The 57,671-nt window shown below is 33.4% G+C and carries 52 protein-coding genes, 5 tRNA genes and 1 pseudogene (1 of these 58 running past the window's edge); 14 read left to right on the forward strand and 44 right to left on the reverse strand.

The window, feature by feature from the left end; all coding sequences use genetic code 11:
- Positions 1–3,075 (reverse strand): annotated as a pseudogene (locus tag Q0800_RS08265) (hypothetical protein); the annotation flags it as partial.
- A gap of 592 nt (positions 3,076–3,667) precedes the next feature.
- Between Q0800_RS08265 and Q0800_RS08270 the strand changes: the two are divergent.
- The 6 genes from Q0800_RS08270 (at position 3,668) to Q0800_RS08295 (ending at position 8,795) form a co-directional block, all read left to right on the forward strand.
- Positions 3,668–4,021 (forward strand): fructose 1,6-bisphosphatase, encoded by a 354-nt coding sequence (locus tag Q0800_RS08270; protein WP_299128854.1) that lies wholly within the window; start codon positions 3,668–3,670, stop codon positions 4,019–4,021.
- Between the two features lie 5 nt (positions 4,022–4,026).
- A complete protein-coding gene (locus tag Q0800_RS08275) occupies positions 4,027–4,833 on the forward strand; it encodes a cell envelope biogenesis protein OmpA (protein ID WP_299128855.1) in 807 nt (268 codons plus the stop codon).
- Complete coding sequence (locus tag Q0800_RS08280; protein ID WP_299128856.1) at positions 4,830–5,321, forward strand: Rab family GTPase; 492 nt, start codon at positions 4,830–4,832, stop codon at positions 5,319–5,321. The genes Q0800_RS08275 and Q0800_RS08280 overlap by 4 nt, the downstream gene beginning before the upstream one ends.
- Entirely contained in the window at positions 5,318–6,808 is a 1,491-nt protein-coding gene (locus Q0800_RS08285) for an ATP-binding protein (protein WP_299128857.1), read from the forward strand. The genes Q0800_RS08280 and Q0800_RS08285 overlap by 4 nt, the downstream gene beginning before the upstream one ends.
- Positions 6,809–6,836: 28 nt before the next feature.
- A complete protein-coding gene (locus tag Q0800_RS08290) occupies positions 6,837–8,426 on the forward strand; it encodes a peptide chain release factor 3 (RefSeq protein ID WP_299128858.1) in 1,590 nt (529 codons plus the stop codon).
- Positions 8,427–8,564: 138 nt separating this feature from the next.
- A complete protein-coding gene (locus Q0800_RS08295) occupies positions 8,565–8,795 on the forward strand; it encodes a (4Fe-4S)-binding protein (RefSeq protein ID WP_299128859.1) in 231 nt (76 codons plus the stop codon).
- Positions 8,796–9,142: 347 nt separating this feature from the next.
- Here the strand turns inward: Q0800_RS08295 and Q0800_RS08300 are convergent, their stop codons facing one another.
- From Q0800_RS08300 to Q0800_RS08425, 26 genes are all read right to left on the reverse strand, one after another.
- Complete coding sequence (locus tag Q0800_RS08300) at positions 9,143–9,460, reverse strand: DUF3467 domain-containing protein (RefSeq protein ID WP_299128860.1); 318 nt, start codon at positions 9,458–9,460, stop codon at positions 9,143–9,145.
- A 223-nt stretch (positions 9,461–9,683) separates the two neighbouring features.
- Complete coding sequence (gene rpoC, locus Q0800_RS08305) at positions 9,684–13,985, reverse strand: DNA-directed RNA polymerase subunit beta' (RefSeq protein WP_299128861.1); 4,302 nt, start codon at positions 13,983–13,985, stop codon at positions 9,684–9,686.
- Positions 13,986–14,086: 101 nt separating this feature from the next.
- Positions 14,087–17,899, reverse strand: coding sequence for a DNA-directed RNA polymerase subunit beta (gene rpoB / locus Q0800_RS08310; RefSeq protein WP_299128862.1), 3,813 nt, complete (start codon positions 17,897–17,899; stop codon positions 14,087–14,089).
- Positions 17,900–18,022: 123 nt separating this feature from the next.
- Entirely contained in the window at positions 18,023–18,400 is a 378-nt protein-coding gene (rplL, locus tag Q0800_RS08315) for a 50S ribosomal protein L7/L12 (RefSeq protein ID WP_299128863.1), read from the reverse strand.
- A 57-nt stretch (positions 18,401–18,457) separates the two neighbouring features.
- Positions 18,458–18,979, reverse strand: a complete 522-nt coding sequence (rplJ, locus tag Q0800_RS08320) for a 50S ribosomal protein L10 (RefSeq protein WP_299128864.1) — start codon at positions 18,977–18,979, stop codon at positions 18,458–18,460.
- A gap of 19 nt (positions 18,980–18,998) precedes the next feature.
- Positions 18,999–19,688 carry a 50S ribosomal protein L1 gene (gene rplA, locus Q0800_RS08325; RefSeq protein ID WP_299128865.1) on the reverse strand — a complete coding sequence of 230 codons (690 nt, stop codon included), beginning with the start codon at positions 19,686–19,688 and terminating at the stop codon, positions 18,999–19,001.
- A 10-nt stretch (positions 19,689–19,698) separates the two neighbouring features.
- Positions 19,699–20,139: a 50S ribosomal protein L11 gene (gene rplK / locus Q0800_RS08330; RefSeq protein WP_076617134.1), complete on the reverse strand. Its 441-nt coding sequence runs from the start codon at positions 20,137–20,139 to the stop codon at positions 19,699–19,701.
- A gap of 68 nt (positions 20,140–20,207) precedes the next feature.
- Positions 20,208–20,753, reverse strand: coding sequence for a transcription termination/antitermination protein NusG (gene nusG, locus Q0800_RS08335; RefSeq protein ID WP_299128866.1), 546 nt, complete (start codon positions 20,751–20,753; stop codon positions 20,208–20,210).
- Positions 20,754–20,772: 19 nt separating this feature from the next.
- Positions 20,773–20,967, reverse strand: a complete 195-nt coding sequence (secE, locus tag Q0800_RS08340) for a preprotein translocase subunit SecE (RefSeq protein WP_299128867.1) — start codon at positions 20,965–20,967, stop codon at positions 20,773–20,775.
- 175 nt (positions 20,968–21,142) lie between these two features.
- Positions 21,143–21,215: transfer RNA gene (locus Q0800_RS08345), tRNA-Trp, on the reverse strand.
- A 61-nt stretch (positions 21,216–21,276) separates the two neighbouring features.
- Positions 21,277–22,464 carry an elongation factor Tu gene (gene tuf, locus Q0800_RS08350; protein ID WP_299128868.1) on the reverse strand — a complete coding sequence of 396 codons (1,188 nt, stop codon included), beginning with the start codon at positions 22,462–22,464 and terminating at the stop codon, positions 21,277–21,279.
- Between the two features lie 65 nt (positions 22,465–22,529).
- A tRNA-Thr gene (locus tag Q0800_RS08355) sits at positions 22,530–22,601 on the reverse strand.
- A 71-nt stretch (positions 22,602–22,672) separates the two neighbouring features.
- Positions 22,673–22,745 (reverse strand) — tRNA-Gly (locus Q0800_RS08360).
- Positions 22,746–22,922: 177 nt separating this feature from the next.
- A tRNA-Tyr gene (locus tag Q0800_RS08365) sits at positions 22,923–23,004 on the reverse strand.
- Positions 23,005–23,043: 39 nt separating this feature from the next.
- Positions 23,044–23,117, reverse strand: a tRNA-Thr gene (locus Q0800_RS08370).
- 110 nt (positions 23,118–23,227) lie between these two features.
- Positions 23,228–23,536, reverse strand: coding sequence for a ribosome-associated translation inhibitor RaiA (gene raiA / locus Q0800_RS08375; RefSeq protein WP_299128869.1), 309 nt, complete (start codon positions 23,534–23,536; stop codon positions 23,228–23,230).
- 81 nt (positions 23,537–23,617) lie between these two features.
- Positions 23,618–24,502 carry a tyrosine-type recombinase/integrase gene (locus Q0800_RS08380; protein WP_299128870.1) on the reverse strand — a complete coding sequence of 295 codons (885 nt, stop codon included), beginning with the start codon at positions 24,500–24,502 and terminating at the stop codon, positions 23,618–23,620.
- Between the two features lie 90 nt (positions 24,503–24,592).
- On the reverse strand, positions 24,593–25,234 hold the full coding sequence (locus tag Q0800_RS08385) for a YiiX/YebB-like N1pC/P60 family cysteine hydrolase (RefSeq protein ID WP_299128871.1): 642 nt from the start codon (positions 25,232–25,234) through the stop codon (positions 24,593–24,595).
- Positions 25,235–25,241: 7 nt separating this feature from the next.
- Positions 25,242–25,856: an outer membrane beta-barrel protein gene (locus Q0800_RS08390; protein WP_299128872.1), complete on the reverse strand. Its 615-nt coding sequence runs from the start codon at positions 25,854–25,856 to the stop codon at positions 25,242–25,244.
- A gap of 107 nt (positions 25,857–25,963) precedes the next feature.
- Entirely contained in the window at positions 25,964–26,617 is a 654-nt protein-coding gene (locus Q0800_RS08395; protein WP_299128873.1) for a hypothetical protein, read from the reverse strand.
- 160 nt (positions 26,618–26,777) lie between these two features.
- The gene (locus Q0800_RS08400) at positions 26,778–27,944 is read right to left on the reverse strand and encodes an acyl-CoA dehydrogenase family protein (RefSeq protein ID WP_299128874.1); all 1,167 of its coding nucleotides are present in this window, start codon (positions 27,942–27,944) and stop codon (positions 26,778–26,780) included.
- Positions 27,945–27,957: 13 nt separating this feature from the next.
- The gene (locus Q0800_RS08405; RefSeq protein WP_299128876.1) at positions 27,958–28,848 is read right to left on the reverse strand and encodes a helix-hairpin-helix domain-containing protein; all 891 of its coding nucleotides are present in this window, start codon (positions 28,846–28,848) and stop codon (positions 27,958–27,960) included.
- Between the two features lie 19 nt (positions 28,849–28,867).
- Positions 28,868–30,460, reverse strand: coding sequence for an alanine/glycine:cation symporter family protein (locus tag Q0800_RS08410; protein WP_299128878.1), 1,593 nt, complete (start codon positions 30,458–30,460; stop codon positions 28,868–28,870).
- Between the two features lie 86 nt (positions 30,461–30,546).
- Positions 30,547–31,578, reverse strand: a complete 1,032-nt coding sequence (locus Q0800_RS08415) for a potassium channel protein (RefSeq protein ID WP_299128880.1) — start codon at positions 31,576–31,578, stop codon at positions 30,547–30,549.
- 1 nt (position 31,579) lies between these two features.
- Complete coding sequence (locus tag Q0800_RS08420; protein WP_299128882.1) at positions 31,580–31,807, reverse strand: PspC domain-containing protein; 228 nt, start codon at positions 31,805–31,807, stop codon at positions 31,580–31,582.
- A 13-nt stretch (positions 31,808–31,820) separates the two neighbouring features.
- Positions 31,821–33,092 (reverse strand): DUF2851 family protein, encoded by a 1,272-nt coding sequence (locus Q0800_RS08425; protein ID WP_299128884.1) that lies wholly within the window; start codon positions 33,090–33,092, stop codon positions 31,821–31,823.
- A gap of 109 nt (positions 33,093–33,201) precedes the next feature.
- Between Q0800_RS08425 and Q0800_RS08430 the strand changes: the two genes are divergently transcribed.
- Complete coding sequence (locus tag Q0800_RS08430) at positions 33,202–33,906, forward strand: TlpA disulfide reductase family protein (protein ID WP_299128885.1); 705 nt, start codon at positions 33,202–33,204, stop codon at positions 33,904–33,906.
- A gap of 24 nt (positions 33,907–33,930) precedes the next feature.
- Here the strand turns inward: Q0800_RS08430 and Q0800_RS08435 are convergent, their stop codons facing one another.
- The 4 genes from Q0800_RS08435 to Q0800_RS08450 form a co-directional block, all read right to left on the reverse strand.
- Entirely contained in the window at positions 33,931–34,491 is a 561-nt protein-coding gene (locus Q0800_RS08435; protein WP_299128886.1) for a T9SS type A sorting domain-containing protein, read from the reverse strand.
- A gap of 48 nt (positions 34,492–34,539) precedes the next feature.
- Positions 34,540–34,800, reverse strand: a complete 261-nt coding sequence (locus Q0800_RS08440; protein ID WP_299128887.1) for a hypothetical protein — start codon at positions 34,798–34,800, stop codon at positions 34,540–34,542.
- 67 nt (positions 34,801–34,867) lie between these two features.
- A complete protein-coding gene (locus Q0800_RS08445; protein ID WP_299128888.1) occupies positions 34,868–35,848 on the reverse strand; it encodes a cysteine synthase family protein in 981 nt (326 codons plus the stop codon).
- 66 nt (positions 35,849–35,914) lie between these two features.
- A complete protein-coding gene (locus tag Q0800_RS08450; protein WP_299128890.1) occupies positions 35,915–37,147 on the reverse strand; it encodes an FtsX-like permease family protein in 1,233 nt (410 codons plus the stop codon).
- A gap of 9 nt (positions 37,148–37,156) precedes the next feature.
- Between Q0800_RS08450 and Q0800_RS08455 the strand changes: the two genes are divergently transcribed.
- Complete coding sequence (locus tag Q0800_RS08455) at positions 37,157–38,443, forward strand: DUF1343 domain-containing protein (RefSeq protein ID WP_299128892.1); 1,287 nt, start codon at positions 37,157–37,159, stop codon at positions 38,441–38,443.
- An 11-nt stretch (positions 38,444–38,454) separates the two neighbouring features.
- Positions 38,455–38,613, forward strand: a complete 159-nt coding sequence (locus Q0800_RS08460) for a hypothetical protein (protein WP_299128894.1) — start codon at positions 38,455–38,457, stop codon at positions 38,611–38,613.
- Here the strand turns inward: Q0800_RS08460 and Q0800_RS08465 are convergent.
- From Q0800_RS08465 to Q0800_RS08485, 5 genes are all read right to left on the reverse strand, one after another.
- Entirely contained in the window at positions 38,610–38,990 is a 381-nt protein-coding gene (locus Q0800_RS08465; protein ID WP_299128896.1) for a hypothetical protein, read from the reverse strand. The two genes, Q0800_RS08460 and Q0800_RS08465, sit on opposite strands and share 4 nt — an antisense overlap.
- Before the next feature lie 209 nt (positions 38,991–39,199).
- A complete protein-coding gene (locus tag Q0800_RS08470) occupies positions 39,200–40,027 on the reverse strand; it encodes a glycerophosphodiester phosphodiesterase family protein (protein WP_299128898.1) in 828 nt (275 codons plus the stop codon).
- A 28-nt stretch (positions 40,028–40,055) separates the two neighbouring features.
- A complete protein-coding gene (locus Q0800_RS08475; RefSeq protein WP_299128900.1) occupies positions 40,056–40,898 on the reverse strand; it encodes a sterol desaturase family protein in 843 nt (280 codons plus the stop codon).
- A gap of 4 nt (positions 40,899–40,902) precedes the next feature.
- Positions 40,903–41,796 (reverse strand): hypothetical protein, encoded by an 894-nt coding sequence (locus Q0800_RS08480; protein WP_299128902.1) that lies wholly within the window; start codon positions 41,794–41,796, stop codon positions 40,903–40,905.
- Between the two features lie 53 nt (positions 41,797–41,849).
- The gene (locus Q0800_RS08485) at positions 41,850–42,344 is read right to left on the reverse strand and encodes a YkgJ family cysteine cluster protein (protein WP_299128904.1); all 495 of its coding nucleotides are present in this window, start codon (positions 42,342–42,344) and stop codon (positions 41,850–41,852) included.
- Positions 42,345–42,401: 57 nt separating this feature from the next.
- On the opposite strand from Q0800_RS08485, the gene Q0800_RS08490 reads away from it, so the two are divergent.
- Complete coding sequence (locus tag Q0800_RS08490; protein ID WP_299128905.1) at positions 42,402–43,142, forward strand: methyltransferase domain-containing protein; 741 nt, start codon at positions 42,402–42,404, stop codon at positions 43,140–43,142.
- 130 nt (positions 43,143–43,272) lie between these two features.
- Here the strand turns inward: Q0800_RS08490 and Q0800_RS08495 are convergent, their stop codons facing one another.
- The gene (locus tag Q0800_RS08495; protein ID WP_299128906.1) at positions 43,273–45,000 is read right to left on the reverse strand and encodes a TonB-dependent receptor; all 1,728 of its coding nucleotides are present in this window, start codon (positions 44,998–45,000) and stop codon (positions 43,273–43,275) included.
- A gap of 67 nt (positions 45,001–45,067) precedes the next feature.
- On the reverse strand, positions 45,068–48,091 hold the full coding sequence (locus Q0800_RS08500; protein ID WP_299128907.1) for a tetratricopeptide repeat protein: 3,024 nt from the start codon (positions 48,089–48,091) through the stop codon (positions 45,068–45,070).
- Positions 48,092–48,276: 185 nt separating this feature from the next.
- Here Q0800_RS08500 and Q0800_RS08505 point away from each other — a divergent pair, with 185 nt between their 5' ends.
- Genes Q0800_RS08505 through Q0800_RS08515 form a run of 3 tightly spaced genes read left to right on the forward strand, consistent with a single transcriptional unit; the run spans position 48,277 to position 50,812 of the window.
- Positions 48,277–48,960: an ATP-binding cassette domain-containing protein gene (locus tag Q0800_RS08505; RefSeq protein WP_299128908.1), complete on the forward strand. Its 684-nt coding sequence runs from the start codon at positions 48,277–48,279 to the stop codon at positions 48,958–48,960.
- Positions 48,961–48,998: 38 nt separating this feature from the next.
- Positions 48,999–49,892 carry a glycosyltransferase family 2 protein gene (locus Q0800_RS08510; RefSeq protein ID WP_299128909.1) on the forward strand — a complete coding sequence of 298 codons (894 nt, stop codon included), beginning with the start codon at positions 48,999–49,001 and terminating at the stop codon, positions 49,890–49,892.
- Positions 49,889–50,812, forward strand: coding sequence for a glycosyltransferase family 2 protein (locus Q0800_RS08515; protein WP_299128910.1), 924 nt, complete (start codon positions 49,889–49,891; stop codon positions 50,810–50,812). The genes Q0800_RS08510 and Q0800_RS08515 overlap by 4 nt, the downstream gene beginning before the upstream one ends.
- On the opposite strand, the gene Q0800_RS08520 is transcribed toward Q0800_RS08515, so the two are convergent.
- Together Q0800_RS08520 and Q0800_RS08525 are read right to left on the reverse strand one after the other, a co-directional pair.
- A complete protein-coding gene (locus Q0800_RS08520; protein ID WP_299128911.1) occupies positions 50,809–51,204 on the reverse strand; it encodes an FdtA/QdtA family cupin domain-containing protein in 396 nt (131 codons plus the stop codon). The genes Q0800_RS08515 and Q0800_RS08520 overlap by 4 nt on opposite strands.
- 4 nt (positions 51,205–51,208) lie before the next feature.
- Positions 51,209–52,297: a glycosyltransferase gene (locus Q0800_RS08525; protein ID WP_299128912.1), complete on the reverse strand. Its 1,089-nt coding sequence runs from the start codon at positions 52,295–52,297 to the stop codon at positions 51,209–51,211.
- 110 nt (positions 52,298–52,407) lie between these two features.
- Between Q0800_RS08525 and Q0800_RS08530 the strand changes: the two genes are divergently transcribed.
- On the forward strand, positions 52,408–53,553 hold the full coding sequence (locus Q0800_RS08530) for a glycosyltransferase (RefSeq protein WP_299128913.1): 1,146 nt from the start codon (positions 52,408–52,410) through the stop codon (positions 53,551–53,553).
- A gap of 1 nt (position 53,554) precedes the next feature.
- On the opposite strand, the gene Q0800_RS08535 is transcribed toward Q0800_RS08530, so the two are convergent.
- The 4 genes in view from Q0800_RS08535 to Q0800_RS08550 are tightly spaced (at most 11 nt apart) and all read right to left on the reverse strand, a layout consistent with a single transcriptional unit that may run on beyond the window.
- Positions 53,555–54,847 (reverse strand): O-antigen translocase, encoded by a 1,293-nt coding sequence (locus tag Q0800_RS08535; RefSeq protein ID WP_299128914.1) that lies wholly within the window; start codon positions 54,845–54,847, stop codon positions 53,555–53,557.
- Between the two features lie 11 nt (positions 54,848–54,858).
- Positions 54,859–56,166 (reverse strand): O-antigen translocase, encoded by a 1,308-nt coding sequence (locus Q0800_RS08540; RefSeq protein WP_299128915.1) that lies wholly within the window; start codon positions 56,164–56,166, stop codon positions 54,859–54,861.
- Positions 56,167–57,276, reverse strand: coding sequence for a DegT/DnrJ/EryC1/StrS family aminotransferase (locus tag Q0800_RS08545; protein WP_299128916.1), 1,110 nt, complete (start codon positions 57,274–57,276; stop codon positions 56,167–56,169).
- Positions 57,273–57,671 carry the 3' end of a FemAB family protein gene (locus Q0800_RS08550; protein WP_299128917.1) on the reverse strand. It continues 549 nt past the right edge of the window, so 399 of the gene's 948 nt are visible here — the last part of the coding sequence; its start codon lies off the right edge, out of view; its stop codon occupies positions 57,273–57,275. Before Q0800_RS08550 ends, Q0800_RS08545 begins: the two co-directional genes overlap by 4 nt.

A 57,671-nucleotide genomic window follows, 5' to 3' on the forward strand; every position in this document is an offset into this window, starting at 1 on the left:
GCTTCCTAAAGTTGCACTTGTATTTGTACAATCTATAGTTGCATCTGCTCCTGCATTTGCAGTGGGTAAATCATTATCTACAGTCACAACTACATCATCCCCTGTACTTTCACAACCTGTAGCTGTTTCTGTAACGATCAAAGTGTATGTGATGGTGACTGCTGGTGTTGCTACTGGCTGAGCTGCCGTTGCATCATCCAAACCTGTTGTCGGTGTCCATGCATATGTAAAGCCTGCTTGTGCTGCGCTTCCTAAAGTTGCACTTGTATTTGTACAATCTATAGTTGCATCTGCTCCTGCATTTGCAGTGGGTAAATCATTATCTACAGTCACAACTACATCATCTCCTGTACTTTCACAGCCTGTAGCTGTTTCTGTAACTACTAAAGTGTATGTGGTGGTGACTGTTGGTGTTGCTACTGGCTGAGCTGCCGTTGCATCATCTAAACCTGTTGTTGGTGTCCATGCGTATGTAAAGCCTGCTTGTGCTGCGCTTCCTAAAGTTGCACTTGTATTTGTACAATCTATAGTTGCATCTGCTCCTGCATTTGCAGTGGGTAACGCATTTACTACTAACGTAATACTATCTTCTTCTGGGCAAGAATTATTAGCTGTGGTTACTTCAACAGTATAATCACCTGCATCTGCCGCTTCAGCTCCCGTAATGGTTAAAGTATTTGCCGTTGATAAAGTCGTTGCTGGCGTTGTGTTTTTATACCATCTGTAAATAAAATCTGAAGCCACTAGTGGCGTTGTTGTATCATCAGTTGTTGCACCAGTTTCTCCAAAATCTGTAACCCTTATTCCTGTTGCTGTTGCCGTTAATGTAATATCGGTATCTACACAAACTTCAGCTGGATCTGGTGTAATTACTACTGTCGATATAACATCGCTTGCTGTTACTGCTACTGTTGTTCCTTGTGGACTATTTGCTATTGATGGCACTCCATCAGTTCCTATACCACTAATGAGCCTGCCATTTCCATCAACGTTTGAAGCCACAAAAGGACCGGATCCTTCAATAGCATCTGGACAACCATCGTTATCACTGTCATTATCTAAGTGATCCGCTAGACCATCTCCATCTGTATCTCTTGTCGTTGTGCTTGAAGGGTTGTCGAAATTTGTAGCACAATCAAACTCAATATTATGTTGTCTACCTGAAGAAGAAGCTCCTGCTTCTCGGGCAATAACTCCCAAACGAATGACATAAGATGATTTATTTGCGTGTTCCGTTGCATAATTAACTTGTGGAAAGTTATTTGTAACGTTAGGATATTCAATATTTCCTGCTGTTCCTACCACAAAATCATCAACGGTTTGTATTGTTATTTCTGTTGGGTTATCAACAAAATAACCAACTGGTAGCTGCGACCAATTCTGCTCGCCAAAAGTACTATTACCATCAACATCATTAAAATTAACAAAGAACTGAGGTATAATGACGTCATTAACACCTGCTAATCCTCCCGTTGTTACAAAATTAAACCTAAACTCCGTATAAGCTTGGTCACCTACATTTGCCAAATTAAAAGCAGATTGAGGTTGAAAAGAGTTAGGGTTAGATCCATTATCATCTAAAACAGGTAATGAAGTTCCATTTAACTCTACTATTGTTACAAGTGCATCAATACCTGGAGAAACGTTAGGAAATCTGAATGTTTCGCCTTGCAAAAAAGTGGCTACATTTCCGTCTCCTCCTGGTTCTTCGGTAAATGCATTATTAAAATTCAATACTGTATTAGAACCACATGCTGGTGGTGTTCCAGCTGTTGTTACAACGCCTTCATTTATATCTAATATACCATCGTTATCATCGTCATCATCACAACCATCTGGAACTAAATCTCCATCGGCATTGGCATTATCGTCTGAACCTGGGCATATATCATTTGCATCAACAACACCATCATTATCAGAATCACATTGTCCATTAGAATCTGAAAGTGCATCATCTGCTGAGCCACCAATTGTCTGCCCATTATTAGCATCAACATTATTTGGGATACCTGTAGTTGCATCTACAGTACCATCTAATTGACCGTTTGCCAATACATTAGTTGCTAAAATATTGTCTCCACCTTCTAATGCGTCTGGACAGCCATCGTTGTCTGTATCAACATCTAAATGATCTGGAATGTTGTCACCATCGGTATCTCTGTTAGCAAATAAAACTGGTGGTATATTCCATGTATCTAAAGGTAAGCATGGCAACAAAGACATAGAATGATTAGAAAGATCTGAGCCAAGTGATCCAAATCTAAAACTAACAGAGGTTACACTTCTAAATATTCCGGATACGTGATACTGTGTTTGACCTATATCAATACCTCCAAAAACCGAACCATCAGATTGATAACCTACGCTAAATCCTGCTGATATAGCTGTACCCGAATACAGTAATTCATTTGTAGGATTATCAACAACAACATCTGAGTCTAACCCATCACCGTAAACTACAAACTCATTAACATCATTATCTATGGTTGTAAGAATATAATCCTCTAGAGGAGCTGGCGTTTGTGTTGTATTGGCAGTTCCGGCAACTATAAAGTCGATTCTAAATTCTGTAAAACTATTTGGGCTGGCATGATCAATCTGTGGCTGAAAATTTTCATCCTCACCAAAACCATCTTCATCTAAAACTTGAATAGAATTATCGTTTGAAAAAACAATTGTTATGATAGCATCCACCCCATTATAAACACCTGTATATAAAAAAGCGTCACCGACTTGTGGATTAAACACATTAGACCCTTGGAAATTATTTGGACCTTGTGCCGATCCAAATGCAGGAGCTGGCGCTTGTGTACAATCGAATGGATCGCGTTCATCAGCATCTAAAATACCATCATTATCATCGTCTAAATCACAAACATCACTAACTCCGTCACTGTCTGTGTCAATATTACCTGATGCTACTGGATCACAAGGATCAACTGCTTGTCCATAACTCACAATAGCTATTGAAAGCATAAAAAACAACATTAATAAGCGTTTACTAACACTTGTAAAAGTTGTTAATCTTAAAAAATAATCATTTTTTAATACAGAAGGAATGGTTGTTTTTCCCATAAATACAGTATATTAAATTTAGTTTTTGAATGCACTAAATGCATTAACTATTGTTGTTTATTGGTGGCAACATTTAATAATACTGATAAACAGAACAAACCTGTAGGTTTATCTAAAAGATTCTTAAGACCCCTTATTTGATTAAATGCACCATCACTACGATTGCATAGAATCAATTAGAATTACACCTAAACTATATTATTAATGAAAGGTTCTAAAAATCCCTTTTACCTATTAAAACTTCACCCTAAAAAGACAATGACCATGTCTGCTATAAGCTTTAATGTTTTTTAAGAACCTGACATTAATAATAAAAACAGTGTAATATTTTTTAATTGAGTTGATTAGCAAATTCAAAATCAAAAGTAGCATTTCACTCTATTCTTAAATTTTAATAATTATTTGGTAAATCATTTTATCGTTGAAAAGTATATTTATTCGTTTAAGTGTATTTTTTGTGACGATATTCTTCTTTTTAGCTCATTTTTGCAAAAAATCTATGGCTATAGTCTAAGATCTTAAATTCTATTTAAAAAAGTATCGTATTCAACTTTGTTTTTTATCTTGCATGTAATTAATTCCCCTTAAATATATGAAAACAAAAATTAACGGAGCCCAAAAGCCAGTTACTAAAGACGATGAGTCCTCTAAATTTGAGGCTATTAAGGAAATCTTGTTTGGAGAAAATATTAAAACTTATAACCATGAGTTTGAATCTGTAAAGAAAGATATCCTAAACCAAAGACAAGAAATTTTAGATTTAATAGCAGATACTCAAAAAGAAATTGATAGTGCTATTGACAATTTATCTACAGATCTAAATATAAGAATCACAGAATTACAAGACCAACTGAATAATAATATAGACGAGCTGGAGGCTAAAAAGGTAAGTAAAGCAACCTTAAGCGACTTATTTATTAAGTTAGGTACTGCGCTAAACTCATAGTTCTTTTGCAATCTCAAGATTATAAAATAGAGGAACTACAACGCCTTCTTCTTCAAAAAGAACGTGATGATATTAATGCGTTAAAAAAAGAACTTGAAGCGCTACTGTACATTATTGATAACGAGAAACAACTAGAAAAAAAAGTAGCTCCGATTATAAGTAAGCATTTAAATGCGTACACCAAAGAAATGCCTTCCACTCTGGGGCCTACCATTACCAAAACACTTAAAACAGAAATTGAAAATTCCAAAGACAGCATTATCGATGTTTTATATCCGATAATTGGTAAACTTATAAAACGTTACATACAACAAGAATTTTTAAAGCTTTCTGAAAAAATAAACCAACAAGTTAGTCGACGCTTATCTATTAAAGGTATAACACGCAAGTTAAAAGCCTTTGTTATTGGCGTAAAAGAGGAAGACATAATTATTACTAGTTTGTCTGAAACTAAAATTCAAGAAATTTTTGTAATTGAAAAATTCTCTGGCATCCTTAAAGGCAGTTTCTCTAAATCTAAAACCATAGACAAAGAGAGCTTGTCTGCAATGCTAACTGCCATTAAAGCCTTTGCAGAGGATGCTTTAAAAAACGGTACAGATCAATTAGAAGTCATTGAATATGGCTCTGATAAAATTTACATTCAAAATTTCGGAACCTATTATGTAGCCGTGGTTTTGTATGGTGTTTTAGACACTAATTATAAAGAAATTTTAGAAAGACAACTTTTTTCATTCTCAAAAAAATATTACCGCGACTCATCTTCTAATAGTGAAATATCCAAAGGCTTAGATAAAATATTCAACACTTGAAAGTATCAAAAAAAATAGTATTATTAGGACATTATGGAGTTGGTAAAACCTCTATAATAAGGCAATTTGTGACCAATGAATTTTCTACTAATTACCAAGTTACAATTGGTGTACATATTTTAAAAAAAGAGTTACATATTAAACATAAAGATATCTCCTTAATTTTATGGGATATTGAAGGCACTAATGATCTTGAATTAATTAGATCTGCCTACCTATTAGGTTCTCATGCTTTCATTTTCGCTTATGATCTGTGCAGACCAAACACCTATAATCAATTATTAAAGCAAATTGAAAGCCTTAAGCAAAAATACCCTAAAACAATATGTAAGGTTGTTGGTAATAAGTTAGATTTAATTGATACTGTAGATACCACCTCTATAGACTATAAAACAATTTTAGAACATACAGATTACCTAACCAGTGCAAAAACAGGTGAAAATATTGAACGGTTATTTAATGATTTAGCAACAAATTTGGTACTATGAGTACATTGTCTTCATTAAGAGCATCATATATTAAAAAAAATACTCAATTTATACTTGTTGATGTAAATGGGGAGATCTTAGACAGTGATGATATTCTGTTTAAGTGTGAAACAGGTTGCAATATCGAAGAATTACATCCCATTTTTATTGGCTTAATAGATAGAGAACATATAGACGATCAAAACATTTCGTGCGTACATCTAAAGATTAATAAAACAGAGCTTATTTGCGATATACTATTAAAAAAAAGTGAGACAGGTTTTGTAATTATTGTAACGGATTTTTCAATACACTACAATTCTTTTCAAAGCCTTGCACAATCTCGTAATGAAACAGCAATAACCTCAGAGCTAATATATCTAAAAAACAATGAACTTAATGAAATCCGCGAGTTTAAAAACAAATTTCTAGAAAATTTCAATCATCAATTAGTATCACCCGTATTAAGTATATTAACATTTTCTGATGCTTTAACAAAAACAAAACTAACATCAGAACAGAAAAGTTACAGTTCTATCATTGCTACATCGGCAGATATGATTAAAAATATGATAAATGATACTTTTGATATTGCAAAAATTGAAACTGGTAATTTAGAAATAATACAAAAGCGATTTAGTTTAAAAAAACTGATGAAAGACATTGTAAAAAGCTATGAAAAAAAATCTAAATTAAAACATTTGGCAATTAACTCTTACTATGTAGATAGTATGCCAGACTATATAGTAAGTGATAAATTAAGGATTGGTCAGATAATAAACAATCTTTTAGATAATGCTATAAAATATACCAACTCGGGTGAAATAATAATTAAAACAGAGCCCGTCTACAAAAGGGCTCGTAAACTCACATTTACGATTAAAATAATAGATACTGGTATTGGAATTGATACGCAGCACCAAGACAGTATTTTTGATCGATTTACCAGAATAAAAACAAATTCAAATATACAAGGTAATGGTCTTGGCTTAGCAATAGCAAAAGATCTTGCTAAACTCTTAAATGGGGAAATAGAATTTAAAAGTGAGTTAGGTGTTGGCTCAGAATTTACATTTACCCTCCGAACCACCACACCTCTAAAATCACCGAATAAGGCTAAAATTATACACAAAACAACAGAAAACACTAAAAAAACGGAAATACTACTCATTGATAATAATACCATAAGCCAATTAAATATTCTAAAAATTTTGGCGAACACAAAGGCATTTTTTGTAGATATTGTATCCAATGCAAAAGAGGCAGAAAAATCTTATTCCAAGAAACATTATGATTTAATACTCATAAATTATAAGCTTGATACCATTAATGGCTTAGAGCTAAGTAAAGTCCTTAATAAGGATAAAACTACAAATATTCTTTTACTAACAAGCCTTAAAATTAAGGAGAGTGTATTAAAACAGTATTCACCTTATATAAATTATGTTTTGCAAAAGCCGTTTGATCCACAAACACTTATTGACAGCATAGAAATGTGCATAAAATAACTATTTTTACGCCCTTTATTAATTACTTATGAGTTTTACAGAAGAAATACAAAGACGAAGAACCTTTGGCATTATTTCCCACCCAGATGCAGGAAAAACTACCCTTACAGAAAAATTATTACTATTTGGTGGTGCAATACAAGAGGCAGGAGCAGTAAAGAGTAATAAAATAAAAAAAGGAGCTACCAGTGATTTTATGGAGATAGAACGTCAACGTGGTATTTCTGTTGCCACTTCCGTCTTAGCGTTTGAATACAATGGCATAAAAATTAATATCCTAGATACACCTGGCCATAAAGATTTTGCAGAAGACACCTTTAGAACACTTACCGCTGTAGACAGCGTAATTGTAGTGATAGACGTAGCAAAGGGTGTTGAGGAGCAAACTGAGAAATTAGTAGAAGTTTGTAGAATGCGTAATATCCCTATGATTGTTTTTATTAATAAGTTAGATCGTGAGGGAAAAGATGCTTTTGATCTATTAGATGAAGTTGAACAAAAATTAGGGCTCAAAGTTACTCCTTTAAGTTTTCCTATAGGCATGGGCTATGATTTTAAGGGTATCTATAATATTTGGGAGAAGAACGTAAATCTTTTTAAAGGAGAAAGTAAACAACATATTAATGACACTGTAGAAATTACTGATTTAAATGCACCAGAACTCAACATTTTAGTTGGAGAAAGCTCTGCACAAACCTTAAGAGATGAGATAGAATTAGTGGACGGTATTTATCCGAAGTTTGAAAAAGAGTCTTATCTAAATGGCGATTTACAACCTGTATTTTTTGGCTCTGCATTAAATAATTTTGGTGTAAGAGAACTGTTAGATTGTTTTATAGAAATTGCCCCTAAACCAAGACCAAAACACAGCGAAGAACGATTAGTTAAACCAGAGGAAAATAAATTCACTGGTTTTGTCTTTAAAATACATGCCAACATGGATCCTAATCACAGAAATCGCTTAGCATTTGTTAAGATCGTATCTGGTGAATTTAAGAGAAATACACCCTATTTACATGTAAGACACAACAAAAAACTAAAGTTTTCTAGTCCTAATGCCTTTTTTGCTGAAAAGAAAGAAATTGTAGACATCTCCTATCCTGGCGACATAGTAGGTTTACAAGATACAGGTAATTTTAAAATTGGTGATACCTTAACAGAAGGTGAAATAATTAACTACAAAGGGATTCCAAGTTTTTCACCTGAGCATTTTAGATATATCAACAATGCAGACCCTATGAAGGCTAAGCAACTTTATAAAGGAATAGATCAGCTTATGGATGAAGGTGTTGCGCAATTATTCACTTTAGATCTTAACGGACGTAAAGTTATTGGTACCGTTGGTGCACTGCAGTATGAAGTTATACAATACCGATTAGAACATGAATATGGAGCAAAATGCACGTATGAAAACCTTAATGTTCATAAAGCATGCTGGGTAGAAACCGAAAACGAAAAGAGTGAAGAATTTAAAGAGTTTCTTAGAGTAAAACAGCGTTATCTTGCAAAGGATAAACAAGATCAGCTCGTTTTTCTTGCAGATTCTATGTTTTCTTTACAAATGACACAACAGAAGTATCCTAGTATTAAGTTTCACATGACTTCAGAGTATAAATAATATATTGAATGTTTGACTAAACCATTCTGTAAAAATGCATTTTATCGAAGTTATTTGACTTTTATCGATATATTATTTATATTTATCATGTAAATCTGAATTCATATTTTAGATTAAACCCAAACTAAACTACTTATTATGGAGACAAGCCCTAATGTTTTCAGTAATGATGCAATTACTGTTACCTACGAACCAAGTTATTGCAAAAATGCAAGGATTTGTATTGCACAACTTTCAGAAGTGTTTAGGAATTCTGTAATTCCTTGGATTGATTTAGACGGTGCCCAAACAGAAGTTATTATAAAACAAATAAATAAATGTCCGTCAGGTGCTTTAAAATATCATCTTAATCAAAAAGATGTTGCTTAACCTCATTGATTTTTAATCCATGAAAGATCCTAGTAGTATAAGTCTACTAGGATTTTTTATTTTCGTCTATTAATCCAAAAAAATGATTTTAAGCATCTTAAATGCACAATCTTGAAATTAATTAGTAATCACTAAGCCAAAAAAAGTAAAGCTCTTATATTAAATTAAATCAAACAATTTTCTATTTATTTTATAAATGGAAAAATTAGATATAATCTATTTTTTCTATAGATTGATTATAATGATTCTAGAGGAAATTGAAACTGAAGCTGAAGTCGAAAATAGCATCAACATAAGTTTGTTATAACATTTCCATTTTTTTACTTTGAAAACCTCACTCACTAAATTTATGCTTGACCTGTTGGTCCAAAATTCAATGGAATTGGTGGTTGCTCGTAATCTTTGATTTCACCATGGGCTTTTTCAAAACGATTTACATTATCTCCTAGCGCCTTCAGCAAGCGCTTAGCGTGTTGTGGTGTTAGTATAATTCTAGATTTTACCTTGCTTTTTGGTGTTCCAGGCATTATAGTCACAAAATCTACAACAAACTCAGATACCGAGTGATTGATTATAGCTAAATTAGAGTAGATACCTTCTGCAACTTTTTCATCTAATTCTATATTTATTTGACCCTTTTTTGGATTGTTTTTTTCGTCTGCCATTATAAAATTATTTTAGCCTCCATTAAAATGGAAGTCTGATTATTTTCGTTTTATTAAAAAAGCCTTCAAACTGTTTTAGATTGAAGGCTTTTATTTCTATTCTATATACTTCTCAAATTGATGAGATCGAGAATCGAGTTCGGGATAAATTCGACAGCTGATTTTACTTCGCCTTGCACTTCGACTACGCTCAGTATGCCAGCTTGTGAAATCTGAGTCTCATTTAATTGAAGTTCATCTCCTCTTTAGCTTTCATCATTTCATTAAACTCTTCTTTAGAGCCAACGATAATATGCTCATACTCTCTAACACCTGTACCTGCAGGTATTCTGTGTCCTACGATTACATTTTCTTTAAGACCCTCTAAAGTATCTACTTTACCATTTACTGCTGCTTCGTTAAGGACTTTAGTTGTTTCTTGGAACGATGCTGCCGAAATAAATGATTTTGTTTGTAATGAAGCTCTAGTAATACCTTGTAATATAGGTGTTGCAGTAGCAGGACTCACGTCTCTTGCCGTAACAAGGTTCTTATCCTCTCTTCTTAAAATTGAGTTCTCATCTCTTAATTGTCTAACCGATACGATTTGACCAGATTTTAAATTCTCAGAATCACCAGCGTCTTCAACCACTTTCATTCCAAACATTTTGTCGTTTTCTTCGATAAAATCTGATTTATGAACCAACTGGTTTTCTAAGAAGATGGTATCACCAGAATCTATGATTCTAACTTTACGCATCATCTGTCTTACAACTACCTCAAAGTGCTTATCATTAATTTTTACACCTTGTAATCGATAGACTTCTTGTACCTCGTTAACTAAGTATTGCTGTACGGCAGAAGGGCCTTTAATATTTAAAATATCATTTGGTGTAATTGACCCATCTGATAATGGCATACCAGCTTTAACATAATCATTTTCTTGTACAAGAATTTGACTAGATAATTTTACTAAGTATTTCTTAATCTCACCTAATTTAGACTCAATGATAATCTCTCTATTACCACGCTTAATCTTACCAAACGAAACCACACCATCAATCTCACTTACTACTGCTGGGTTAGACGGGTTACGGGCTTCAAATAATTCCGTTACACGCGGAAGACCACCAGTAATATCACCTGCCTTAGCTGACTTACGAGGGATCTTAACTAAAATCTTACCGATTTCAATTTTCTCTCCATCATCAATCATAATGTGAGCGCCTACAGGTAAATTATAAGAACGTATAGTTTCTCCTTTAGAATCTTCAATCAATAATGTTGGTATTAATTTCTTGTTTCTAGATTCTGAAATTACTTTTTCTTGGAAACCTGTTTGCTCATCAATTTCAACTTGGTAAGTGACACCTTGCTCAATATTTTCATACTTTACTTTACCAGCAAATTCTGAAATAATAACACCATTGTATGGATCCCATTGGCAAATAACATCACCTTTTTTCACTTTTGCTCCTGGTTTCACAAAGATGTGAGAACCGTAAGGAATATTATTTGTACTTAAAACAATACCTGTTTTAGCGTCCACTAGTTTTAATTCAGAAGTTCTTGAGATTACAACATCTACAACATTACCATCATTATCTTTAGATTTAACTGTTTTAAGGTCTTCAATCTCAGCAACACCATCAAACTTAACTGTTAATTTATTTTCTTCAGAAATGTTACCTGCAATACCACCTACGTGGAATGTACGTAATGTTAACTGTGTACCTGGCTCACCGATTGACTGTGCGGCAACTACACCCACAGCTTCACCACGTTGCACCATTTTACCTGTTGCAAGATTACGGCCGTAGCATTTAACGCAAATACCTTTTTTAGCCTCACATGTTAATGGCGAACGTACTTCTATAGATTCAATTGCTGAGTCACCAATTTGCTTAGCTATAGCATCGTTTATGTGACCACCGGCTTCAATAATTAGTTCTTCAGTATGTGGATCGTACACATCGTTTAATGATGTTCTACCTACAATTCTTGCTTCGAGGTTTTCTACTACTTCTTCATTCTTCTTAAGTGCTGAAACTTCAATACCTCTTAACGTACCACAATCTTCTTGATATACAATGACATCTTGAGATACATCTACTAAACGACGTGTTAGATAACCCGCATCAGCCGTTTTAAGAGCCGTATCGGCAAGTCCTTTACGTGCACCGTGCGTAGAGATAAAGTATTCTAAAATTGAAAGACCTTCTTTAAAGTTTGAAAGAATTGGATTTTCAATAATTGAACCTCCACCTGAAGTGGATTTTTTAGGCTTTGCCATTAATCCACGCATACCTGTTAACTGACGAATCTGTTCTTTAGATCCACGAGCTCCAGAGTCTAACATCATAAATACTGAGTTAAATCCTTGTTGGTCTTCACGGATACGCTTCATTGATAATTCTGTTAATTCAGCATTTGTAGATGTCCAGATATCAATAACTTGATTATATCGCTCGTTATTGGTAATAAGACCCATATTATAGTTACCCATAATACCGTCTACTTGCTTATTAGCAGCATCGATCATTGCATGCTTTTCTTGTGGAATAATAATATCACCTAAACTAAATGATAATCCTCCTTGGAATGCAAACTTATACCCTAATGTTTTAATCTCATCAAGGAATGCAGCGGTTTCTGGCACACTTGTTTTCTTAAGAATACCATGAATAATATCTCTTAAAGATTTCTTAGTCAGTACCTCATTTATATAACCCGCAGCTTCTGGTACTTTTTCGTTAAATAGTACACGTCCTACTGTAGTTTCTATAATTTGAGTTGTTAACTCTCCGTCTTCATTAAAATCTTTAGTTCTTACTTTAATACCAGCATTTAAGTCTACTTTTTTCTCGTTGTAAGCAATAGTAACTTCATCTGGAGAATAGAATGTTAGACCTTCACCTTTTACTGTAAAGTCCTTATCGGTTTTACGGTGCTTAGTCATATAATAAAGACCAAGTACCATATCCTGAGACGGAACTGTTACTGGCGACCCATTTGCTGGGTTTAATATATTATGAGACGCTAACATTAATAGTTGTGCTTCTAAAATAGCCTCTGGCCCTAATGGTAAATGCACAGCCATTTGATCACCATCAAAATCGGCATTAAATGCAGTACACACTAATGGGTGCAACTGAATTGCCTTACCTTCAATAAGTTTTGGCTGAAAGGCCTGTATACCAAGCCTGTGTAATGTAGGAGCACGGTTTAGTAATACTGGATGTCCTTTAAGAACATTCTCTAAGATATCCCAAACAACGGGCTCTTTTCTATCTATAATTTTCTTTGCAGATTTTACAGTTTTTACAATGCCTCGTTCTATTAATTTTCTAATAATAAAAGGCTTGTAAAGCTCTGCTGCCATATTCTTTGGCAATCCACATTCAAATAACTTTAATTCTGGCCCAACAACAATAACAGAACGTGCAGAGTAATCAACACGCTTACATAGTAAGTTTTGACGGAAACGTCCTTGCTTACCTTTAAGTGAATCTGATAATGATTTTAATGGTCTGTTAGAGTCTGTTTTTACGGCAGATGACTTACGTGTGTTATCAAATAATGAATCTACAGACTCTTGTAGCATACGTTTTTCATTACGTAAAATTACCTCTGGTGCTTTTATCTCTACAAGTCTTTTAAGACGATTGTTACGGATGATTACACGACGGTATAAATCATTTAAATCTGACGTTGCAAAACGACCACCATCTAAAGGCACCAAGGGTCTTAACTCTGGTGGAATTACAGGAACAGCCTTCATAATCATCCACTCTGGTCTGTTCTCTCTATTTTCGTTAGATTCTCTAAATGCTTCTACTACTTGTAAACGTTTTAACGCTTCAGTTTTACGTTGCTTAGAGGTTTCGTTATTTGCTTTGTGTCTTAAATCATAAGATAATTGATCTAAATCAATTCTTGATAATAATTCAATAAGACATTCTGCACCCATTTTAGCAATAAACTTATTTGGATCTGTATCTTCTAGATATTGGTTTTCTTGCGGAAGTGTTTCTAATATATTTAAATATTCTTCTTCCGTTAAGAAATCCATTTTTTGCACAGGCTCACCCTCAGCGTTTACTGCAGTACCTGGTTGGATAACTACATAACGTTCGTAATAGATAATCATATCTAATTTCTTAGATGGTAATCCAAGAAGGTAACCTATTTTATTTGGTAACGAACGGAAGTACCAGATATGTGCAACAGGCACCACTAAGTTGATATGCCCAACACGATCTCTACGTACTTTCTTCTCTGTTACTTCTACACCACAACGGTCACAAACAATACCTTTGTAGCGTATTCTTTTATATTTACCACAAGCACATTCAAAATCCTTTACAGGACCAAAAATACGCTCACAGAACAAACCATCTCGCTCTGGTTTATGCGTTCGATAATTAATAGTTTCTGGCTTTAATACTTCACCACGGGATGCTGCTAAAACAGATTCGGGTGATGCTAAACCAATAGAAATTTTATTAAACTTCTGTACTGTATTCTTATCTTGTCTTCTTGCCATGTTTTATTATAGTCTTTAGTTGTTAGTTGTTAGCTGTTAGTTTTGGTCTTTCAGTTTTGCTCTGAGACTGTCAACTATTTACTGCTTACTATCAACTATTTTTATTCTTCTAATCTAATATCTAATCCTAAACCTTTCAATTCGTGCATAAGTACGTTGAAGGATTCTGGTAGTCCTGGTTCTGGCATTGGCTCACCCTTAACGATTGCTTCGTAAGTTTTTGCTCTACCAATAACATCATCTGATTTTACAGTTAAGATCTCACGCAATGTACTTGATGCTCCATAAGCTTCAAGTGCCCAAACCTCCATCTCACCAAAACGCTGACCACCAAATTGTGCTTTACCACCTAATGGCTGTTGCGTAATTAATGAGTAAGGTCCAATAGAACGCGCATGCATCTTATCGTCAATCATGTGACCAAGTTTAATCATATAGATAACACCAACTGTTGCTGGCTGATCAAAACGATCACCTGTTCCTCCATCATATAAATAGGTGTGACCAAATCTTGGGATACCTGCTTCGTCTGTAAATCCATTAATTTGATCTAGAGTAGCACCATCAAAAATAGGTGTGGCATACGTTCTGCCTAAATCTTTACCAGCCCAGCCTAATACAGTTTCATAGATCTGACCGATATTCATACGAGAAGGTACACCTAATGGATTTAATACAATATCCACGGGAGTTCCGTCTTCTAAGAACGGCATATCTTCTTGACGAACGATACGCGCAACGATACCTTTATTACCGTGACGACCTGCCATCTTATCTCCTACTTTTAGTTTACGCTTTTTAGCAATGTAAACTTTAGCAAGTTTTATAATACCTGCTGGTAATTCATCACCTACAGAAATCGTAAATTTTTCACGTCTTAATGATCCTTGAAGATCATTTTCCTTTATCTTATAGTTATGAATTAAATCTGCTACTAGAGTATTTGTATTATCATCGGTAGTCCATTTACCTGACGTTAAGTGCGTATAGTCATCTACAGCGTTTAACATCTTTAAGGTATACTTTTTACCTTTAGGAATAATCTCTTCACCAAGATCGTTATAGATACCTTGAGCTGTTTTTCCGTTTACAATAGCAAATAGTTTGTCTACTAAAACTGCTTGTAAATCATCAAAACGCTTATCGTAAGCATCTTCTAATTTTTCTATATCTTCTTTGTCTTGAGCTCTCTTGCGCTTATCTTTTACGGCTCTTGCAAATAATTTCTTATTAATAACAACACCATTTAATGATGGAGACGCTTTTAAAGAGGCATCTTTAACATCGCCTGCTTTATCACCAAAAATTGCTCTAAGCAGTTTCTCTTCTGGTGTTGGGTCAGATTCACCTTTTGGTGTTATCTTACCAATTAAAATATCACCTGGTTTGATTTCTGCCCCAATGCGAATCATACCATTTTCATCTAAATCTTTAGTCGCTTCTTCTGAAACATTAGGGATATCGTTAGTTAATTCTTCATTACCTAATTTAGTATCTCTAACTTCTAAAGAATACTCGTCTATATGAATAGATGTAAAGATATCATCTCTAACTACTTTTTCAGAAATTACAATAGCATCCTCAAAGTTATACCCTTTCCAAGGCATAAAGGCTACTTTCATATTTCTACCAAGTGCTAGTTCTCCATTTTGGGTAGCATAGCCTTCACAAAGTACTTGTCCTTTATTTACTTTATCACCTTTTTCAACAATTGGCTTTAAGTTAATTGAAGTTCCCTGATTTGTTTTTCTAAACTTCACTAAAGGATATTCTTTAGTATCGCTATCAAAACTTACCATGGCTTCTTCCTCGGTACGTTCGTATTTAATAATAATTTTGTCTGCATCTACATACTCAACAATACCATTACCTTCAGCATTGATTAATACTCTTGAATCTGATGCTACTTGACGCTCTAAACCTGTACCTACAATTGGTGCCTCGGGACGTAATAATGGAACAGCCTGACGCATCATATTAGATCCCATTAAGGCACGATTGGCATCATCGTGCTCTAAAAATGGTATTAATGATGCGGAAATAGAAGCAATCTGATTAGGAGCTACGTCTGTATAATTTACGTTCGTTGGCTCAATTACTGGAAAATCACCTTCTTGACGTGCAATTACTTTATCATGCTCAATCTTTCCTTTTTCATTTACTTTAACCGTTGCTTGAGCAATTAATTTTTCTTCTTCTTCCTCAGCGCTTAAATAGGTTGGTGCGTTTTTAATATCTACAACACCATCTTCAACTTTTCTATATGGTGTTTCAATGAATCCCATTGAATTTACCTTCGCAAAAACTGATAGTGAAGATATTAAACCAATGTTTGGTCCTTCAGGAGTTTCAATAGGACAAAGACGACCGTAATGCGTATAATGCACATCACGTACCTCAAATCCTGCTCGCTCTCTAGATAAACCACCAGGTCCTAAAGCAGATAAACGACGCTTGTGTGTAATTTCTGCTAATGGATTGGTTTGATCCATAAATTGAGATAACTGATTTGTACCAAAGAACGAATTAATTACTGAAGACAAGGTCTTAGCATTAATTAAATCGATTGGTGTAAATACTTCATTATCTCTAACGTTCATTCGCTCTCGTATAGTACGAGCCATACGTGCTAAACCAACACCAAATTGTGTTGATAGTTGTTCGCCTACGGTACGCACACGACGATTAGATAAATGATCTATATCATCAATCTCTGCCTTTGAGTTAATTAACTCAATTAAATATTTTATAATCGTTATAATATCTAATTTGGTAAGCACTTGCTTATCCATACCGATATCTAATTGTAACTTCTTGTTCATTCTATAACGACCTACCTCTCCTAAAGAGTAACGCTGGTCAGAAAAGAATAATTTATCTATAATACCACGTGCTGTTTCCTCATCTGGCGGCTCAGCATTACGTAATTGACGGTAAATATGCTCAACAGCTTCTTTTTCAGAGTTTGTTGGATCTTTCTGTAATGTATTATGAATAATGGCATAATCACCTTGTTGTGCACTTTCTTTGTGCAGTAGAATGGTTTTAACTCCTGCTTCAAGAATTTCTTCAATATTGTCTTTATCTACAATGGTATCTCGATCTAAAACAATCTCGTTACGCTCAATAGAGACCACCTCACCTGTATCTTCATCTACAAAATCTTCGTGCCATGTATTAAGTACACGAGCAGCAAGTTTACGACCTATTACTTTCTTTAATCCAGACTTAGATACTTTAACCTCTTCTGCAAGGTCAAAAATTTCTAAGATATCTTTATCTCGTTCAAATCCGATAGCTCGGAAAAGCGTAGTAACTGGTAATTTTTTCTTTCTAACAATGTAAGCGTACATAACGCTATTGATATCTGTTGCAAATTCTATCCAAGAGCCTTTAAAAGGAATTACTCTTGCCGAATATAATTTAGTTCCATTAGCATGGAATGATTGGCTAAAGAATACACCTGGTGATCTATGTAATTGAGAAACAACGACGCGCTCAGCACCGTTGATACAGAATGTTCCACTAGGAGTCATATAAGGTATTGTCCCTAAATACACATCTTGAACAATGGTTTCAAAATCTTCATGTTCCGGATCTGTACAATAAAGCTTTAATCTTGCTTTTAATGGCACACTATAAGTTAATCCTCTTTCTATACATTCTTCGATCGTATATCGAGGTGGATCAATGAAGTAATCTAAAAATTCTAACACGAATTGGTTTCGTGTATCTGTGATTGGGAAATTTTCCATGAAGGTGTTATACAACCCTTCATTCTCTCTTGCCTCTGACTTTGTTTCTAATTGGAAAAAATCCTGGAAGGATTTAATTTGAATATCCAAAAAGTCTGGGTAATCTGTTCTATTTACAATAGAAGAGAAATTAATTCTTTCAGCCTTTTTTGCTAACATTGATGAACGAGATTTTATTAAATAAAAACTAAAATATTGTATATAACGCTTATATACACAAAAGGGTTTAGGTCTTAGAGGGACACTCCAGACCTAAACCATATGTTGTAGGTTATGCTGAGCTTACTTAAGCTCAACCTCAGCTCCAGCTTCTTCTAAAGAAGATTTTAAGCCTTCTGCTTCGTCTTTAGAAACACCTTCTTTAATTGTACTTGGTGCATCATCTACTAAACCTTTAGCATCTTTTAAACCTAAACCAGTTAATTCTTTAACTAATTTCACAACTGCTAATTTAGAACCACCAGCTGCTTTAAGTATAACATCGAATTCGGTCTTTTCTTCAGCGGCATCACCACCTCCAGCACCTCCACCAGCAGCAACAGCTACAGCTGCAGCAGCAGGCTCAATACCATACTCATCTTTTAATATAGTTGCTAATTCGTTAACTTCTTTTACTGTTAAGTTAACTAATTGTTCTGCGAAATCTTTTAAATCTGCCATTTTTCTATTGTTTTAATGTGTGTGTTTTATTATAATTCTATTGTGTGTACTTGTTGATTATCCTTCTCTTTCGGATAATGTTTTTACCAAACCTGCAATTGTTCCACCACCAGACTTAAGTGCTGAAATAACATTCTTAGCAGGAGATTGTAATATTGTAATAATCTCTCCAAGAAGTTCTTCTTTAGACTTAATATCTACAAGTGTATCTAACAATTCGTCCCCAACATAAATCGCTTCTTCAATAAAAGCTCCTTTTAATAAAGGTTTTTCAGATTTTTTACGAAACTCTTTAATTACTTTTGCTGGCGCATTACCTGTTTCAGAATACATTACAGATGTATTACCTTTTAAAATTGTTGGTAGCTCACCGAAATCTTTATCCGATGCTTCCATTGCTTTTTCTAAAAGGGTATTCTTAACAACAGCTAACTTAATGTTAGACTTAAAACATGCTCTTCTTAAATTTGAAGTTGTTGCTGCATCTAATCCAGAGATATCTGTTAAATAGATATTTGTATTATCTGCTAATTGAGCAGTCAACTCTTCAATTACTTGGGATTTTTCTTCTCTTGTCATAATATTCTAAGTTTAACTACTATCCTATTTTTGTATCAATAGCTATACTTGGACTCATAGTACTAGACATAAAAATGCTTTTTACATAAGTACCTTTAGCCGAAGTAGGCTTTAACTTCATTAATGTTGTCAATAACTCGTTTGCATTACCTACCAATTTATCAGCACTAAATGATGCTTTACCTATTGGTGCGTGTACAATACCTGTTTTGTCAACTTTAAAATCTATTTTACCAGCTTTTACCTCAGATACAGCTTTCGCTACATCCATGGTTACTGTTCCTGTTTTAGGGTTTGGCATAAGACCTCTTGGCCCTAATACTCTACCTAATGGTCCTAACTTACCCATTACGCTTGGCATCGTAACGATAACGTCTACGTCTGTCCAACCTTCTTTAATTTTTTGTAAGTACTCATCTAACCCAACGTAATCCGCACCAGCTGCTTTAGCTTCGGCTTCTTTGTCTGGAGTTACTAATGCAAGAACCTTCATGTCTTTACCTGTACCATGCGGTAAAGAAACAACACCACGTACCATTTGATTGGCTTTACGTGGATCTACACCTAACCTTACTGCTAAATCTACTGAAGCATCAAATTTTGTGTATGTAATTTCTTTAAGTAAAGCTGAAGCTTCTTCTACCGAGTAAAGTTTGTTCTTATCAATCTTTGCTCTTGCTTCTTTTTGCTTCTTTGTTAATCTTGCCATTTCTAAAAATTTAGTTTGGAGCTTCACCTCCTTTAACAGTGATACCCATCGATCTTGCAGTACCAGCTACCATCTTCATAGCTGATCCAATTTCAAATGCGTTTAAATCTTGCATTTTATCTTCTGCGATTGCTTTAACTTGATCCCAAGTTACTTTTGCTACTTTACGTCGGTTTGGTTCTCCTGATCCTTTCTTTACTTTGGCCGCTTCTAATAATTGTACTGCTGCTGGTGGAGTTTTGATTACAAATTCAAACGATTTGTCTTTGTAAACAGAAATTACCACAGGTAAAACTTTACCTGGTTTATCTTGAGTTCTAGCATTAAATTGCTTACAGAACTCCATGATATTAACTCCAGCGGCACCTAAAGCGGGTCCAACCGGTGGCGATGGATTCGCTGCACCTCCCCGAACTTGTAACTTAACTACTTTATCTAGTTCTTTTGCCATTTTTTAAAATTTAGTACGCTTATCTATTTGGAAGCTTAGATAACACGATATCTTTATTGTAACAATTATTATAACTTTTCTACTTGCATATAGCTAAGTTCTAATGGTGTTTTTCTTCCAAAAATCTTAACCATTACTTCTAGCTTGCGTTTTTCTTCAAATATTTTTTCGATTGTACCATCAAAACCATTAAACGGTCCATCGATAACTTTTACAGTTTCTCCTTTAGTAAATGGAATCGCAATATTAGCATCTGCTTCAATCGTTAACTCATCTACCTTACCTAACATTCTATTAACCTCAGACTGTCTTAATGGCACTGGATCGCCGCCTTTAGTTTCACCTAAGAAACCAATAACATTTGTTATTGACTTAATAATATGAGGTATCTCACCACTTAGGTTAGCTTGTATCATAATATAACCAGGAAAATAGACTTTTTCTTTGTTTATTTTCTTTCCGTTACGTATTTGTATTACTTTTTCAGTTGGCACTAGTACTTGGTCTACAAAATCGTCTAGACCTAGCCTTGAGATTTCATTCTCTATGTAGGTTTTAATTTTGTTTTCTTGACCACTTACAGCCCTAACAACATACCATTTTTTTTCAGACATCTTTCTACTTGTATTATTGTTAGCTAATAATATCAAAATAAGCTTTTACAGCTTTACTAAACACTGTATCTACTCCCCAAATGGCTAGAGAGAAAATTATTGAGAATACCGCAACAATTACTGTGAGTCTTTGAGCTTCTGGCCAAGGTGTCCAAGACACATGGTTCTTTAACTCATCGAACGATTCTTTTATGTATGTTACAAATCCTGCCATTTGATTTATTTTTTTTGGTTATTAAACCTTCATTTATAATTTTAAACGAACTTAGAAGACCTGATGAGTTAGTTAAAACTTTTAAATCCTCTACTCGTAATGCAATCTAAACGAGTTAAATGCCTTACTCTGGCTCTCTATGCCAACCTTTTTAGACTCGCTCTACTTTGCTTAGCACGGGTTGAGAGACTCGAACTCCCGACACCTGGTTTTGGAGACCAGTGCTCTACCAACTGAGCTAAACCCGTAAACAATAATCAAGGCATCCCGAAAAAACGGGACACCTTAATTACTTATTTATGTATTTGTTTAGTCTAAAATTTCAGTCACCTGACCAGCACCAACTGTTCTACCACCTTCACGGATAGCGAAACGTAAACCTACGTTCATTGCAATTGGTTGGATTAACTCAACGTTAATAGTTAAGTTATCACCAGGCATTACCATTTCAACTCCATCAGGAAGTGCAATATTTCCTGTTACATCAGTTGTACGCACGTAGAACTGTGGACGGTAATTGTTATGGAATGGTGTGTGACGACCACCTTCTTCTTTCTTAAGGATATAAACCTCAGCTTTAAATTTTGAGTGAGGTGTTACAGAACCAGGTTTAGTAATTACCATACCTCTAGAGATTTGAGTTTTCTCAATTCCTCTTAATAAGATACCAGCGTTATCACCAGCTTCACCTCTATCTAATATTTGACGGAACATTTCAATACCTGTAATAGTAGATGTTAATTTCTCAGCACCCATACCAATGATTTCAACAGGATCACCTGTATTAGCAACTCCAGTCTCAATACGACCAGTTGCTACAGTACCACGACCTGTAATTGAGAAAACATCCTCAATTGGCATTAAGAAAGGCTTGTCCATATCACGTACAGGCTCTTCAATCCAAGAATCAACTTGCTCCATTAAATTCATTACTGTATCAACCCACTTTTGCTCACCGTTAAGTGCACCTAAAGCAGAACCAGCAACTACGGGACCATTATCACCATCGTACTCATAGAATGATAATAAATCTCTGATTTCCATTTCAACTAATTCTAATAACTCTTCATCATCAACCATATCCACTTTGTTCATGAATACTACGATACGAGGAATACCTACCTGACGACCAAGTAAGATATGCTCGCGAGTTTGTGGCATAGGACCATCTGTTGCAGCAACAACTAAGATAGCACCATCCATTTGAGCAGCACCAGTAACCATGTTCTTTACGTAATCGGCGTGACCTGGACAGTCAACGTGAGCGTAATGACGATTAGCTGTTGCATATTCTACGTGAGAAGTATTAATTGTTATACCTCTTTCTTTTTCTTCTGGTGCGTTGTCGATTTGATCAAAATCTTTTGCTTCAGATAAACCTGCATCAGCTAATACTTTAGTAATAGCAGCAGTTAAAGTTGTTTTACCGTGATCTACGTGTCCAATAGTACCAATATTTAAGTGTGGTTTTGAACGATCAAAAGTTGCCTTTGCCATGTTTAATTTATTTAATCTTGTTTAATTATTTGTGTTCAAACTTTATTTGAACGTTTTTAATAAAGAGCCAACGACGGGATTTGAACCCGTGGCCTCTTCCTTACCAAGGAAACGCTCTACCCCTGAGCTACGCCGGCAATTCATTTACGATCGCCGATGTTAGATTTACGATTCGCAAATCGAAATTCGTAATTCGTAAATTTTATAGAGCGGGAGACCGGGTTCGAACCGGCGACATTCAGCTTGGAAGGCTGACGCTCTACCAACTGAGCTACTCCCGCTTGTTTAATTCCAAATAGTAAATTTTCAAATCTCTAATGGTATTTGAATTTTAGGTCTTTTAAGAATCAATCATTTCATTATTTCAAAGTTTTAGGATTGATCTCCCAATCCAAAGAATTTTTTAACACAGTTTTGCAAAAGCGGACTTTTGACAACTGCTTGTAAAAATTTCTTTGTGGGGAGAGCAGGATTCGAACCTGCGAAGTTAAAAACAACAGAGTTACAGTCTGTCCTCGTTGGCCGCTTGAGTATCTCCCCAAAACCAATTAATAATTGGTATAATTTCAAAATTTCAAGAGCCGATGGAGGGACTCGAACCCACGACCTGCTGATTACAAATCAGCTGCTCTAGCCAGCTGAGCTACATCGGCTTTTTCCTACTTTTCTTATCCCTAAAATAGGTCACAAAAAAGCCCGCTATTTCTAACGGACTGCAAATGTAATGTTTTATTTTTTTATTCAAAACATTTTTGAAAAAATTTTAAGCCTTTATTCTGTCTCTTAATTTCTCCTTTCGTTTTTTTATCTGTCGCTCTAAGGAAGCTATAGCTATATCGGCACCTTCTTCGAATGTTTTACATTGTTTTTTCACTATAAAACTGTCTCCAGGCACACTAACTTTGGCTTCAAAAACTTTATTCTCTTTGTCACTTGTATTCTCAACTTTTAAATAAACATCTGATTGTATTATTTTGTCATAGAACAAATCTAATTTATCCATTCTTTTCTGAATAAAATCAATCAATTTTCTGTCTGCGTTGAAATTAACGGATTGCGTGTTTACTTTCATGAACTGAATTTTTTAAGTTATACAATTGCTATATTGTATCTTAATAGACGTTAAATAGTAAATTAAGATTACAACTAAACTCTAATTTCTTGGGTGCGATTTTTCGTAAACTTTTTTTAATTCGGCTATACTATTATGCGTATATATTTGGGTTGCAGCTAGACTTGTATGACCAAGAAGTTCTTTTACAGCATTTAAATCGGCACCTTTATTTAATAAATGCGTTGCAAATGTATGCCGCAAAACATGTGGACTACATTTCGCTTTTGTAGATGCCTTACTAAAATACTTATTTATTATTCTGTATACAAGTTTTTCATAGATTTTAAGTCCTTTTTTTGTTAAAAATAAAATGTCGTTGTCTTTTATTTCGGGCAATTGGTTTCTGTAGTCTAGGTAAATTTTTAAAAATGTAACTAACTGATTTATAAGTGGAATATAGCGTTCTTTATTCCGTTTTCCTAAAACTTTAATCTGTTTGTTGCTAAAATCTATGCCAGAAATCTTTAGGTTTACTAGCTCAATACGTCTAATTCCGGTGGCGTAAAAAAGTACTATAATAAGTTGGTTTCTTGCGCTTTCAAAATCGATAATTTCTATAGTATTTTCTAGGACGTCTTTTAATTCTTCTTCAGAAAAAGGCAATTGCACTTTTTTACCAACCTTTAGGGCTTTGTGATTTTTTAACGGGTTTGTATCTCTGACTTTTATTTTTTGTAAGAATTTAAAATAGGAACTAAGCGAGGATATTTTTCTATTTATAGTCCTATTTGATACACCGCTATTCACTAGCTCTACGATCCATTGTCTTATTTCTGAATAACTCACATTTTCAATGAACCGTGAATCATGATTTTCTAGCATAAACTCCTGAAACAATTCTAGATCCCTTCCATATGCCAATACCGTATGTTTAGAATATTTCTTTTCTAAGCTTAAATAATTTGAAAAGGCTTTGAGGCTCATATTTTATTTTATGACTTCTCAAATATAGTGGGAATTATTAATGGATAGCAAAAAACCATATAATCTTATGGTTTTTAGATTATGAAAAGCTTATTTACCTATCCATTCATAAACTCTATTAAAATTCTTATTATACTTAAACATATCGACCGGATAATATTCTAATGTATCTTTATTAAAATACGTTTTATATATACCTTTAAGTTCTCGTTTATAATATTCAAAGTTATACACATTAGAATCTACGGTGCTTAAAACCTCACAAACAAATTCAGAACAGTACAGCTTTTTTGAATCCTTACTAAAACTTCTATCAAATACAACCTGCTTAGATTCATATTGATTCAAAATATTTTTTAATGTGTCTATTTTATAATCAGCTAATGTTGTTAATTCACACAAGCTATAATAGAATACCTCATCATGCTCTTTACTTAAAAAATATTTAAAATCATCTTTGTTAAAGTCAGTTGTAGCATTTTTATTTTCTAAGACATGATAGACACTCCAGGCTTTCTCATTATATATTGCTATACCAACATGAGAACTTAGAGTGTCTTTGATATTAAAATCTCTAGCAAAGAAACCTTCTTTAGTATTAGTTCCGCGAAATATCAGATATGCATTTTTAGTATTCAGTTTCGACTGATCAAACAGCATTTGCTCATTTTGGCAAGTAATAAAAAACAACGGCACAAAGACCGCTGTTAAAATTTTCTTCTTAAGAGACAAGATAAAATTATAGATTAAATCCTAAACCTAATTGAATAGCATAAAAATCAGTTAATTCAAATTGTTGCTCGGAATCATCGTATGAACTAGCAAAATCTGATTTGTATCTAAAACCCAAGGTAAAACTATAATCGTCATCTAATTTATATTTTAGTCCTAGGTTAACTTGTAATCCAAAGTTCAGCCCTAAACCTGTTTCTTCATTATCACTATTAGTTAATGCGTTTTCTATTTCAGATTTGTATAAATAAGCCCCATAAGCACCTATATCACCATACATAACCAAAGGGGCTTTTTCACTACTATAAAATCTATAACTGACTGGTAAATTGATATGATTATTATTAATAAATAACTGACTACCAAAAGCATCAGTAAAATCACCTCTTACTCTTAAAAATTCTAATCCCGTAATAATCGAAGATCTTTTATTTAAAAAAAATTCTCTTCCCAATAAACCCTCGAATACAGATGCATTAACCTTAAAAAAATTATCTGCTTCTAAGGTGGCTATACCGAATTGGTTAGTTACCAACCACTCTCCCTTTGAATCTTTAATCTGGTCTTGTGCTTGAGAGTGAAAAAAACATAAGCCCATTGCTAATAATATTAAATATCTCATCTTTTTTAAATTTTTATGTAAACTAACTTTTTAGAAATTTAACTTTGCAAACTAGGATGGTATTACTAAAAAAAAATTCTTGTTGTTAGTTTTTTTAGAGGAACAAATTATCCATTATTATTTGATTTCGAACCACCTCCTATAATAGCACCAAGTATAGCGCCACCAATCGCACACAATACACCACAAATCGCCCCACCGATTAATAGACCAACTAATGCACCTGTGGCCTCTTGTTTAGTATGATTACTGCTTTTTTGAGAGTCATTGTACGATTTCATAAAAGAATTAGACATAGCAATTATCTCTTTTTCATTATCTTCTAAGTCAATGTATCCTTCATAGTCATCTAAATTTTCATACGTATTACCTTCTTTTATGTTTTGAAGTGCTATCTTAGAAATATCAGAAATATTATATTCTTCCATTAATTCATCATAACTCTTATTTTCTGAATGTTTCGCAATTACTTCATTTAAAGTTTCAACAGAGACATCACCTTCATTAAAACCCAGTTGGATTAAATATTCATCGACAATATCTTGTGTTATGGTGATATCAGAATTATTCTTAGAAACAATTGAAGCACTGGATTTCTTTGCTAAATTAATTCCTTCGATAATTTTCTGCCCATCTATCCTAGAAGAATAATTTACATCTTGAAGATTATTACCTTTTGAACAACTATACATTGTGGGCATCATAAATATTACTGTCAGAAAAATTGCTACTAGTCTTTTGGTTTCTTTAATTGTTTTCATGATATGTGTTTATTGAATATAACATACTGAAAGAAAGAAAGAAAGAAAGAAAATTTAATATTTAACACAACATTAACAAATATAAATCTCACAATGTCAAATAATTACGGTTTTCTCGTAATTAAAGTAAAGATTTTACCTACTTTTGAAGTTTTAAGATTTACGTCGCTGGTTTGTAATCCTTACCATCAATTACAATTTTGGCAATAACCTCTCTAAGAATCTCAGACGTACCACCACCAATTGGTCCAAGGCGACTATCTCTAAACAACCTTGCTAATGGATACTCTTCCATATAACCGTAGCCGCCTAAAAACTGAAGACATTGATATATAACATCATCGGCCATTTTGGTAGATTGCAACTTAGACATGGTTGCTTCTTTTACGGCATAATCACCCATATCTAGTCTTTTAGTAACGTAATAATTAAACTGTTTACATATTTCCATTTGTGTTTGGCAATCTGCAAAACTATGACGTAAGGCTTGAAAGCGATCTATGGTCTTACCAAATGCCGTACGCTCAGACATGTATTGTTTTGTGTAATTTAGTGCATATTCTGCTCTAGCATGTGCGTTAACACCCATAATAAGACGCTCTAGGGCTAAATGCTGCATGAGATAAACAAATCCTTGATTTTCTTCGCCCATTAAATTACTTACTGGCACATTGACGTTATCAAAAGCAATTTCTCCGGTATCTGAGGCTCGCCAACCTAATTTATCTAATTTAGTGGCCGATACTCCTTTACTATCTCTATCTATAACAAACATGCTAATACCTTTACCTCCTAAGGAAGGATCGGTCTTTGCGGATACTACTAAATAATCACTGTAGACTCCATTAGTTATAAACGTTTTTGATCCGTTGATGATGTAATTTTCGCCTTGCTTTACAGCAGTTGTGCGCATACCTGCTACGTCACTACCGCCAAAAGGCTCTGTAATACATAGACAGCCAATGCTTTCGCCTGCTATGCTTGGTACTAAATATTTTTGTTTAATAGCCTCATCTCCTTCTTTATTGAGATGTGTCATGGCTAAGTAGGTGTGTGCCCAAATTGCGGCCGCAAAACCACATGAGTCTATTTGTTGTAATTCTTCGAGTAAAATAACCGTATAAAACAAATCTAAATCTAGCCCACCATAAGTTTCTGGGTAAGCTAAACCGAAGTATCCCATGTCACCAAATTTCTTCCAGATGAAGCGCTCTATACTGCCTGTTTTTTCCCATTTTTCAATATGAGGCACCACTTCTTTTTTTAGAAAGTCTCTTAAACTTTCTCTAAATAAATTATGCTCTTCAGTGAAATATATACTCGACATAGGACTAAAATTTTTACAAATACAAATATAATTTAATTATCTCTATCTTATGGACTGGAAAGTCTTCAACTTTTGTTAATTCATCTAAGGATTTAAAACCATCTCTTAAGGTGCGTTCTTCTATAATATTATTAGCTATCTCATAATCTATATATTTAATAAGAACCAACTCATCTCTAGTGGCATTGTTGAGATTATACTTGGTTATTGCTCTTGGTGACTTTACCGTAAAATCGTTTTTAATGCGCTCAATAACTTCTGGTGTTAAGCCATAAACTTCCATTAGCTCTATATCTGCTACAAAACCGTCTTTATACTTCTGACGGTATTTGACGATGCGTTCAGACAATTTTTCTCCAACACCATATACTTTTTTGAGTTGAAAAGCTGTTGCTTTATTTAAGTCTATTTTTTCTTTGAATGTTTTTGGCTTATCCTTGTTTATAAATGAATTGGCATAGGTATTAGACTTAGGCCTAGGGTTTGTTACCCACTCCGGAAATTTAAAATAAGGTGAGATTTTGGTTAATAAAGAATCTGAAACTTTTGTAATCTTTTGAAATTGTTTAGCTGAATTTACCCATTGATTGTTTTCTCTAAATTGGTGCAATCTATCTATTTCTTCAGTTGTCATACCTAAAGTATAACCTTTATAGTCCGTTATATAATTTGGATTAAAGGGGTAAATTTTCGGTTTATTATTTTCAATTTCAACCAAACGTAATGAGTCGATTTCTTTTCGGAACGCATTAAGCTCTTCACTTTCTGGTTCAATTTCATCTTTAGAAATCCCGATAGCTATCGGAACCACAAAAGCATAAATGCATTGTAATACAACGATTATTGAGAGTAATAAAAAAATCCCATTCCGTTGTTGATTAGAAAACTGGAAATGGGATTTCATAGTTTTATTATAAAATTATTTATACTTTTTTATTTTTAATTGCATCCATGTATTTTTTGAGTTCTTCTTTAACTTTAGGGGCAAGTATTACGAGACCAACCATGTTTGGCACCATCATAGCAAAAATCATTGCATCAGAAAAGCCAATTACAGAACCTAAACTTGCTGCTGCACCTATAATTACAAAAATGCAAAAGATAACCTTATAAGTATATTCCATTTTCTTTGATCTCCCAAATAAATATGCCCAGCCTTGAAATCCATAATACGACCAAGAAATCATAGTACTAAAAGCAAATAATACTACTGCAACAGTAAGCACATAAGGAAACCAGCTTATTACACTACCAAAAGCGCTAGAGGTTAATAAAATAGCTTCTGCGTCATTTGCTGGACCTGTACCAGTTAGAGAACCTGTAATTATTAAAACTAAAGCGGTCATTGTACAAACCACTACAGTATCTATAAAAGGCTCTAGTAAGGCAACCATACCCTCACTTGCTGCGTATTTAGTCTTAACAGCTGAATGAGCAATTGATGACGAACCAATACCTGCCTCATTTGAAAAAGCCGCTCTTCTAAATCCTTGTATTAATACACCTATAGCACCACCTGCTACACCCTCTGGACTAAAAGCTCCTGTAAATATCTGACCAAATGCATCACCTACCATACTGATATTTGCTATGATTACAAACAATGATGCTGCTACATAGATTACAACCATAAATGGCACTATTTTATCTGTAACTTTAGCGATCTTTTTAATACCTCCGATAATTACAATACCTACTAAAATTGACATAACCAAACCAAAGGCCCATCCATAACCATGTACAAAAGACTCTTCACCACCCGTGATATTCTCTACCAACTGAAAGGCTTGGTTAACTTGAAACATATTTCCACCTCCAAAAGATCCACCGATTACAAATATTGCGAATAATGCCGCTAAAACTTTACCAAGACCATCTAAACCTTTAGCTTTTAGACCTTTAGTTAAATAATACATTGGCCCACCATATACAGTACCATCTGCTCCAATATCTCTATACTTAACACCAAGCGTACATTCTACAAATTTAGATGCCATTCCTAACAAGCCTGCCACAATCATCCAAAACGTTGCACCTGCTCCACCTATAGAAACGGCTATAGCAACACCTGCTATATTCCCCAAACCCACAGTAGCAGATAAAGCAGCTGTTAATGCCTGGAAATGCGAAACCTCACCTTCATGATCCTCTACAGCAATTGTTTCCTTAATATCACCTCCCGGTGTTGAATCACCAGCAGCAACTAAAGAACCATGATCATCTATTTCATCATATTTACCTCTCACTATATTAATAGACGTAAGGAAACCTCTAAAATTTATAAATTTAAAGTAGATCGTAAAATATGTGGCTCCTATAATTAAAGGAAATAAGACCCAATAAACACTAATCTCATCTGTGAAAGGTATTTGGTAAAAAATAAATTGCACAAACCATCCGGTAGCATCACCAAAGGCTTGGTCTATTTTTTGGTCAATACCAATTTCTTGAGCTTCCTTAGCAAAATTTAATAATGGTAACAAAAGTGCAAAAATTGATAGAAGATATTTCTTCATGAGTTTAGTTATTAGTTAGTTATTAATTATTAGCTGACAAGATGCTAAAAAAAAATGAGTTTTTAAAGCCATACACGTTAAAATGGCTAAGCTTTTTGCTCTATATTATATTCAGAATTTAGACGTTTTATCTGTTCTGGCCTGCCTAAAACAACGATTTTAGAACCAGGAACTAAACGCGTATCTGCTTCGGGATTAACTAAATAATCACCTTTATCATCTTTAAAACCTATAACGGTACAACCCGTTTTTTTTCTTAAGTCTAAATCTCTAATGGTTTTTATCGATTGAGGGTTATAGAGTTGTTCTACCTTTACTTCTTCTACGTTAATATTTTGTTGGCCTACAATACCTAGATTGTCTATAAACTCAACTAGATCTGGTATAACCACTAGAGATGCCATATGGTCTCCTCCCATTTTATCTGGTAAAATAACATTATTAGCGCCTGCCAGTTTAAGTTTGTTATACGAGGTTTCTTGCGACGCTCTACTTATAATAGTCATTTTACTATTAATCTGCCTTGCAGAGAGCACCACAAATAGATTATCTGCGTCACTAGGCAATGCAGCGATTAAAGTACTAGCCCTCTCTATACCAGCCTCAATAAGTATTTCGTCTTCATTGGCATTACCAAAAACGTAAGGAATATCTTCTTCTTGTAAACGCTCCGTTATTTCTTTATTACGGTCTATGATAACATAAGGTTTTTTATAATCTGAAAGCTTTCTTGCAGCCTGTCTCCCATTTCGCCCAAAACCACAAATTATAATATGATTAGACATGGTATCAATTTCTTTTTGCATCTTACGTTGTTTTATATCTTCAAAATTATTTCGACTTAAAATATACTCGGTTATTATAGATAGTGCATAACCCACAATAATAACACTAGCTAAAATTAAAAATATAGTAAATATTTTAGCCGGAACACCTAATGGCTGTACCTCGCCAAAGCCTACGGTTGTAATGGTAATAACCGTCATGTAAACTGAATCTATCCAACTTAAACCAGAAATAACTCTGTAACCAATAACACCAATACACAATAAAATAATCAGCAAAAGAATGGCTGTATAAATTTTGGATCTAAAAATTCTTATTAAAGGGTTATTCATTTTACAAGTCGAATACTGAAGAGCGTTTCGTATAAATTATATCCTTAATCCGAATCCAAAATGCTAAAAATAAATATAATGCAAAGCCAAAACCTACAGTTACAAAAGTAAGATACATAAAAGACGTCCTAACAATCTTTGCTCTTATACCAATACGATCCGCTATGCGTTGACAAACATAGTAACCTCGCTTTTGAAAAAAATGTAATAAAGTGTAAAATAAGTTCATTACTGCAAGTTACTTATTTTTGTAGGATTAGACTATTTCCAACGGCACATTGTAAGCATTTATTTTTGTCACAATACTGTCCTTTTAGTTGTATGAGACTTTGAGATGTAAGCGCATGTTTCTCTAAGGGTTTTAGCTCTAAGAATTTATTGACGATACTATTATTTTCAATCTTAATTTGCTTCAAAAGTTTAAACAAATCATCATCAATACTATGCCCTTTAAACTTTGCATAGCTAAACTTTAGAGGTATAATGGTATTTATAATTAATAAATCGATAAATGATTTTGTTAATTGTTTTTTTGAAGTTTTAGATGTCTTTGCAAAGGTGTAATGCGTTGTCCAAAACTCAGTGACTCCATAATTAAATAAGGCATAGAATTCCTCTCTTTTATTAAGAGCTATTATTTTTGAAAACAAATTATGCTCTAACGCATACAAATTAGCAAATTGCGATAAGCGAATAGTAGGAAAATTTGGTGGTCTCAGTCTAAAAAACTGTAGTGGCTCTACACCTAAATTTGTTAACTTAAATTTCCGTTTTAAAAAGTGATAGCGCTGTTTTAAATCCATATAATAAGCGTCTTGAATATCTGCTATTAAAAGTTCTGCCTGACCAAATAGTAAGGCTTCCATATCTATGATCTTATTTTGAAGTTTTCTAACAACACTATAATCTACAGATTTAGCCAAACTTAAAAATGCCTCTCCGTTAACCTTAAGTCCAAAATTCTTTAAAAGCATTTTAAAAAGTACCGCTTCCCAATCGTTATTTGAATTTTGAAGTAATTTTGAAATGTCTTTAGACTTACGCTCTAACCGCTCTATAAACAAGCGCTCTAACCAATTACTAAGCAAAAAATCATTAGTGTTGGCAAAGTTATTTTCACAATTAATCCAAGATTTAGATTGTAATAGATTTTGATAGTTCTCTAACAATTGTCTGTCCACGTAATTTTTTAACTCTAGTGTTGGAATTTCAGAATTATCTTTCCTAAAAATTTCTGTATCGTGTTCCCAAACTACATGTAAAATAACATTATCATAGGCCTTATCGTTTTCGTGACTATGCAGATACCAATCCGATGATTTTATATGAATCTCAACATTACCAGCCCAAAGTTGATCATTAATATTAAGCTGTGCATTAAAAAAATCTGGCCCAGCATTATGATTATGCGACCCTAAATGTTTAATGGAAATGATTTCATCTTTAAAAGTTTTAAGAGATGATGTAGAAAAGGCCTTGTATTTCCATACATAATGAAGAAAATCTTCTTGCATAAGACTAAAATATAAAATCTATTTAACACTCGTTAACCTTAATTATTAGTATTCTATAATTTTTTGTTTCATATTTGATCATAGATACTAACGTTGTAAATATTTAATAATGAAAAAATTAATAATAGTCATAACATTAATTTTCTGTTTTACGACCCTTGTTTTAGAAGCTCAAGGTCTTAAAATAGATCAGAACACTAGCATTAAAAACGTTGAAGGCAAAACTATTGATCTTGATACATTTACCGAGTTAATGACTTCTGGAGAATGGATGATAAGTCCTAAACAGGATAAAGATGGTAAAGCTTACATACAGTTAAGAAAAGCGTCAAAAGAAGAAAAAGAGATGATTATGAAAATGACGAAAGAACAAATTAACGACACTGATATGTTAGGTAAGCCTATCTCTACATTTAACTTAACCGACATTAATGGAAATAAAATAACTTCTGAAAACACAAAAGGCAAAGTTGTTGTTTTTAACTTTTGGTTTACCACCTGTAAACCTTGCATAAGTGAAATCCCAGAATTAAATAGAATACATAAAAAATATAAGGATAATGATTCTATTGTCTTTGCTTCAATAACCTTTAATGAAAAACCTAAGGTTGAAAAATTCTTAAAAAAACATGCTATTAGCTATCCTCTGGTAACAGATGAGAGGGCCATAATTTCTGCTATGGGCATTAGTGCATATCCTACCAATATTGTTATAGGCAAAGACGGCAAAATTGCCGATGCTATCGTCGGTGGATTCCCTAAAATTGGTGAGCACATTGACAGTGCTATAAAAGCGGCTTTAGAGACTAATTAAAAAGAAAAAAACCGTCTAAACTGACTAAGATTTCACTAATTTTTTAGTAATAGATTCTTCACTCTCAGTTTTGATTTTTAATAGATAAACACCTGATTCTAGGGTCTGAGAAAAGTTCTCAAAGTTAGAAATTGATTGAGATTCATAAACGCTTTTACCAGTAATATCATAGATTTCTAACGCTATAATTGGTTTGTCAAAATCTATTGTGACTTTATGCTTGTAGGGATTTGGATAGATTTTTACTTTAGCTTTAGATTGTTCATCCAACGATAAAAGAACAACCAAAAACATTAACTCTGTTGACGAAACGACTGAGCTGAGCGCATCTAATTCTTGTTTTAATAATTCTGCATCACAATTACAGAACAATTCAAATCTTTCGTAGCTCGTTCCTTCATTTACAAGTTCATAGTAACTTACATTATAATCAGAAAATATTTGATTTAAGTCTGCATTATTTGTAGTAACAGTTCCATTATCTTCACCAGTTGCCATTCCGTTAGAATTATCTACAAGACTTAGACTTAAACCGTGATTAAAAAGAGAATCATCTTCTGGATCACTACTTGCAATTAAAATCACGCTATTGTAGTCATTTAATTCTTGTACTAGTGCATTAATATTACAATTTTAGCAGGCACCCATGTGAATAGCACCTTGAAAGTCTTCGTTTGCGGAATAAGCAAAAGCCATTTGGTAATAAACTACATTGTAAGTTTCAAAAATAGTATTTAAACCCTCATCGTTTGATTGGTTACCACAATCAGCGCAACCAGAATCAGCTTCATAACCAGTTGCAGAATCAACTAATACCAACTGAAAACTTTGATACTGAGCATAAGCTTGGGCTGTCAGAAATAAAAAAATAAAAAAAGTGTATAAGTTCTTCATTTAAAATATGTTACACTTCAAAATACGTAAAAATCAAGAAATAACAACACGAGCAAGTTGGATCTAATTACTCAATATAACCCATCTCTCGCATCCAATCGTCATTAAACATTTTACCGACATAACGACTGCCATGATCGTGGAATAAAACCACAACCACATCGTCTGGCCCAAAATGCTCTTTTAACTGTAGCACACCTTTTATGGCTGCACCAGCAGAGTTACCTAAAAACATTCCTTCTTCTTTGGCGAGTCTTTGAGTGTATACAGCAGCATCTTTATCGGTTACTTTGGTAAAACCGTCTATGATAGAAAAATCTACATTTTCCGGAAGAATATCTTCACCGATACCTTCGGTAACGTAAGGGTAAATTTCATTTTCATCAAAAATACCAGTCTCGTGATATTTCTTAAAAACGGACCCATAAGTATCTATGCCCCAAATTTTAATATTAGGATTTTGTTCCTTTAAGTATTTACCAACTCCAGATATAGTACCACCTGTGCCAACACCAACCACAAAATGAGTGACTTTACCATCTGTTTGTTTCCAAATTTCTGGCCCTGTGCTTTTGTAGTGGCCTTTGGCATTACTAGGATTATCGTATTGATTAACATACCAAGAGTTTGGTGTTTCATCACCCAAGCGCTTAGATACGGAATAATAACTGCGAGGATCGTCTGGTTTAACATCTGTAGGGCACACTTCAACTTTGGCACCTAGCGCTTTTAAGACATCTACTTTTTCTTTAGACTGCTTGTCTGTTGTTACAAAAATACATTTATAACCTTTGATGATTGCTGCCAAGGCCAATCCCATTCCTGTATTTCCGGAAGTTCCCTCAATAATTGTTCCTCCTGGCTGCAATCTACCATCAGCTTCGGCATCCTCTACCATCTGTAAAGCCATTCTATCTTTTACGGAATTCCCAGGATTAAATGTTTCGTATTTTGCAAGCACAAGGCATGGTAATTCTTCAACGAGTTTATTCATTTTTACCATTGGTGTATTGCCAATTGTACCTAATATATTTTCTGAGTAATCCATAGTTTTAATTTGCCTTACAAATTTAAGCAAAAGTGATAAGTATAAAGTTATAAGTTCGTTTTGATTTTAATCAAAACGAATAGCCTTAACTGGCGAAATCTTAGAGATGATTATTGAGGGCACTATAAGCATTAAGAAGCAACATATAAAAGTCCCTATGTTTAAAATTAATATATAGTCTAAACTTAAATAAACTGGTACATGAGTAACGTAGTACGTGTCTGGATTTAAAGGAAATAATTTAAAATATTTTTGAACCAATAATAAGCCTAAACCTATGAGGTTTCCCCACAGTAACCCTAAGCCAATTAAATATGACGCATTGTAAAGAAAAACCTTACGTATTGTCCAATTAGAACTTCCCAGTGCTTTTAAAAGGCCTATCATATTAGTCCGTTCTAAAATGAGAACCAAAAGTGCAGTTATCATATTAATACCAGCCACAATAATCATAATTGCAATGATACCATAGGTGTTATTATCAAAAATTTTTATCCATTCAAAAATTGTAGAATATTTTCTATTTACTGCTCGTGTGTTTAAGTGAGATGGAATCTCTCTAAAGACCTGTTCCGTTAGGGTTTCTATAGTATCAAAATCATCTATAAAAATTTCAAAATTTCCTATTTGGTTTGTTTTCCATTTATTGAGGCGCTGAATGTGGCGCAAGTCTACAATACAAAACTTCTCATCTAATTCTTGAAAGCCAGAATTATAAATACCTACAATTTCGTAATTAATTATTCTAGGTATTGTATTTAAATCCTTACCAAAAAGGGTTTGAAATTTATCTCCAACAGCAAACCCTAAGCGCTTTGCTAAGTAACTAGAAATTAAGATTTCCTCGTTACGCTTGCCTGAGAAATCTGGTAATCTACCGTCTATTAAAAACTCTTTAAAGTAGCTCCAATTATAATTTGCACCAACACCTTTAATAATAACACCTTCAAAAGTAGTTTCGGTTCTAATAACAGCAAACTTTGTAGCTACTCCTTGTATATGCTTTATACCAGGTACTGATTTAAATTTTGGATAAAACTCTTGATCTAAACTAATAGGAACTATAGATTCATCTGAGGCATTGGTATCGTAATTCGTAATTTCTATGTGGCCATTAAATGCCACTACTTTTTCTCTAATCTTTTGTTGCAACCCTAAACCTGTAGAGATGGCAATTAACATAACAATAACACCAATAGCAATTGCAGCAATACCAATTTTAATTATTGGTGCCGAAACACTATTTTTATACGCTTTATTACCAATAATGCGTTTAGCTATAAATAACTCAAAATTCAAACCTCTGTTATGTGTTTTAAGGTTTTCAAAAATACAGTTTTATTATTTGTCCTGGTAGTAGTTTCTTGTGCTTCTAAAACAAAAAAAGAAGTATCATTTAATGAAGAAATCCTAAAACAGGCTCCGAGAGCCTCAGCCTCCGTTAAAGATAATAAGAGCATTATTGTTGGTGCCAACAGAACCGAATTATATTTACCCATACTTAAAGATAAACGTGTTGGTGTGGTGGCGAATCAGACTTCGGTAATCTTTAAACAAATTGCTTCTACTTCAGAGAAGTCTCCCAAAAACAATTCATATGTACATTTAGTAGATTCATTATTGAAACTAAACATCAATATAAAAAAAGTATTTTCACCAGAACATGGTTTTAGAGGAAAAGCTGATGCTGGCGAACATGTAAAAGACGGTATTGATTCCAAAACACAATTACCTATTTTTTCGCTTCACGGCAAGCACAAAAAGCCGACTAAAGTACAGTTAGAAGATTTAGATATTATCGTTTTTGACATCCAAGATGTTGGTGTACGCTTCTACACCTATATTTCTACATTACATTATGTAATGGAGGCGTGTGCAGAAAATGACGTTCGGTTACTTATTTTAGACCGTCCAAATCCTAACGGTAATTATGTTGATGGCCCTACTTTAGAAAAAGAACATCAGAGCTTTTTGGGCATGCACCCAATTCCTCTGGTACATGGTATGACTATTGGTGAGTATGCCAAAATGATTAATGGAGAAGCTTGGCTAAACAATGGTATAAAATGCAACATTACAATTATAGAATTACAAAACTATACGCACCAAAGCTCTTATAGTTTACCAATAAGACCTTCACCTAATTTACCCAACGATCAGTCCATTTTACTTTACCCAAGCTTAGGTTTGTTTGAAGGGACTAATATCAATGCAGGGCGAGGAACTGGGTTTCAGTTTCAGCGTTATGGCGCTCCATTTTTAGATAAAAATCATTACAGTTTTAGTTATACTCCTGTTCCTAATTTTGGATCTAAATATCCTAAACACAAGGGTGAAATATGCTATGGTGTAGATTTATCTAAGGTTGAAGCTAATAGAGCTTTTAGCCTAAAATACGTTATTGATGCCTATAAAAATGCCATAGATAAATCTCAGGTGTTTAATACAAAAAACTTTACGACACATGCTGGCACGGCAAAACTTCAAAAACAGATAGAATCTGGACTGAGCGAAGCCAAAATAAAAGCCACCTGGAAAACCGATTTAGACGCTTTTATAAAAACAAGAAAGCGCTATTTGATTTATAATAACTAAACCTATAAAAAATGAAAGTTGCAATAAACTGTTTAATTGTTCTTTTCCTTCTAGCTGGGTGCTCATCAGACGATGACAATAGACCATTATGTTCTGAAATAAACATACAAGATCCTAATGATACTTTTATTGATTGTGAAGCACCACAATCGTTATGTCAATGTGGCTAATTAATTTTAGTTGTTTGCAATTTATTGGGCTCTACTGCCACCACATCTTCTGCTACTAAGGCATCGCTTGGTTTAGGAATTTCGTTTATAATCCTAACCACAAATACTATTCGTTTTGGAGATTGTACCGCTACCAAAACATGCTTGCCTTTAGATAGTTTATTTAAAGGTAATTTAAAAGACGTCGTATCTATAAAAACATCTAGATCTCTTCCATAATCTTTATTAATGGTATAGAGATAGTTTATTTTTTTATTGCTTTCAAGAATAAGTGTATCACCTGTTTTATTTAACTTGTGAATAAGATCTTTGGCTAGAATGTTTCTGTTTTTTTCGAGCTTTGCAAAATGCCCTTGTGCTTTTAGCGTAAAGCTCAATAAGAAAATTAGAATGACAACTAAGAAGATTCGGATTAAGTTTTTCAATTTTGCATACCGTTAGAATTAAACATAAAATGTTTAGCTCAACAGTCATTAATTAATCCGAAACAAACATAAGAGGATTACTATAGTAGTTTATAAAAATCCTATGAACTACATAAATATTAGAGGAAATACATTTTTTTGTTGACAAGGTGTTAATAAAGTTATTTTAACAGCAATTGAAGTAAGCGATCTGGGTAATCGGTGATTATGCCATCTACCTTAAAATCTAACATTTTAAGCATATCGGGTTTAGTATTAACAGTCCAAGGAATAACTTTAAAGCCTAAGGCTTTATAGTTTTTAACTTTTGTAGGCGTTAACAATTTATAGTAAGGACTGATGATTTCTGGTGTAAAGGAAAGTGCTTCTAATCTACTTTTTATAGTCTCATTTTCATCGACCAATAGTGCCACTTCCATTTTGGGTGCTTGTACTTTAATCTCTTCGAGCACTGCGCTATCAAAGGATTGGAGATTAACACGATGCAACATATTACACCTTATAATTTCTGCAAGTACAATATTTACATAGGCTTTTGGATGTGGTGTATAAATTCCATAAGCATACTCTTGCTCGGTTTTTAGTTCTATATTAAACTTTACATTAGAGTTTTTAGCGGTGACTAGTTGAAACACATCGGACAATAGCGGCTTATGCGTTTTAAGCTTTTTTTGCTCTAAAAATCTTAGGTTTTTTTTAGAGCCACAATCAAATGCTTTTATGGCTTCATAAGTCATTTGAAACATATTGTATCGCCTACTATTAAACGTATTTGCTTGTAAAGTATCGTCTAACACACAGATTTCTGAATTAATAAAAGGCTCGTGTGACACTACTACTTTTAAATCTTTAGAAATAACAATATCTAACTCTAAGGTGGTAACACCAAGCTCTATAGCCTTCTCAAATGCAGGCAGAGAATTCTCTGGCATTAAACCTCTACAGCCTCTATGGCCTTGTATATCGATTGTTTTAGTATTGCAACCCATAAGACAACAAACAACAGTTAGGAGTACACTATTTTTCAATATCAGCAGAAAGGGTCGGCTTTTCATAATTTTGAAAAGGTTGCTTTAGTAACTCCTTAATATGACTATTCTTTTGAGCATCTGGAAAAACATCAACACCATAGATTAAATTTTCTCTATCCATGTACATATAAGTACCGAAAAGACGATCCCAGACGCTAAAAATATTACCATAATTAGAATCTGTATAAGGTAATCTGTAATGGTGGTGAATTTTGTGCATATCTGGTGATACAATAAAATAGCTTAAGGTTTTATCTAATGTTTTGGGCAATTTAATATTAGCATGTGTAAATTGCGAAAAGATTAAGGACATAGCCTGATAAAGCATTACTAGAGCTATAGGCGCACCTACAATAAAAACACCAAAGAGTGTAAACGTAAATCTTATTACACTTTCTATCGGGTGATGCCTATTTGCTGTTGTGGTGTCCACATTATGATCTGTATGATGTACTAAATGCACCATCCAAAGTGGCTTTACTTTGTGCTCAACAAAATGTGCTAAGTATGCGCCAAAAAAGTCCAATAAAAACACTCCTAAAAATGCGTATAATACTAGTGGCATTTTGGGTAACCAATTAATAATACCAAAGTTATTCGCCACAACCCAATCTGCAGTACCTAATAACAAAAAGGCTAAAACAAAATTTATGATAACGGTAGTTAGTGTAAAAAATAAATTTGGTAAGGCATGTCGCCATTTTTTATACTTAAACTGAAAAAGAGGCAACCCACTTTCTAGCAACCAAAAAAAGGTTAATCCACCAACAAGTATTAAGCTGCGATGAGACGACGGAATAGTTTCAAAGTAATTAATAAAGTTTTCCAAGATTTTAAGAAATTAGGTTAATAATCTTCCATGCTTTTTTCAAATTTACGGCAGAAACTTTAGATTTCCATTTTTCAGCTTTATCAGGTTCATTTAGAGTAATATAAGAAGAGAAATATAAAAACGCAGCAAAAGATTCATTACGCTCTGCTATACCTTGTTTTTCCATTCTTTTTAATAATCTCAAAACCCTTTTAGGTTTACGATTTATGAGTACTTCTTGAATTTCTAATAAATCGCAACGCTGCAGCAAAGTTTCACTATCCGCTTCACTTTTAGCAAATTCTTTAGCTTCGTTGAGATAAATTTTTGATAAATCTATAATAGCACTACGTACATTCTTTTTAAGATGTATTGCTAAATCTAAATATTTGGACGCCAAATAGTAAGCCGTGTAAAAGGTCTTTTCTTTTTTATAACCTGCAAGTTCATTTTCTATTAATTCTGTATTAATAGCATACCGCTGTATTATCCTAGATATGTTTTGAGGCCCTTCTGTATAAGGATCTATATTGATAATATTACCATTTATATCCATTATCTTTATAGAGTCGTCATTAAACTTATCTATATAAGACTGCGGTCGTTTTCCTTTTATTTTTAAATATAAATCTGCATAGGCCTCTTCTCTCACTATAACTGGCACAAAATAGTCCCAGATAAGTGGGCTTATAACTTCATCGTCAAATAAACTATTAACAACTATGGTTCTGCCTTTACTATCATTTACAAAAACAGAATATTGATAGGTTGTGGCTTCTTCCCAAACCATTAATACCATTTTATTCTGCACTTGTGCTAATCTTTGAGCTATTGTAAGGTCGGTCATCCAATTTTGTGCCAACGCTAGGTTTATAGTGGCGAAAAGAATAAATGCTGTTATGAAGCGGTTTTTCATCTGTGTAATTTTATGCCTTTTTGAGCATCAAAAATTATTCCGAAACGGAATGTTTATATTTTTATTTGGGCTTTCATTGCCTCTACAATGTTATATGCTGCAGGACAAATTGCAACATTTTTGAGTGTTAAATTAGAAATTTGTTGAAATTTTTTACGATCTGTATGCGGAAATTCGCGACAAGCCTTTGGCCTTACGTCATAAATTGAGCAATAATTATCTGCACCTAAAAATGTACAAGGTACGGACTGTAATACATAGTCATTATCTTCATCTAAACGCAGATACGTTTCTATAAATTGCTTTGCTTTCATTCTAAAAAACTTCGCAATGCGCTGTATGTCTTTATCTGTAAATAACGGTCCTGTGGTTTTACAACAATTAGCACATTCTAAACAGTCGGTACGCTCAAACTCTTTATTGTGCAAGTGTTGCATAAGGTAGTCTAGTTGCTTTGGAGGTTTCTTTTTTAGCTTTGCAAAAAACGCCTTGTTTTCCTTATGTTTGTCTTTAGCGAGTTTAGGTAAATTATAGATCTGATCTTGCATGTTATAAAGATAAGTAGAATACAATGTTGAATCAAATTCTGAACCACAAAATTCATCATGAAAGACCTCTTTGGGAAAGCATTACAAGATTACCAAAATGGTAATTATACAGAAGACTTAATTACTTCTACTAATATTTCAGATAAAGATAAACTCCCGCTTCCCTATTTATTTAGAGGATACAATGACATGCCTAAGTTAGAACAAAAAGCATTACAATTATGCCAAGGTTATGTGCTCGATGCAGGTTGCGGAGCTGGCTCACACAGCTTATGGTTACAAAAATGCGGATTACATATTAAAGCCATAGATGTTTCTAAAGGTGCTATTGAAGTGGCCAAATCTAGAGGTGTATTAAACACTGAACAAAAAGCACTGTTAGCGGAAAGTGAAACTTTTGATACCATTCTTTTATTGATGAATGGTACAGGAATTTTTCAGAAATTAGACCAAGTTTCAGACTATTTAAAACACTTAAAATCATTGCTTAAAACCGATGGCCAAATTCTTATAGATTCCTCTGATATTTGCTATATGTATGACTTTGAAGATGAAGACGAAGATGAAGACGAAGTTGAACATGAAGATGAAGTTGAAAAGCTAAACCAATTAAACAACGGCAATTACTACGGTGAACTCGATTATTACCTCAGCTATAAGGGTGAAAACGAATATCCTATGAAATGGCTTTATCTCGATTTTAAAACCTTAAGTAAAGCTTGCCAATCCATTGGTCTTAAATGCGAAAAAGTTATGGATGGTGAGCACTTTGATTTTTTGGCTAAAATCTATGTTTAGTTTTTATTACTCGCAAAGGCGCTAAGACACAAAGTGATTCATAGCTACTATGAGTTGATAATCTCTCTACTAAATCTTTTGCGGCTTGGCGGCTAAGCGAGCGACTCCCGGATCACCACTTCCAAGAAATCTAGAAATCAAACTGATAGGTTGCACCTGCTAATGCCTGAATACCTTGAACAGGGAAATTTAAGTAACGTTGATAATCTTGATTTAAGATATTATTTACTTTAGCAAACACCGATAATTGATCATTTACCTTATAACCTAAATGTGCATTTGCATCAAAATAACTATCCAGAGTTATGGTTTCTGCTGGCACATTTATTAATGTACCAACTATTAAACTTTCATCTTTACGTTCTCCCCTATAAAATGCACTTGCACCAGCATACCAAGATTCAGAGATTTGCACATCCATAAAAATAGACCCAGTAATATCTGGTAAATTCCATGCTTCTGACTCAGTATCGGTGGTGTAATTAAAATAAGCTCCCTTAATCCCTAAGGTGAAATTTCTATTGACGTCTATAGTTAATTCGCCTGCAATTGATAAGGTTTTTACATCATCATAAACAATTCCAAAAGAGTTACCAAATTGGTAATCTCTTGTAGCATCTGTTCTTGCAGCATTAGCCTTATATAACGCTTTGGCTTGCTCTGCAAAGTAATTACCCTTTACATTATAACTTACATTATTAGATAATTTTCCTTTTAATCCTAAGAAACCATTATAACGTTGATCTGTTGGTGTAATTAACAACGTTGGGGAAACAAACGGATTTTCGTTAGCAAATTGATCGTATGAATTTTGCTCTAGCTGCCCTGTAATACCACCATAGGCAATTAAAATTTCGTCTACTAAACGGTAAGAGGCTTCAATATTTGGATAGATAAAGAATCTATTATCACTTAATTCCGTATCATTAAGATAAACAAGTCTTACTCCTAAGTTTACGGTTAAATCATCTTGCCTAAGCTCGTAAGAGGGGGATAAACCAAACGTAACATTACCATAATTAATAGCCTCATCCGAGAAATAACTGTTGTTAAAACTACCTCCAATATAATCTATGTAAAATTCTGTGGTAATCTCTTCTCCCTGCAGTGGTATATTAAGCCCTGCCTTGGCTACAAAACGGTTTTCCGCAGAATCTCGGCTATCTCCAAAACGTGTAAAACGCACACTTCCATCTTTTATAATAGCATCATCAAAATTTAATTTACCACCAAGGTAAAAACTATTAAAGGTATGGCTTGGATCTATTCTATTTGCTTCAGCCTGGCCAAAAAAGTTTTGAGGCAAACCATACCACTTATAGGTTTGCAATTCGTAACCACCATCAATCTTCCATGAAAAATCGCGTAACTTTTGAGAGTAATGTGCATTTAAGTGTGTTCTCGAAAAATCATCATCTAAAAGTAAGTTATCGATACCACCTTGTGATGAATGATGACTAAAATAGCCTCCAACATTTTCGGTGCTGCTTAATGCATGATTAAGATATACTTCACCTAATATAGTGGTGTAAGATCCTACACCTAAAGAGGCGTAGTTATCAAACAATTTAACAGGTTTTGCTTTATCTACATTGGCCGCTTTACCCTTGGCTGGTGTAAATGTAGATGCTACAGGAATAGAGAAGATATTATACTTTACGTCTTTTTTCTTTACCGTATTAGAATCATTTAGCCGAGGTGTATCTTTTATTTTGAAAGCATCTGAAATTGTGGGCGTATAAGGTTTTACAACATTAACGACTTGGTCGTCTATAGTATCCTTAGTGCGCTCTTGGGCATAAGTCAATGAAAAAGTACTTGATATGGTGATTATAGAAATTAAAAACTTGATGTTCATATGTGATGTTTTGATTTCACTTCAACTTGGCTTCGACATGCTCAGCCTGACAATTTTATCACTATCTTTAGTTGCCGTCTGTTTCGATTGATGAATTTGTTTTTGCTTGTTCGCTTTTTATTTTATTGAGTTCTGTTTGAGCTTCTAGTACCACATCATCAAATTCTGAAAAATTAGAAATAACACTCTCTAAAATATAATTAGCCTGAAAGGCATCACCTAAAGCATAGAAATTTTTTGCCATAACCACCAAACCTTTAGCGCTGTAATATTTATAACTGCTGTAGTCTTTTGCTAAGCGTTGAATTGTTGTGTTAGAAGCCTGATACTTCCCTTCCTTATTCTTAAAATAGGCGTTGTAATACAACGCTTCCGCAGCGACACTGCCTGTTGCAATTTGTTCAACATCAGCATAAGCAACTTTAGCTTTGGCCTCATTACCTGTTTTTATTGCAGAGCGCGCTATTATAATTTTAGCATCACTTTTTACTTTAGTATCTAAATTAGAGCTGCCCAATACACTTTCTGCATAAGCTTCTGCTTGGCTATAATCTTCAGTTTGGTAATAGGCATTCATTAAATTAGATCTTGCATATAAAACGTTCTGTGGATAATCAGCTTCATTTTCTAGCCTTTTTAAGGCTGGTATAGCTTTGGACCAGTCAGCGTTATTTAAATATATTTCGCATAGCTTAACATTTGCCTGTTCGGTATATTCGCTTTTAGAAGCTTCTGTAACAATTTTATAATGCGGTAGCGCATTCTCAAACAAGTCTTTTTTGTAATATAATTGTGCTAAATAAAAATGAGATTTTAAGGCATGTATTCCGTTTGGAAATTGATTGAGATACTTATTAAACTGCTTAATAGCATTATCCGTATCGTTATCTAAATATGGTTTTTCGGCTGCTAAATACATGGTATTATCTAACTCTACATCTGTGACCTCAACATAATCTAACGATTGTACCCAAGCGGCATAGTCATCTACACGACCAAGATCTATATAAATTAACCGTGCTGTAGAAACGGCTTGTACTGCCTCACCAGAGCCAGGAAAGTCTTTAGCCACTTTTTTAAATTTGGTTAAAGCCCGTTCATTATCATTAGTATTATAATACACCAAACCTTGACGCAACAATGCTTTAGATGTAAAAGCACTACGTTTATATTCAGAATTTAAACGATCATACATTTGCATGGCTTGGTCTGTGTTACCAGATTTAACATAAGAATTTGCTAATTCGTACATGGCATCATCTCTTAAGGCTGAGTTTGGATAACCCGCTATAAATGTATTGAGCTCAGATATTTTAGTTGCACCCTTTCCTAAATACCCTTGGCTCATCGCTTTTTGAAAAGCTGCATAATCCGTTTCGATCTCATTTAACCGAATGGCTTTATCGTAGGCGTTAATAGCGCTCTGATAGTTACTAGATACAAAATAACCATCTGCTAATCTTAAATAAGCATCGTTAAGGCGCAGTTTATCCGTATTATTTTGATCTATAAACTTCTCAAAATACTTAGTGGCATTATTGTAATCCTTTAACTTAAAGTAGGTATATGCTAAATTGTAATTTAAATTTTTATTAGAGACAAGACTTGTAGCTGCCTCCATACCAGCAAACTGCTTAAACCCAATTAAAGCGTCATTGTAATTGGTTAAATTATATTCTGTTTCTGCTTTCCAAAAGGTAGCCCTTGCCACAAAGACAGAGTCTCTAGGCTCTTTTAATGAGCTATTAAACAACGCTAAGGCCTCGTTATATTTAGTTTCGTTATAGAGTTCTATCCCTCTAAAAAAAGCCACTTTTTGGTAAGCCACTTTATTCTCAAAACTAGTTTTTCCTTTTAAAAGTTCTAAGGCTTCCTTGTAGTTTTTAGACGTTATGTAAGAGTCTATTAGCAGTGTTTCTATTTCTTCCCTATAGCTAGTGTCTGGATATTGATCTAAATAACCCGCTAACACTTGTGGTACGGACTGATATGGATTACCTATTTCGTAACTAATCTTAGCATAATTTAACCATGCGTCTTCACGGATTTTTAAGTCGTAATCCATCTCAGAAGCATTTCTAAAAGCATTAAGCGCTTCTTGCTTTTTATCTAGATTGATATAGCTCTCTCCCAAATGATAGTAGGCGTTTTGTGCTACAGAATTATTACCATCTATAATTTTATTGAATTCGGAAATTGCCGATTCAAAATCTTTTTGTTTGTAATAGGTATAACCTAATTGGTAATAATCTGTATTATTCCACTTGCCTCGTTTTCCTTTATAAGCCTTTAAATACGGTAATGCTTCGGTATATTGCTCTAAGTTAAAATAGCTTTCGCCTATAATTTTATTTAATTCAGAAGCTTCATCACCGGTTACTTTTGGCAATTGTTCTTTGGCTAGCTGTATGGCTTTTTCAAACTTACCCAATTTAAAATTGAGGTCTGCTTGGTAGTAAGATAGCTTTTCTTTGTACTTTTCGTTATCACTAACCTGATTAAAATAGGTATTAGCAGTATCGTAGTCATCACCTTCATACGCCATATAACCAATATAATATTTGGCTTGCGATCCATACTCCTTGGAATCTATGACTCGGTTTAAGTATTTAGTGGCTTGTGTTTTACTTTTAGTAGCATATAGACTATATCCATAATTAAAATTGAAACGATCGCGCTCAGTACGTGCAATACTAAACTCATCTACTTTTTGATACCACTTACGAGAATAGGTATAGTTTGAGTTTTCAAAATGATAATCTGCAACGTCTAAAAATGCGGTGTTTCTTTTTGTACTAGTTGGATAATCTTCTACAAAAGCCTCTATTAAATCGTCAGCATTATTTTGGTTTAACCGCACTGCGCAATTGGCGATGTAGTAGGAACAATCAGATTTTATAACGGCATCAGTGGTATTGTACTTTATATCATCAAAGAGTGATTGCGCTGCCTTGTATTGTTTATTATTATAGAGGGTTAATGCTTTTTGATAATCTTTAAGATCACTCGTATAAATTGCTGATTTTTGCCCAAAACCTAATAAGGAAAACACAATAAAAACGATGATGAGTTGTTTTTTATAAAGTAGCATTAGCGTCGTTTTTTTGATTATTTATGTATTGTAAATTCAAATATAATTTAATACACAGTCTATAACGTTAGATTTTATTCTTAATTATAAACAACCCTTTATAATTTAGTGCCGATGTACAAAGTAGCATTTGGGTTTAAAAATTTTACGCCATACATTTACAACTACAATTTTAGATCTCAACTATGTCCGAAACCATTTTAAAACTCAAAGATGCCACTATTTACCAAGGAGATAGCATGGTACTTTCTAACGTTAATTTAGAAATGCAAAAGGGTGAATTTGTCTATCTAATCGGTAAAACCGGGAGTGGAAAAAGTAGTTTTATGAAAACACTTTACGGAGATTTAGAACTAACTGAGGGAGAAGGTAGTGTTGTAGATTTTAATTTAAGAACCATGAAAGAAAAAGACATTCCCTTTTTAAGACGAAAATTGGGTGTTGTTTTTCAGGATTTTAAATTATTGCCAGACCGAACTATACATGGCAATCTAGAATTTGTACTTAAAGCTACAGGCTGGAAAGAAAAATCCAAAATTAAAGAACGTATTGAAGCGGTCCTCGATAAGGTGTCTATGAAAACCAAGGGATTTAAGTTTCCGCACGAATTGTCTGGTGGCGAGCAGCAGCGCATAGCCATTGCACGTGCGTTGTTAAATGAACCCGAATTAATATTAGCCGATGAACCCACTGGGAATTTAGACCCACAAACCAGCATAGAGGTTATGGAAGTATTACAAGACATTAACAAAAACGGTAATACTATTTTAATGGCTACTCACGATTATGCTTTACTTTTAAAGTATCCTAGTAAAACTTTAAAATGTGACGAAAACAAAGTGTTTGAAGTGGTACAGCGTAAAAGTTAATATACGTTGAAACGGACTAATTATGCCTAAAGATCTATATGCTTTCTATACTCATCCCTATATATAATTTTGAAATAAGCCATCTTGTAAGTGATCTTAACGCATTTGCAAATCAGACACGTTTTAATATTGAAATTATATGTTTAGAAGATGGATCTACCTTATTCCTAGAAGAAAACAGCTCGGTTTGTAAGTCATTAAACCACGTAACACACCTTATTTCTAAAACAAATAATGGCCGTATAACATCTCGTAAGCACCTTGCTAAAAGTGCAACATACGATTGGTTATTGTTTTTAGATGCTGACGTAGAGATTTCTAATAAAGATTTTATAAAAGACTATGCTGATTTCTTTAATAGTGCATATGAAGCCGTTTATGGTGGTTGTATTTATGATACGTTTAAACCAAAACCGTCACAACTATTAAGATGGAAATACGGGAGAAATTTTGAAGAAGTTTCATCTAGTATAAGAAACAAAAATCCTTACAAATATATTGTTTCCGCAAATTTTTTAATTAAAAAGGACACCTTTAACAAGATTACCAATCAAATAAAAACAGATGGTTATGGTTACGACCTTTTTATTGGTCAATTGTTAATGCACAATAAAACCAAGATTCTTCATATAGACAATGCAGTAATTCACAAAGGACTTGATGATAATGATGTGTTTTTAAACAAAATTGAACTTTCGGTTAACACCTTATTTAGTTTATACAAAGACAATAAAACAGTGGATGCTAATAGTACACTGCTTAAAACGTTTAAAAAAATTAGTAGTTATGGTTTAAAACCTGTTGTAAACATAATTTTTAAAGTGTTTAGAGGTGTATTGAAAAAGCAATTGTTGAGCAGCAACCCTAATATGACACTATTACAATTTTATAAATTGGGCTACCTTTGTCACTTAAGCACAGTGAGGACATGAGGCTATTTTTTTCGGTAGTAATTACAGTTTACAATAAAGCAGACTTTATTGAAAGCACCATTAAAAGTGTCTTAAATCAAACTTATAAAAATTTTGAAATTATAGTCATTAATGATGGCTCTACAGACCGTAGCGAAGCCATTATTAAAACACATAATGATACTCGACTTAAATTAATTACCACGGAAAACAAAGGAGCATCACATGCACGAAATCTTGGAATACAAAATGCTAACTATGATTATATAGCACTTTTAGATGGTGATGACTTATGGGATAAATCCTATCTTAAAGTTTTTTGTGAAGCTATAAAAACCTTCCCTGAGCAACATATTTTTGCCTGTGCAGCTTCTCACAAATATGGTAATAAACTAATCCCTGTTAAATACAGTTTTGAACAAAGTGAGTGCTTTAAGCTCCATAATTATTTTGAAGCTAGTAAAAAACATACCATTATTACAAGTTCTAGTGTGGTTTTTCATGCCTCAATTTTAGAACAAACGGGTTTATTTGATCCAACAATAGTTTCTGGACAAGACACTGACATGTGGATACGTTTTGGTTTGTTTGCTTCTATTGTTTTCATAAACAAAAAGTTAGCCATCTACAACCATAATCCATATAGTCTATCTAACACTACTTTTGAGTTAAAGCATAAATCTAAATTTAACAAATACATAAATTTTGAAAAAGAAAACGCACCATTAAAGGCCTTTTTAGACCGCAACCGTTATTCTATGGCAATTCTTAGCAAAATTGTAGAAGACCCTAAAAGTTTTCAATATTACAATACTCATATAAACTACAACAATTTAGACTCCAAACAACGCTTTTTAATTAAAAGTCCAAGATGGCTTTTACGCATTTTAATTAAGTTAAAATCGCTTAAAAAACAAAAGCTTTATTATCCTAATCGCTAATTTTTAAAATCGCTATAGTTTCTAATATATTCTTGTTCATTATAATTAGTTGAAGCTAATACCAAGCAGACCGCACCAGAAGAAAAATTATCTATTTCTCTCCATATATGTATCGGTATATATAAACCCTGATTGGGTTTGTTAAGCACTATTCTTCTTTTAGAAATTCCATCATCCACAATAACCTCAAAACTTCCACTAAGTGCTATTATTACGGACTCTTGCTCCTTATGAGCATGGCCACCTCTATAACTGTCGCTAGGCACATCGTACAAATAATAAACACGCTTTATTGAAAATGGAATTGTGTCCTTTTCTATAACTGCCAAAGCACCACGTTCATCATGAACCTTAGGTATTTCTAAAAGCTTTACATTATCAATTGTACTCATTCTGTTACTTTAAGAGGTTTTGCCATTGCAGTGCAATAACATCTTTATGAAATTTCTCAACACTTAACTTGGAATTTGATTTACAATGTAAGTATAATTTTTTATCCGCTACCATTCTATTTAAAGCGGTTGTAAAAGCTTGTTGGTTGTAGTTTTCTACCAATAGACCATTGTACTCATCTATAACTATTTCACTTGGTCCAGATTTACAATTTACAGATACCACAGGTGTTCCTAAAGCTAAAGACTCTATTAAAACTCTGGGGAAACCTTCGTACCTGCTGGTTAGCACCGTAACATAGGCTTTACTAACAATTAAACTGGTCTGTGTTTTAAATCCTAAAAAATCAACGTAGGATGCCACATCTAATTCATTAACGTAATCTTCTAACAGTGCTCTATCCTTACCTTCTCCTAATATTTTTAATCTAAAGTTGGCCTCTATAAGATTAGATTCAGAAAATGATTTTAGAAGTAACTTAATATTTTTTACATCATCGTCTAAACGACCATAAAAGAGAATATAATTTTCTGCTTCATCCGCTTTAGAACCATCAGCAATTAAATTATTATCGATAGGGTTATGGATTACAGCTAAATTTTTAAAATTATAAGTTGCTTTTAACTTATTAGAAATTTCCTTAGATACCGCAATGATTTTATATGCGTTTCTATATAACAATTTGGCAAAAAACTGCTTAGAATTAATATAAACCTGTGTATTATAACTCCTAACACAATAAATAACTTTACACGATTTATAGATATATTTTGAAATCAAATACTCATTAAAGAGTCCTTTTCTTGGGCGACTATCTATAATATAATCAAAGCTATTAGCTTTAATATAATTTTTAAACACTAAAAATCGTTTAATCTTGTTTAAAAGCGATTTTTGCTCAGATTTTAATTTCCCTAAATTGAGAAGCTGTCCCTTAAAGTTATAATCTATTCGATCTAAAATTGTTATTATGTGAACATCGTAACGAAAGTCAATTAGCATTTCTGAAAGCAACGCCGATGATTTTTCTGCACCACCACCACCAAGTGAAGCCACAACAATACATACTTTTTTTACCTTGATTTTTGTCATTAACAGCTATCTTTGAAACAAATGTAAGGATATAAATAAAACCTTTTGGTTTTAAATAAATGACCGTTAGATTGTAAAATACATTTTAAAACAACCACATTTACTACAGCATGAAAATCTTACTCGTTGGTGAATATAGTAGACTTCATAATTCGCTTAAAGAAGGATTAGAACACCTAAAACATGAAGTTACAATTGTAGCAGCTTATGATGGCTTTAAAAAATACGATGTTGATATTCTTATTAAAAAAAGATATCAAATAGGTTTAAAACGAAAGCTCAAAAATTTCATATTTAGAATTGGAGGTATAGATCTTGAGTCTATCAATGTAAGGCTACAAATAAAAAGGCTGCAAAGTAGATTAACCAATTACGATGTTGTTCAATTTATAAATGAAACTTCATTTGGTTGCACTGCCTCTATGGAAAAGGACATATTTGATTTAATTTCTAATTGGAACAATAATAATATTTATTTACTTTCCTGTGGTACAGATCACATAAGTGTGAAATTTGCTTATGATGAAAAATTAAGATATTCTATTCTAACGCCATATAAAAACGGCAGTGATATTAAAGGTTTAAGCACCTATGGCTTAAAGTATTTAAAGCCAGAATTTAGAATGTTACATAAGCACGTTTATGCGAATATAAAAGGTGTTATAGCATCAGATTTAGATTATCATTTACCGCTCATGAACCATGATAAGTACTTAGGCTTAATACCTAATCCAATCAATACGGATAAGATGAAATTTACAAATCTTAAGATTGAAAACAAGATTATTATATTTCATGGTATTAATGATAGTAATTATTACAAGAAAGGAAATAATCATTTTGATGAAGCTCTAAGTTTGATTGAGAAAAAATATGCAAACAAAATAGAAGTGATTACCGTTAGAAGTTTACCTTATAAAGACTATATAAAATCCTATGGTGAAGCGCATATATTTCTAGATCAAGTATATGCCTACGACCAAGGCTATAATGCCTTAGAAGCCATGGCCAAAGGTAAAGTTGTATTTACAGGTGCTGAAAAAGAATGGTTAGATTATTATAATATTAAGGAAGATACTGTAGCAATAAATGCCTTACCTGATGCTAATAAAATTGCTAAGAAAATAGCATGGCTTATTGAAAACCCTTCTAAAATTATAGAAATATCAAACAATGCTAGACAATTTATAGAAGCACATCATAACTATATAAACGTTGCCCAACACTATCTTAAAACGTGGCATACAAAGAAATAATTTAGCGATTTGGTTGTAAGGGTGTTTTTCTATAATATTCTCTAACCACAAAAATTACAATTATAAAATAGATTATATAGCGCACCAAATGTGCCATAACAACCCCTTCTGTACCATAAAGTGGAATGAATAGCTTCGTAAGGACATAAAACAATATTAAAGATATTATTTCTGTAATAACAAAGCTTTTAACAAGCCGTTTTGCCAAAAACTGATGGGATAAAACCAGGGCACATAATCGGATAAAATCACCAACCAACTGCCATTTAAAAAGAGGTTCCATACCTAAGAAATTAGGATATATTATATCTATTATTAAATTTCTAAAAATGTAAACAAGCAACATTCCAATTCCAAAAATTGGAAGAATTGTTTTATAAATATTGATTACCTCGTTCTTAAAATCAGTTTGATTGTTGATATTAGCAAATTTTGGTATTACATACAGCGTAAATAAACCTGTAGCAAACACCATGTAATTTTTTGAAATAAACGTAACTGCAGTCCAATAACCTGCGTCTTCCACGCTTATTGAATTGGTTACGGTAGTCCTAATGTTTATTTCTACATAACTTAAGAGAAAAGAGGATACAAAAGACATAAGCGTGAATGCAAGGAGCTTGTTCTTGTATGTAAGCACAAAGTTTAATTGCTTTAAATTTACATGAGACTTAAGCGTTTTTCCAAAAACAAACACCAGCACTAACACCTGTATTACAGGTGCTAAAGCAATTGCGATTAAAACACCATCAAGCTTAGAAGTATAAAGTCCAATTAAAATAGCTATAGTTGCTAGAAGGTAGCTAATCAGTTCAATTTTTGCATATTTTTTATAATCCGAAAGCCCATTAACAACACCCGAAACCGCTCTATTTATGCCTATAAAAGGAATTATAACAGCTAATAACTTAAAGAGATAACTATAATCTTCTGAATTAAATAAGTAATCTGAAAAAAATTGTGAACCAAAAAATAGAATTATTGCAGAAACTAAACCTCCAACAAAAATAAAAACAGATACTGTTGAAAATAATTTAGCTAACTCTGGCTTATCCTTTTTTTGCTCAGCTACATACTTAACAATACCGTTAAAAGTACCCAAAGTAGATGTACTGGTTAGCATTACCAATACGTTTCTTAACTGACCAATGCTTGCAATACCAGCTTCCCCAACGGTAACAGCCAATAAACGCTGTATAAATACCGAAACTATAAGCCTAATGGTTATAACAACAGCGTTTAAAGATGTAATCTTTAAAACAATATTATTTTTAATAAACTTAGGTAGCTTCACTATAAATTGGGTTAAAAGTTATCTATACCTTCATCATTTAATACACCAAACAATGAACTACCAAATATTAGTAATATTATAGAAAAATACATCAAATAACTAACAAAATGTCCCATTACAACGCCTTTAAGTCCAAAAGCATCTATTAAATAAATACTAGATACGTACATTATAATAAATAAGAAAATCTCTAAAATGATAAAATGTAAAAACATCTTTTTTGCTAAAAACTTATAAGCTATAACCATAGCCATAACCCGCAAAACATCTCCTAGTATTTGATACCCAAACAAATCCACAACAGGTCTAAATTCCTCAGTAAAAAGAAGCGTAACCAGATAAGATCTGGTTAAATAAACAATAAATAGTAGTAATGCAAAAAACGGCATTATCGTTTTATAAAAACTAAAGATTTCCTTTCTAAATTCTTTATGGGTATTAATTTCTCCAAAACGAGGTAAGATATAAAGTGCTACTAATGAGTTTATAAACATTAAATAGTAATCTGAGACACGCGTCATAGCAGTCCAATACCCTGCTTCTTTCATACCTATCTCAGCAATTAAATAATTTCTTATAATTATATACACAATCGGCAAAGCAATAGAGGAAACAAGTGCCATAATCATATAAGGCCCTAAGTTTCGTAACACAGAAAAATTGATACTTGTAATTTGTATATTACTCATTAAATTCTTTCTAAAAGCAATTCCAGTGATTGAAATTAAAAGATTTAAGGCTGGTGTAATAACCACTGAAAGCAAAGCACCATCAATATTATTTTGCCATATTAAAAGCATAGTCACTAAAAGCCCTAATATTTGACCTATAATGTTTATTATAATAAGAATTCTATACTTAGAAAACCCGTTCATTATAGAAAAAATGAACATGTTAAGCGCATAGAAGGGTAATACAATAGCTAAGATCTCTATGATATAAGCATAATTGTTATTTGTAAAAATTAAATCATTGATGAATTCTGCTTTATAATAACAGAAAAACGCCAAAAATATTGAAATGAAAAATCCTGAATAAAATACGGTTGATATTGTTTTGGTTAACTCCACAACATTATCTTTAGACCTACCAATGAACTTAACAACACCATTGTACAAACCGCCAATAGCAAGCGATTGTATAGTACTGTAAAAGTTTCTTAAATTGCCTATGAGTGCCATACCTTCTGGCCCAATAAACATGGCGATAAATTTTGAAATTAATATACCAGCTATGATTTTAATGCTAAGGTTTTGAGTCTTTAAGCTCGCTGCTTTTACAAGAACTTCATTATTAATGTAATGAAAGAATTTTTTCAATTAATAGGTGTTTAAAATAGAAATTACAGTTTTAAGTTCTGCAGTGGTCATTACAGGACTCATAGGCAAACTTAAAATTCTTTTGTGAATTTGCTCTGTTACAGGCAATTTTAAGTGACAAAATTGACTAAGCGCTTTTTGTTGGTGAGGTGGTATAGGATAATGTATAAGCCATTGTATTTCATTCTTATTCAAAAATCCTATAAAGTCTTCTCTATCCTCTACCTCTACGACAAATGCATAAAACACATGATTTTCTGACCCATCGTAAAAAGGTAATTTAAGTTTTGGGTTGTTTATACCATTGATATAGGCCTTTGCAATAGCTCTTCGCTTAGTATTATCGGCCTCTAAAGCTTTAAGTTTAATGCGCAAAAACGCCGCCTGTAGATCATCTAAGCGACTATTATGGCCAATAAGTTCATTTTTGTACTTTTTATGGCTGCCATAATTACGTAACAGTTTTACCGTTTCTTGGAGGCGTTTATCATTTGTTGTTATGGCTCCTCCATCACCTAGTGCCCCTAAATTTTTACTGGGATAAAAACTAAACGCTGCGGCATTAGAAATAGCTCCGGCTTTACCTAGTTCAGAAAAAGCACCGTGTGCTTGGGCTGCGTCTTCAATTAAAAGTAATTGATGTCGTTTTACTAATTTATTAATACCCTCTAAGTCTGCTAGCTGCCCATAAAGATGTACCATTATAATAGCTTTAATGGTATTATCTGTATCTTCATTAATTGTTGTTTCTAAGTGCTTACCATCTAGGTTGTAAGTATGCGGATTGGGTTCTACAAAAACAGGTTGTAATTCTGCGTGTAAAACCGATAATACCGTGGCTATAAATGTATTTGCTGGCACAATCACTTTGTCGCCTTTTTTAAGTTTTCCAAGTTCAATATACCCTTTTAAAATTAGGGTAAGTGCATCTAAACCGTTGGCTGTACCAATACAATATGTTGTGCCACAGTATTGTGCAAACTCAACTTCGAATTTTGCAACGTTTTCTCCCAGAATAAAATGAGTATCTTCCAAACACTTACTAAAAGCTGCTTCAAACTCATCTCGGAATCGGTTGTTTATTTTATGGAGGTCTAAAAATTTTATCACAGGTCTAATCTATGAAAATCTTGGGAATAGACAACACAACCTAATTCTTCCTTTTGCTTTAAAAGTCCTTCGTTATAGCCCAAGGCATTGTCTTCTCTAACCGTTCCCATAGAGAAAAAAGATTTTCCTTCATCTTTATATTTATATATTAAGTGAAGAAAAAGATACTCTAAAGCACGCTCCTTTTCGCCACGTTTAGTTGTAGCTCCATATTGAGATTTAACAACCATGCCTTTATCAAAGATGGTAATTCCTGCTAAAATTTCGTTATCTAAATAAATATTGAATTGTTTAATGTTATTAGGAAATCTAGAGGCTAACAACTCTATTTCATTTAAACTGTGTACAGGACTTGCATTGTGCTTGTCTTTTAGTCTCGGTATGAGTACGTCATT

Source organism: uncultured Winogradskyella sp., from assembly GCF_937958655.1.
Taxonomy (GTDB): Bacteria; Bacteroidota; Bacteroidia; order Flavobacteriales; family Flavobacteriaceae; genus Winogradskyella.

What these genes read in the sequence shown, in the direction of transcription:
- rplJ (WP_299128864.1), bottom strand. Translation starts at nt 18,979, where the DNA reads ATGACAAGAGAAGAAAAATCCCAAGTAATTGAAGAGTTGACTGCTCAA.
- Q0800_RS08515 (WP_299128910.1), top strand. Translation starts at nt 49,889, where the DNA reads ATGAGGCTATTTTTTTCGGTAGTAATTACAGTTTACAATAAAGCAGAC.
- Q0800_RS08520 (WP_299128911.1), bottom strand. Translation starts at nt 51,204, where the DNA reads ATGAGTACAATTGATAATGTAAAGCTTTTAGAAATACCTAAGGTTCAT.
- nusG (WP_299128866.1), bottom strand. Translation starts at nt 20,753, where the DNA reads ATGTCTGAAAAAAAATGGTATGTTGTTAGGGCTGTAAGTGGTCAAGAA.
- Q0800_RS08445 (WP_299128888.1), bottom strand. Translation starts at nt 35,848, where the DNA reads ATGGATTACTCAGAAAATATATTAGGTACAATTGGCAATACACCAATG.
- Q0800_RS08425 (WP_299128884.1), bottom strand. Translation starts at nt 33,092, where the DNA reads ATGCAAGAAGATTTTCTTCATTATGTATGGAAATACAAGGCCTTTTCT.
- Q0800_RS08300 (WP_299128860.1), bottom strand. Translation starts at nt 9,460, where the DNA reads ATGGCAGACGAAAAAAACAATCCAAAAAAGGGTCAAATAAATATAGAA.
- Q0800_RS08405 (WP_299128876.1), bottom strand. Translation starts at nt 28,848, where the DNA reads ATGAAATCCCATTTCCAGTTTTCTAATCAACAACGGAATGGGATTTTT.
- Q0800_RS08285 (WP_299128857.1), top strand. Translation starts at nt 5,318, where the DNA reads ATGAGTACATTGTCTTCATTAAGAGCATCATATATTAAAAAAAATACT.
- Q0800_RS08500 (WP_299128907.1), bottom strand. Translation starts at nt 48,091, where the DNA reads ATGCTACTTTATAAAAAACAACTCATCATCGTTTTTATTGTGTTTTCC.
- Q0800_RS08485 (WP_299128904.1), bottom strand. Translation starts at nt 42,344, where the DNA reads ATGCAAGATCAGATCTATAATTTACCTAAACTCGCTAAAGACAAACAT.
- Q0800_RS08490 (WP_299128905.1), top strand. Translation starts at nt 42,402, where the DNA reads ATGAAAGACCTCTTTGGGAAAGCATTACAAGATTACCAAAATGGTAAT.
- Q0800_RS08480 (WP_299128902.1), bottom strand. Translation starts at nt 41,796, where the DNA reads ATGAAAAACCGCTTCATAACAGCATTTATTCTTTTCGCCACTATAAAC.
- Q0800_RS08505 (WP_299128908.1), top strand. Translation starts at nt 48,277, where the DNA reads ATGTCCGAAACCATTTTAAAACTCAAAGATGCCACTATTTACCAAGGA.
- tuf (WP_299128868.1), bottom strand. Translation starts at nt 22,464, where the DNA reads ATGGCAAAGGCAACTTTTGATCGTTCAAAACCACACTTAAATATTGGT.
- rplA (WP_299128865.1), bottom strand. Translation starts at nt 19,688, where the DNA reads ATGGCAAGATTAACAAAGAAGCAAAAAGAAGCAAGAGCAAAGATTGAT.
- Q0800_RS08415 (WP_299128880.1), bottom strand. Translation starts at nt 31,578, where the DNA reads ATGAATAACCCTTTAATAAGAATTTTTAGATCCAAAATTTATACAGCC.
- Q0800_RS08295 (WP_299128859.1), top strand. Translation starts at nt 8,565, where the DNA reads ATGGAGACAAGCCCTAATGTTTTCAGTAATGATGCAATTACTGTTACC.
- Q0800_RS08440 (WP_299128887.1), bottom strand. Translation starts at nt 34,800, where the DNA reads ATGAAGAACTTATACACTTTTTTTATTTTTTTATTTCTGACAGCCCAA.
- Q0800_RS08390 (WP_299128872.1), bottom strand. Translation starts at nt 25,856, where the DNA reads ATGAGATATTTAATATTATTAGCAATGGGCTTATGTTTTTTTCACTCT.
- Q0800_RS08495 (WP_299128906.1), bottom strand. Translation starts at nt 45,000, where the DNA reads ATGAACATCAAGTTTTTAATTTCTATAATCACCATATCAAGTACTTTT.
- Q0800_RS08290 (WP_299128858.1), top strand. Translation starts at nt 6,837, where the DNA reads ATGAGTTTTACAGAAGAAATACAAAGACGAAGAACCTTTGGCATTATT.
- Q0800_RS08410 (WP_299128878.1), bottom strand. Translation starts at nt 30,460, where the DNA reads ATGAAGAAATATCTTCTATCAATTTTTGCACTTTTGTTACCATTATTA.
- Q0800_RS08270 (WP_299128854.1), top strand. Translation starts at nt 3,668, where the DNA reads ATGAAAACAAAAATTAACGGAGCCCAAAAGCCAGTTACTAAAGACGAT.
- Q0800_RS08400 (WP_299128874.1), bottom strand. Translation starts at nt 27,944, where the DNA reads ATGTCGAGTATATATTTCACTGAAGAGCATAATTTATTTAGAGAAAGT.
- secE (WP_299128867.1), bottom strand. Translation starts at nt 20,967, where the DNA reads ATGGCAGGATTTGTAACATACATAAAAGAATCGTTCGATGAGTTAAAG.
- Q0800_RS08455 (WP_299128892.1), top strand. Translation starts at nt 37,157, where the DNA reads ATGTGTTTTAAGGTTTTCAAAAATACAGTTTTATTATTTGTCCTGGTA.
- Q0800_RS08420 (WP_299128882.1), bottom strand. Translation starts at nt 31,807, where the DNA reads ATGAACTTATTTTACACTTTATTACATTTTTTTCAAAAGCGAGGTTAC.
- Q0800_RS08525 (WP_299128912.1), bottom strand. Translation starts at nt 52,297, where the DNA reads ATGACAAAAATCAAGGTAAAAAAAGTATGTATTGTTGTGGCTTCACTT.
- rpoC (WP_299128861.1), bottom strand. Translation starts at nt 13,985, where the DNA reads ATGGCAAGAAGACAAGATAAGAATACAGTACAGAAGTTTAATAAAATT.
- Q0800_RS08510 (WP_299128909.1), top strand. Translation starts at nt 48,999, where the DNA reads ATGCTTTCTATACTCATCCCTATATATAATTTTGAAATAAGCCATCTT.
- Q0800_RS08395 (WP_299128873.1), bottom strand. Translation starts at nt 26,617, where the DNA reads ATGAAAACAATTAAAGAAACCAAAAGACTAGTAGCAATTTTTCTGACA.
- Q0800_RS08530 (WP_299128913.1), top strand. Translation starts at nt 52,408, where the DNA reads ATGAAAATCTTACTCGTTGGTGAATATAGTAGACTTCATAATTCGCTT.
- Q0800_RS08430 (WP_299128885.1), top strand. Translation starts at nt 33,202, where the DNA reads ATGAAAAAATTAATAATAGTCATAACATTAATTTTCTGTTTTACGACC.
- Q0800_RS08460 (WP_299128894.1), top strand. Translation starts at nt 38,455, where the DNA reads ATGAAAGTTGCAATAAACTGTTTAATTGTTCTTTTCCTTCTAGCTGGG.
- rplL (WP_299128863.1), bottom strand. Translation starts at nt 18,400, where the DNA reads ATGGCAGATTTAAAAGATTTCGCAGAACAATTAGTTAACTTAACAGTA.
- rpoB (WP_299128862.1), bottom strand. Translation starts at nt 17,899, where the DNA reads ATGTTAGCAAAAAAGGCTGAAAGAATTAATTTCTCTTCTATTGTAAAT.
- Q0800_RS08380 (WP_299128870.1), bottom strand. Translation starts at nt 24,502, where the DNA reads ATGAGCCTCAAAGCCTTTTCAAATTATTTAAGCTTAGAAAAGAAATAT.
- Q0800_RS08470 (WP_299128898.1), bottom strand. Translation starts at nt 40,027, where the DNA reads ATGGGTTGCAATACTAAAACAATCGATATACAAGGCCATAGAGGCTGT.
- rplK (WP_076617134.1), bottom strand. Translation starts at nt 20,139, where the DNA reads ATGGCAAAAGAACTAGATAAAGTAGTTAAGTTACAAGTTCGGGGAGGT.
- raiA (WP_299128869.1), bottom strand. Translation starts at nt 23,536, where the DNA reads ATGAAAGTAAACACGCAATCCGTTAATTTCAACGCAGACAGAAAATTG.